This window comes from Dyella sp. NPDC103356 (genome assembly GCF_055584465.1).
Genome location: NZ_JBVJLZ010000002.1, coordinates 461,374 through 517,552 on the forward strand (window position 1 = coordinate 461,374; position 56,179 = coordinate 517,552).

Here is a 56,179-nt window from a genome sequence, read left to right on the forward strand (position 1 = left end):
ACCGGCGTTCTATTACGCCGCCCCCTGGGCTGGAAAGGCGAAGCCGGCCAGAGCTGGGTGCTGGACATGATCTTCGGCCACGACCTGCATATCCACCTGGAGGCCATCGTCGCGCGTGTATCGAGCCGCCACATCGGCTTTGCCTATACCCACATTCCCGAAGACAAGCAGGTGCCGCTGTGGAATCTGCTGGGCGGTTATGCGGATATCCTGGAAATGTGGAAGGACGAGTAGGCTCGGCTTTCAACACAAAAAAAAGCCCGCATCAAGCGGGCTTTTTTTATGGACTTGGAGAGCACTCAGGCCGCAGCCGGCTTCTTCTCATCGCGCAGTTCACGCCGCAGAATCTTGCCCACATTGCTCTTGGGCAGCGCGTCGCGGAACTCGATCACCTTGGGGCGCTTATAACCGGTGAGGTTCTCCTTGCAGAACTGCTTGAGCTCCTCGACGGTGAGGTTCGGGTCCTTGCGCACCACGAAAATCTTCACCACCTCGCCGGAATGCTCGTCGGGCATGCCGATGGCGGCCACTTCGGCTACGCCAGGGTGCTGCATGACGGCGTCTTCGACTTCGTTCGGGTACACGTTGAAGCCGGACACCAGGATCATGTCCTTCTTGCGATCGACGATATAGAAGTAGCCGTTCTCGTCCATCTTGGCGATGTCGCCGGTGTGCAGCCAACCGTCGCTGCCGAGCACCTTGATGGTTTCGTCCGGACGTTGCCAGTAACCCTTCATCACCTGCGGGCCGTGGATCATCAGCTCGCCCGCTTCACCAACCGGCAACGGTTGATTGTCTTCGGACCAGACGGCCGCGTCAGTGGAGGAGATCGGCAGGCCGATCGAGCCGTTGTAGTCCTTAAGGTCGAGCGGATTGATACACGCGGCGGGTGAGGTTTCGGTCAGGCCATAGGCCTCGACCAGGGTGCAGCCGGTGACCTTCTTCCAGCGCTCGGCCACCGCGCGCTGCACGGCCATGCCGCCACCCAGACTCAGATGCAGGCGCGAGAAATCGAGCTCGGCAAAGCCTGGCGTATTGAGCAGACCATTGAACAGCGTGTTGACACCAGTCAGCGCGGTAAAGCCCGATGCTTTGAGCTCCTTGACGAAGCCCGGCATGTCGCGTGGATTGGTAATCAGCCAGCTCAGGCCGCCAAGGCGCATGAAGACCAGGCCGTTCGCGGTCAGCGAAAAGATGTGATACAGCGGCAACGCCGTAATCACTACTTCCTGACCCGGTCGCAGATTGGTGCCGATCCACGAACCGGCCTGCAGCATGTTGGCGACCATGTTGCCGTGCGTGAGCATTGCACCCTTGGCCACACCGGTGGTGCCACCGGTATATTGCAGGAAGGCGATGTCGTCGTGGCCGATATCGGGCGTCTTCACCGTGTGGGCTGCGCCACGCGACAAGGCGTCCTTGAAGCGCACCGCTTGCGGCAGGCTGAAGGCCGGTACCAGCTTCTTGACGTTCTTGACGACAAAGTTGACCAGCACGCCCTTGAGGCCGAGCAGATCGCCGATGCCGGTGGTGACGATGTGCTTGACCCCGGTCTCGGCTACGACCTGCTGCAAGGTTGCGGCGAAATTGTCCAGCACCACGATGGCCTTCGCGCCGGAATCTTCCAGCTGATGCTTCAGTTCGCGCGCGGTGTACATCGGGTTGGTATTGACCACGATCAGCCCGGCGCGCAACGCGCCGAACAGGGCGATCGGATATTGCAGCACGTTGGGCATCATGATCGCGATGCGATCGCCCTTGACCAGCTTGAGCTCACCGGTGAGATAACCGGCGAACTGCTTGCTCATCGCATCGATCTGGCCGTAGCTGAGCTTCTTGCCAAAACTGGCGAAGGCCGGGCGTTCACGAAAACGTTCGAAGGCTTCTTCCAGCACCGCGACAACCGATGGGTACTGGTTGATGTCGATTTCTGCGGGTACACCATCCGGATAATGCTTCAGCCACGGACGCTCATTGCTCATGTTTTATCCCAAGCTCCCAGTTTCGATCCGCCGATGGTCAGCATCGTGCATTAGCGGTATACGGCCGCGGCATTGGAGCATACGCTTGCGTATGCAGCAAGCCGCGCTGCAACGAGGATAGAGCATGACCAAACGCTTTCGCATCGCCTTGTTTTCGCTGGTGCTGCTCGCCCTGGCCGGTGCCACGGCGGGTTGCCATCGCACATCCGACGAAGAGCGTATCCGGCAGGCGATTGCCGCGGCCAGCAAGGCCGCCGAGCAGGCCGACGCCTCGGCGCTGGCTGATGTGCTCAGCGACGATTTCGATGGGAACGGTGGCCAGACGGACAAGCGGGAGCTGACCGGCTTGCTCCGCGCCGCGAAATTTCGTGGCGAGACGATCCATGCCCTGATTGGGCCGATCGATGTCGAGCAGCGGGGTGAGCGTTATGTGGCCAAGTTTTCGATCACGTTGACCAGCGGCGGGAAGCTGTTGCCGGCGCAGATGGGGGTTTATCAGGTTGAGAGTGGTTGGCGGCGAGAAGGGAAGGCATTGGTTTGTTTTACGGCCACGTGGTCGCAATGACATGACAAGCTCCGGCCTGGCATTCGCAGTCCCTCCTACTTCGTCATTCCGGCGCAGGCCGGAATCTAAGCCTCAGTGATGACGCCCGAATCCACGTCTTTTGAACATATACGTTGAGGGGTGGATTCCGGCCTGCGCCGGAATGACGAGCAAAAAAAGAAACCGCCTATCGGCGGTTTCTTTTCAATCTCAGGCGGCTTTCTTGCTAGCCAACTGCCGCAACACATACTGCAGAATCCCACCATGACGGAAGAACTCGCGTTCCTTCGGCGTCAACAGCAGCACCTTTACGGTGAAGCTCTTGGTGCTGCCATCAGCGGCGGTGGCGGTGACCTTGGCGGTCTTCGATTCGCCGCCGTCCAGGCCGACGATGTCAAAGGTTTCCTTGCCGGTCAGGCCCAGCGAGTGTGCATTCTCGCCATCCTGGAACTGGCAGGGCAGCACGCCCATGCCGACCAGGTTGGAGCGATGGATGCGCTCGAAGCTCTCGGCGATCACGGCCTTGACGCCCAATAGCAACGTGCCCTTGGCCGCCCAGTCGCGCGACGAGCCGGTGCCGTATTCCTTGCCGGCCAGGACCACCAGCGGCGTCTTGTCGGCCTTGTACTTCATCGCCGCGTCGTAGATGGCCAATTGCTCGCCGTTCGGGACGTAGAGCGTGTAGCCGCCTTCGACACCGTCGAGCATCAGGTTCTTGATGCGGATGTTGGCGAAGGTGCCGCGCACCATCACGTCGTCGTTGCCGCGACGCGAACCGTAGGAGTTGAAATCCTTGGGCTCCACGCCCTTGGAGATCAGGAAGCGGCCCGCCGGGCTGTCCTTCTTGATCGAGCCGGCCGGTGAAATGTGGTCGGTGGTGATCGAGTCGCCGAACACGCCCAGCACGCGCGCGCCGTGGATGTCCTCGATCGTGCCCGGCTCCTTGCTCATGCCGTCGAAGTAGGGCGGGTTCTTGATGTAGGTCGAGTCGTCCCACTGATAGACCGAGCCGTCCGGCGAGGCGATATGGTTCCAGCGCGTATCGCCCTTGAACACGTCCGCATAGTTCTTTTCGAACATCTGCGGATTGATCGCGCCGGCGATAGTGTCGGAGATTTCCTTGTTCGACGGCCAGATGTCTTTCAGGAAAACCGGCTTGCCGTCGCTGCCGGTGCCCAGCGCGTCCTTGGTCAGATCGATATCGAGCGTGCCCGCCAAGGCATAGGCAACCACCAGCGGCGGCGAAGCGAGATAGTTCATCTTCACTTCCGGATGCACGCGGCCTTCGAAGTTGCGATTGCCCGAGAGCACCGACGCCACCGCCAGGTCGCCTTCGCCGATGCCCTGGCTGATTTCCGGCGGCAGCGGACCGGAGTTGCCGATGCAGGTGGTGCAGCCGTAGCCGACGATGTAGAAGCCGATCTTTTCCAGCTCCTTGAGCAGGCCGGTTTTTTCCAGGTAATCGGTGACCACCAGCGAACCCGGGCCGATCGAGGTCTTGACCCACGGCTTGGCGGTCAGGCCCTTGGCGGCGGCTTTCTTGGCAAGCAGGCCAGCGCCGAGCATCACCGCCGGGTTGGAGGTGTTGGTGCAGGACGTGATCGCGGCAATCACCACCGAGCCGTCCTTCAGATCAAAGCTCTGGTTGTTGCGCGTGACCGCGACCGAGCCTTCGCCGATGGCATTGGCTTCGTTGCCGATCGCGCTCGCGCCGCCTTCGCTGGCATAACGCGAGGCGTCGCCATTGCGCGGCTTGCGATTCGCGGTGAGCGGACCCACGGCATCGTGGAAGCTCTGCTTCACACCTTCGAGCAGCACGCGATCCTGCGGGCGCTTCGGGCCGGCGAGTGACGGCTTCACTTCGGCCAGGTTGAGTTCCAGCGTGGTGGTGAAGCGCGGCTCGTGCGCGTTTTCGTCGTGCCACAGGCCCTGCGCTTTGGCATAGCTTTCGACCAGCGTGATGTGCGCTTCGGTGCGGCCGGACAGGCGCATGTAATTCAGCGCTTCCTGGTCGACCGGGAAGATGCCGCAGGTCGCACCGTATTCCGGTGCCATGTTGGCGATGGTGGCGCGGTCGGCCAACGGCAGGTGCTTGAGGCCGTCGCCGAAGAACTCGACGAACTTGCCGACCACGCCGAGCTTGCGCAGCATCTGCGTCACGGTCAGCACCAGGTCGGTGGCGGTGACGCCCTCGCTGAGCTTGCCGGTCAGCTTGAAACCGACCACTTGCGGAATCAGCATGGAAGAGGGCTGGCCGAGCATGGCCGCTTCGGCTTCGATACCGCCGACGCCCCAGCCGAGCACGCCGATACCGTTGATCATGGTGGTGTGGCTATCGGTACCGAACACCGTATCGGGATAGGCCCAGCTCTGGCCGTCCTTGTCCGCGGTGAACACCACGCGAGCCAGATGCTCCAGGTTCACCTGGTGCACGATGCCGGTACGCGGCGGCACCACCTTGAAATTGTTGAAGGCCTTCTGGCCCCAGCGCAGGAACGAGTAACGCTCCTGGTTGCGCTCGAATTCGATCTCGACGTTCTTTTCCAGCGCCGACTCGGAGCCGAACGCATCGACCTGGACCGAGTGATCGATCACCAGTTCGGCCGGTGCCAGCGGATTGATCTGGGTGGCGTCGCCACCGAGCTTGACCACCGCATCGCGCATCGCGGCCAGATCGACCACGCAAGGCACGCCGGTGAAATCCTGCAGCACCACGCGGGCGGGCATGAAGGCGATCTCGGTATCGGGCTCGGCCTTGGCGTCCCAGTTGGCGATCGCCTCGATTTCCTTCGAGGTGACGTTGACGCCGTCTTCGTGGCGCAACAGGTTTTCCAACAGGATCTTGAGCGAGTAGGGGAGGTGCTTGAGGTCGAAACGTTGACCAAGTTTGGTCAGGCTGGCGATCTGATACGAGCTGCCGTTGACATTGAGCGTGTCGCGGGTGGCGAATGAATCCAGCATGGGGCGTTACTCCTTTGCAAAGCGGCCTGGTGCGAAATCTTCGGAGCGCACGGGGTGCGAACTGGACAATCCTAAAACAATAGGCGTGAGCGGAATTGTAAAAAACGCTCCCGTGGCCTCCGGCACCCGCTCAGTGTGGGGCCATTGAGGTTACGCGCAAGCGACGGAGGGTGCCGATCCCATTGCAAGATTTCGAACGCAGCCGGAAGCGTTGTCTTGCGTTGCGGCAGCCATGGCCCGACTGGCAAAATAGGCGGCTGCAAGCCCTCCAAAAGCGGCATGGCAACACGCTTTCCCTGCCGCGCCAGCCGGTCTTCGGGTCGCCGCGCTCACGTAGCGCGACGCAGCCGAGGCTACGCCAATCGCAACTTCATGGACCTGGACACTATGCTCAACGCCTACCGCCAACATGTCGCCGAACGCGCCGCACTGGGTATCCCCGCGCTGCCGTTGTCGGCCCAGCAGACTGCCGAGCTGATCGAGCTGCTGAAGAACCCGCCGGCTGGCGAAGAGACGTTCCTGGTCGACCTGATCGCCAACCGTGTGCCGGCCGGCGTGGATGATGCCGCCAAGGTCAAGGCGTCCTACCTGGCCGCCGTGGCGTTCGGCACGGAAAAGTGCGCGCTGATCAGCCGCGAGAAGGCCACCGTGCTGCTGGGCACCATGCTTGGCGGCTACAACATCCATCCGCTGATCGAACTGCTCGATGACGCGCAGGTCGGCCCCATTGCCGGCGAGGCGCTGAAGAAGACCCTGCTGATGTTCGACGCCTTCCATGACGTCAAGGACAAGGCCGACAAGGGCAATGCCAACGCCAAGTCGGTGCTGCAGAGCTGGGCCGATGCCGAATGGTTCACCAGCCGTCCGGCCGTGCCCGAAAGCATGACCATCACCGTGTTCAAGGTGCCGGGCGAGACCAATACCGACGACCTGTCGCCGGCGCCCGATGCCACCACGCGTCCGGACATCCCGATGCACGCGCTTGCGATGCTCAAGAACAAGCGCGACGGCGCGCCGTTCCAGCCCGAAGAAGACGGCAAGCGCGGTCCGATCCAGCAGATTCTCGATCTCAAGAACAAGGGCCATCTGGTCGCCTACGTCGGCGACGTGGTCGGTACCGGTTCGAGCCGTAAGTCGGCGACCAACTCGGTGCTGTGGTGGACCGGCGAGGACATCCCGTTCATCCCGAACAAGCGCTTCGGTGGCGTGTGCCTGGGTTCGAAGATCGCGCCGATCTTCTACAACACGATGGAAGATGCCGGCGCGCTGCCGATCGAACTCGACGTCTCCAAGATGGAGATGGGCGACGTGGTCGAGCTGCGTCCGTACGAAGGCAAGGCGCTCAAGAACGGTGAAGTGATCGCTGAGTTCCAGGTCAAGTCCGATGTGCTGTTCGACGAAGTGCGCGCCGGTGGCCGCATCCCGTTGATCATCGGCCGCGGCCTGACTGCCAAGGCACGCGAAGCGCTGGGCCTGCCGGCGTCGGACCTGTTCCGCCTGCCGCAGAACCCGGCCGATACCGGCAAGGGCTACACCCTGGCGCAGAAGATGGTCGGCCGCGCCTGCGGCCTGCCGGAAGGCCAGGGCGTGCGTCCGGGTACCTATTGCGAGCCGAAGATGACCTCGGTCGGTTCGCAGGACACCACCGGCCCGATGACCCGCGACGAGCTGAAGGACCTGGCCTGCCTGGGTTTCTCGGCCGATCTGGTCATGCAGTCGTTCTGCCATACCGCCGCTTACCCGAAGCCGGTCGACGTCAAGACGCATCACGAGTTGCCCGCCTTCATCTCCACCCGCGGCGGCATCAGCCTGCGCCCCGGCGACGGCGTGATCCACTCCTGGTTGAACCGCATGCTGCTGCCCGACACCGTCGGCACCGGCGGCGACAGCCACACCCGTTTCCCGATCGGTATCTCGTTCCCGGCCGGCTCCGGCTTGGTTGCCTTCGCGGCGGCCACCGGCGTGATGCCGCTGGACATGCCCGAGTCGGTGCTGGTGCGCTTCAAGGGCGAACTGCAGCCGGGCGTGACGCTGCGTGACCTGGTCAATGCGATCCCGCTCTACGCGATCAAGCAGGACCTGCTCACCGTCGCCAAGCAGGGCAAGAAGAACATCTTCTCCGGCCGTATCCTGGAAATCGAAGGTCTGCCGAACCTGAAGGTGGAGCAGGCGTTCGAGCTGTCCGACGCCTCGGCCGAGCGTTCGGCGGCCGGTTGCACCGTGCATCTGAACAAGGCGCCGATCATCGAGTACCTCAACTCGAACATCACCTTGCTCAAGTACATGATCGCCCAGGGCTATCAGGACGCGCGCAGCCTGCATCGCCGCATCAAGGGGATGGAAGCCTGGTTGGCCAATCCGCAGTTGCTCGAACGCGATGCCGACGCCGAATACGCCGCCGTCATCGAGATCGACCTGGCCGACGTGCACGAGCCGATCGTGGCGTGCCCGAACGATCCGGATGACGTCAAGACGCTGTCCGATGTCGCCGGAGCTTCGATCGATGAAGTGTTCATCGGTTCGTGCATGACCAATATTGGTCACTTCCGCGCAGCGTCGAAGCTGCTGGAAGGCAAGCGTGATATCCCGACCAAGCTCTGGGTCGCCCCGCCGACCAAGATGGACCAGAAGCAGCTGACCGAGGAAGGCCATTACGGTGTGCTCGGCACCGCCGGCGCGCGCATGGAAATGCCGGGCTGCTCGCTGTGCATGGGCAACCAGGCGCAGGTACGTGAGGGCGCGACCGTGTTCTCCACCTCGACCCGCAACTTCCCCAACCGCCTGGGCAAGAACTCCAATGTCTACCTGGGTTCGGCCGAACTGGCGGCGATCTGCTCGCGTCTGGGTCGCATCCCGACCAAGCAGGAGTACATGGCCGACATCGGCGTGATCAACGCCAATGGCGACAAGATCTACCAGTACATGAACTTCGATCAGATCGAAGACTTCAAGCAGGTGGCGGATACCGTTACGGCTTGAGAGCCGTAGTGAGTTGAGCGTCTGCAAAGCCCGGCTTCGGCCGGGCTTTTCTTTTCTCACTTCTCCCCACTCTCAACTATCCTAGACGGATGATCTCCTCCCATCTCGCCGTCGTTTCGCTGCGCGACCTCACCCTGGTCCAGGCCGTGCGCCGCCATGGCAGCTTCAATAGCGCCGCGCGTGCGATGCATATCAGCCCATCGGGGCTGTCGCATCAGGTGCAGAAAGTGGAGCAGGCGCTGGGCACGCCGCTGTTCGAACGTGGCGGGCGACGGGTAGTGCCGACGGCCAGCGGGCATCGGCTACTGGAACAGATCGACGCCTTGCTGGTGGCGGCCGAACATCTGCAGCAAGCGGCCAAGGCGGGCGAAGTGGCCTTCGGTGGCGAGTTGCGTCTGGGCGTGTTGGCGACGTTGGGGCCGTATCTGCTGCCGCATCTGATTGCGCCGTTCCCGCAACATTTTCCCGGTGCGCGCCTGAGCCTTTCCGAAGGCAAGCCGCGCGGTCTACTGCGCCGGCTGCACGAAGGCGAGCTCGATGCCGTGCTGGCACCGCCGGCCACCGTGCCCAGCGGTATCGCGATGCGCTCGCTGTTTTTTGAACCCTGGGAGTTGATGTTCCGCGACGACCATCCGTTGGCCGGCAAGCGCAGTATCGATCTTGAGCAGCTCGATGCCGGCGACGCCACGCTGATGAGCGAAAGCCACGCCGATGGCTTGCCGGGCGTCAACGGCAGTGGGCATGTGCAGGATGTCAGCCTCGAAAGTCTTGCCGCGCTGGTCGGTCTGCGCGGTGGCTATGCGCTGGTACCGGCCTTGGCGCATGAGCGTTTGGCGTCGATGCCGAATGTGGCGTTGGCCAAGATAAGGGATCCGACGCAGGGGCGTGAAATAGCGCTTTATTGGCGAGAGGCATCGCCGTGGCATAGCGATCTGCAGTCGTTTGCGGAGTTGCTGCGCAAGCTGGCCAGACAGCGGCCGGGTCTGAAATTGATCGACGCCTGAGCCCAAAGAGCCTCAGTTTTTATCTTCGTCATCCCGGCGCAGGCCGGGACCCAGTGGCCTTGTGATCGGTTATCGCGAGAGCCAACAAGCATCCGCTCTATCGCGAAAATCGGAAACCGAAGCCACTGGATCCCGGCCTGCGCCGGGATGACGGTTAGGGAGCGCTTTCGAGATTCCCGGGCATCGCTTCTACGAAATCCCGAAGGCTTTCCGCGTTTTCAACGACCACTATCGAGCGTCGCCCCGGTCAACAACCCGCGCGCCAGCATGCTGCACTGACGCCGATACACCACCAGCTGCCATTGCCGCCCGCCGACCTGCCGCCACAACACCGCCGAACGCACCGCGGCAAGCAGACTGGCGCGAACACGTTCGACCACATTGGCCTGTTGCAGCTGCTGCGGGTTGCCCGTGACCATCACGCGCGGCTTGAGCGTCGACAGCGTGGAGCTGTAGACCTCTGCCAGGCGGCCGAATACCTGTGGCGAGCCCTGGCCGAAGTGTTCGACCTGACGCTGCGCCTGCACGATGCCCTTCTGCAAGGTCGACAACAGGGTGTTGTTGCGCGAGAGGCTGCGTTCGAGTCGCATCACGGTCACCGCCATGCGGGTGACCGCCATGTCGCGCCCGGTTTCGTCCAGCTGGCTGATCAGACTGCGCAGGCCCAGGCGTACGCCGCCCACGCCGCCATAGACGCCCACGACCGAGGGCGAATCGATGCGAAACACGCTCGCCAGGCTCGACTCCAGCGCGCTTTCGTCGCAGCGGCCGTCGTTGGCCAATTGCTGGGCCAGCGTGGCGGCCTGGAAGAGGCCGGCGAGTGCGAGCACGCGCTCTTCGTTCATGGCAAAAGCTTCAAACACGGAGTGACTCATCAATAAAAGAAAGGGAAGGTGATTCCGACCAGCCGCCATAAGGCGCATCGGTCGTGGCGATGACGGCACCGCCCAGGCAGGCGTCCCCGTCATAGAACACCACCGATTGCCCGGGCGTGACGGCGCGTTGCGGCTCATCGAATTCGACCAGCAGCCCATCGCCGTGCAGGTGCACGGTGCAGGCCTGATCGTGCTGACGGTAGCGCGTCTTGGCGGTACAGCGAAAACTGGCTGCGGGCGCCGTGCCCACCCAGGTGGGTGTTTCGGTAGTCAGGCGACGGGAGTGCAGCCAGTGATTTTCGCCGCCCTGGGCGACATACAGCACATTGGCGGCGACATCCTTGCCCACGACATACCAGGCTTCGCCACTGGCGCCATGACGGCCACCGATGCCCAGGCCATTGCGCTGGCCCAGCGTGTAATACATGACGCCTTGATGCTCGCCGATCAGCGCGCCTTCGGGCGTGCGCATCTGGCCAGGACGGGCTGGAATGTACTGGCTCAAGAATTCACGAAAATCGCGCTCGCCGATAAAGCAGATGCCGGTCGAATCCTTCTTCGCGTGGGTCGGCAGCGCGGCTTGCTGCGCCATTACCCGGACCTGCGATTTTTCGATCTCGCCGATCGGAAACAGCGTGGCGGCCAGTTGCGTCTGCCCCAACGCATGCAGGAAATAGGTCTGGTCCTTGGACGCGTCGACTGCGCGCAACAGCCGGAACTGGCCGTCGCGCTCATCGACGCGCGCATAGTGGCCGGTCGCGATCTTGTCCGCGCCCAGGGCGCGCGCCTCGTCCAGAAACGTCTTGAACTTGATCTCGCGGTTGCACAGCACATCCGGGTTTGGCGTGCGCCCGGCGCGGTATTCGGCCAGGAAGTGCTCGAACACGCCATCCCAGTACTGGCTGCTGAAATTGCGCGCATGGAACGGAATGCCCAGGCGACCGCAGACCGCCACAGCGTCCTTGCGATCGGCATCGGTGGTGCAGGGGCCGTCGCGGTCGTCCTCTTCCCAGTTCTGCATGAACAGGCCCTCGACCGCATGGCCGGTCTGCTGCAGCAGCAGCGCCGCGACGGACGAGTCGACCCCACCGGAAATGCCCAGCATGACTTTCATGGGTAGGGATCGCCGGGTAGCTGGCTATGCAAGACCTGCAAGGGAAGCCGCCGGCCAGCCAGCCACGCATCGATGCTCGCCAGCACCATCGAGGTGCGCAGGCGGTCGCCAAGCTCGGCGATCTCCTGACGGGTCATCCACAGCGCGCGTTCGATGTCCTTGTCCAGTGGGCGGTCCGGATGGTGCTTGACGGCGCGGGCGGCAAAGCTGAAACGCAGCACGTCGTCGCCGTGTTCCGGGCTGACCCATTGCTGGACGCCGATGAAATGCTCCAGTTCGACGTCCCAGCCGGTTTCCTCCAGCGTCTCGCGCACGGCGGCGCTGACCAGGCTCTCGCCCTGGTCCAGATGGCCGGCCGGCTGGTTATAGACCAGGCGGCCGGCGACCTTCTCTTCGACCATCAGATAGCGGTCGCCGTCGGCCACCACGCAGGCCACGGTGACATGCGGGTGCCAGACCGTCGAAGAAAAAAGCGGGGAATCGGTCATGTGGGGATCAACGAATGGCCCGGTCGGGGCTGGAAAAGTCGATATTGTGCCATTACCTAAGACGGCAATGCCGGCGAGGGCCTTCAGGTGGCTCGGTGCGCCGGAGTTATACTTCTTTCCAAGCTCCATTATCGATGACACATGGCCCACGAACCCGAACACGAACAAGGCAATGGCCACGGGCTGGCGCTGGAGACCTCCAAACCGGAGGTGGCCCGGCCGCCCCTATTTCAGGTCGTGCTACTGAACGATGACTTCACACCAATGGATTTTGTTGTGGAGGTCTTACGCAGTTTTTTCAATTTAGACCAAGAGCGGGCTGTGCAGGTGATGCTACATGTGCATACTCGGGGCAAGGGCGTTTGCGGGGTGTTTACCAGGGAGGTGGCTGAAACGAAGGTAACTCAGGTAAACGAGTATTCACGTGCTCATCAACATCCGTTGTTGTGCACTATGGAAAAACTTTGATCGCCCCCATGTTGTAGCCATCGCGGCGTTGGGCCGCAGCCATTTAATGGAGAGGGTCCGGATGTTTAGCAAGGATCTCGAAGTCACCATCGGCCAGTGCTACAAACAGGCCCGTGAACAGCGCCACGAGTTCATGACCGTGGAGCACCTGCTACTTGCGCTTACTGAAAACCAGGCAGCGTTGGGCGCCTTGCGCGCCTGCGGTGCCGACTTGCCAAGGCTCACCGCCGAGCTTGAAAAGATCATCGCCGAGACCGTGCCGGTACTGCCGCACGGCGACGAGCGCGATACCCAGCCCACCCTGGGTTTCCAGCGTGTGCTGCAACGGGCGGTCTATCACGTTCAGTCCTCGGGCCGTAAAGAGGTTACCGGCGCCAACGTGCTGGTGGCGATTTTCGGCGAAAAGGACTCCCATGCGGTCTATTTCCTGCATCAGCAGGAGATCACCCGCCTGGACGTGGTCAATTACATTTCCCACGGTATCGCCAAGATCGGCGACGAGTCCTCGTCGCAGATTCCGGGTGCCGAGCGCGAGGCTGAAGAGGGTGGCGAGCCGAAGGGCAATCCACTGGCCGAATACGCCTCGAACCTCAACGAGCTGGCCCTGGAAGGCAAGATCGATCCCCTGATCGGCCGCGCCGACGAGATCGAGCGGACCATTCAGGTGCTCTGCCGCCGCCGCAAGAACAACCCGCTCTATGTCGGTGAAGCCGGCGTGGGCAAGACGGCATTGGCCGAAGGTCTGGCCAAGCGCATCGTCGACGGCGAAGTGCCCGAAGTGCTCGAAGACGCCACCATCTGGTCGCTCGACCTGGGCGCCCTGGTCGCCGGCACCAAATATCGCGGCGACTTCGAAAAGCGCCTCAAGGCGGTGATCGGGCAGCTGAAGAAGCAGCCGGGATCGATCCTGTTCATCGACGAAATCCACACCATCATCGGTGCGGGTTCCGCGTCGGGCGGCACCATGGACGCCTCCAACCTGATCAAGCCGATGCTGGCCTCCGGCGAGCTGCGCTGCATCGGGTCGACCACGTTCCAGGAATTCCGCGGCATTTTCGAGAAGGACCGTGCGCTCGCCCGCCGCTTCCAGAAGATCGACGTGGTCGAGCCGACCGTGGCCGACAGCATCGAGATCTTGAAGGGCCTGCGTTCGCGCTTCGAAGAACACCACAACGTGACCTATACCAACGAGGCGTTGAAGGCCGCGGTGGACCTGTCGGTCAAGCACATTCCCGACCGCCTGCTGCCGGACAAGGCCATCGACGTGATCGACGAGGCCGGCGCCCATCAGCGCCTGCTGCCGGAAGACCAGCGCACCAACAAGGTTGACGTACCGGAAGTCGAGTACATCATCGCCAAGATGGCGCGTATCCCGGCCAAGCAGGTCTCGGCGTCCGATCGTGACGTCCTGCGCAACCTCGAACGCAACCTCAAGATGGTGGTGTTCGGTCAGGATGCGGCGATCGAGGCCCTGGCCGCGTCGATCAAGATGGCCCGTTCGGGTCTGGCCGACCCGTCCAAGCCGATCGGCAGCTTCCTGCTGGCCGGCCCGACCGGCGTGGGCAAGACCGAGGTCACCAAGCAGCTGGCGATGCAGCTGGGCATCGAGATGATCCGCTTCGACATGTCCGAGTACATGGAGGCGCATTCGGTGTCGCGTCTGGTCGGCGCCCCTCCGGGCTATGTCGGTTTCGACCAGGGCGGCCTGCTGACCGAGGCGGTGACCAAGCATCCGCATGCCGTGCTGCTGCTGGACGAGATCGAAAAGGCGCATCCGGATGTGTTCAACATCCTGTTGCAGGTGATGGATCGCGGCGTGCTGACCGATACCAACGGTCGCGAGGCGAACTTCAAGAACGTCATCGTAGTGATGACCACCAATGCCGGTGCGCAGCAGGCGTCGCGTCGCGGCATCGGCTTCGTCAAGCAGAACCACTCGATGGATGCGATGGAAGTGATCCGCCGCAGCTTCACGCCGGAGTTCCGCAACCGCCTGGACGCGATCATCCAGTTCAATGCACTGGACTTCGAGCACATCCTGCGCGTCGTGGACAAGTTCCTGATCGAGCTGGAGTCGCAGCTGAGCGAGAAGCACGTGTCCCTGGACGTCGATGCCGACGCCCGTCGCTGGCTGGCCGAGCATGGCTTCGACCCGCAGATGGGTGCCCGCCCGATGGCCCGCGTCATCCAGGAAAAGGTCAAGCGCATGCTGGCCGACGAGCTGCTGTTCGGCAAACTGGCCGATGGTGGCAAGGTGCTCCTGAGCGTGGTCGACGGCGAGCTGAAGGTCAGCACCGAGGCCGCCGAGCAGGTGCCGGCGACAGTGTCATAAAGCGTTGAAGCCCCGCAGGGCAGTGAAGGGCCGCGCCTTGTGCGCGGCTTTTCTTTATCCCTTGTAGGAGCGACTTCAGGGAGACTCTAAAACTCTCCTATCCGTCATCCCGGCGAACGCCGGGATCCAGCGCCTTACGCTTCAACGTGTTAAAGACGCTGGGCCCCGGCGTTCGCCGGGGCGACGATGAAAACAGAGGTGATTTGAGGTTGCCTGAAGTCGCTTCTGCAAATCGAACACAAAAAGGCCGCAACCCGAAGGTGCGGCCTTTCTCACGCCGGCTAGAAGCCCGCGATTACTTCATGCGGTAGGTGATACGGCCCTTGGTCAGGTCGTACGGGGTCATCTCCACCTTCACCTTGTCACCGGTGAGGATGCGGATGTAATGCTTGCGCATGCGGCCAGAAATATGAGCGGTTATGACGTGCCCGTTTTCCAGTTGCACGCGGAACATGGTATTGGGCAAGGTCTCCTGGACCGTCCCTTCCATTTCGATGACGTCGTCTTTTGCCATGCGTTCCGGTGATTGATGGCACGGCCCTTGTGGCCGCGTAAGCCATCGATTATGCCACGGATTCGGTCATGGTTAAAGAATCATCAAGCGAAGTGTTCATCCAGCTTGCGCCGAATCTCCTGTTCGACCATCCCCTTGAGGGGGGCCAGCATCATGCCGAGGTCGGCCCGGACCTGGATGGCGTCACTTTCCACGGCGATCGACCCGTCTACCCCGGGGCGGCTGAAACTGAAGGTGTCGCCCTGCCACTGACCGTCCATCCCGAACTTCTCGCGCATCTTCGTGGCGACCTGTTCGACCACGGCACGGGCTTCGGCCACAGACAGCTGATGTGGCTTGCGGATGTCGATCTTGGGCATAACTTCTCCGTGAAGGCGGTTCAAACCATAGCTTCAAGCATAACGGATGAAGCGCGGCCAACTTGGGGTCTGCTCAAGGCGCAGGCTTCTGCTAGAGTCCGGCACACTATCGACCGGTTGATTCATGCGCATCGAATTTCCCAATTCGGCCCGCGAAGATTTCCCATGGACGCAAGCTACGCTGCGCGTCGGTAGCGCTCCGGATAACGATCTCGTGTTGGCCACCGGCCAGGCGCATCCTTATCACCTGCGCATACAACGGGATCGTCGCGGCATCGTTCTGCACGTACTGGCTCAGGCCGGGCGTATCTATGTGAATGCGCGGCCGATACGCGAGCGCAGCCTGCTGCGTGCCGGTGATGTCCTGAGCGTCGGCGACTGCCGCATGCTGCTGCGCGAGGACGAGTCGCCCGCCGAACGCAACACCAAGCAGGTGCCGGAAGAGGGGCGTTGCACGGTGGCGCTGCGTGCGATTGCCGGTCCGCTGTCCGGGCGCGTGCTGTCGCTGCAGGATCGTCTTGAACTCGGCGCCATGGGGCGCTATCCGCTGGAATTGCCGCAAGGCGAGGCCGCCACGCTGCGCATCGCCTGGCAGAACGGCCGGCTTTGGCTCGAAGCGGGGCAGAAGTCGGAGCGTTATCCGCTGCGCGTCAATGGCGTGGAAGTCGGCCACGCGGCTTTGCAGCCGGGCGACCAGATCGGCATTGCCATGCACCGCTTTATCGTCGACGCGCCTGGGATGGAAGACGAGCCGGAAATTCCCGTCTATACGCCACCGGTCCAGCACCTGCCCGAAGAAGATGCCGGCCCTCGCGGCGAAGTATGGTGGCTGATCGTGACGGCGGCGGTGATCGCGTTGATTATCGCGCTGGTATTGTTCGTCAAGTTTTGAAGACTGGCCCCGTTTGATTTCATCGGAAACTGTTTCGTGAGTAGAGTCTGGAATTTCAGCGCAGGACCGGCGGCCCTGCCGCAAGCGGTGCTCGAACGTGCACAACGCGAGATGCTCGACTGGAACGGCAGCGGTGCATCGGTGATGGAGCTTTCCCATCGCGGCAAGTTATTCATGGGGCTGGCCGCGCAAGCGGAAGCCGATGTCCGCGAGCTGGCCGCGATCCCGGACGACTACGCGGTGTTGTTTCTGCAAGGCGGCGCGACTCAGCATTTTGCGCAAATACCCATGAATCTGGCGGCCGAAGGTGCCAGCGCCGACTACATCGTCACCGGTCATTGGGGCGAGAAGGCGGCCAGCGAAGCGGCGCCGTACGTCAAGGTGGATATCGCCGCCAGCAGTCACGCCGACAACTACGTCAAGCTGCCGGCACGCAGCGGCTGGAAGCTCAACCCCGCCGCGGCCTACGTGCACTACACGCCGAACGAAACGATTCATGGCGTCGAATTTCATGACGTGCCGGAGGTGGGCGAGGTGCCGCTGGTCGCCGACATGTCGTCGGACATCCTGTCGCGACCGATCGATGTGCGCCGTTTTGGCCTGATCTACGCGGGTGCGCAGAAGAATATCGGTCCCTCGGGCCTGGTGTTGATGATCGTGCGCCGGGACCTGCTGGAGCGTGCCACCCGTCCGATGGCGCGAATCTTCCGCTACGCCGAGCATGCGGTGAACGATTCGATGCTCAATACCCCCAATACCTGGGGCTGGTACCTCGCGGGCCTGACCTTCCAATGGCTCAAAGAGCAGGGCGGCCTTGCTGCCGTGGCGGCTCGCAACGATGCCAAGGCGGCTTTGCTCTACGACACGATCGACGGTTCCGGCGGCTATTACCGCAATCCGATCGATCCGGCGTCGCGTTCGCGCATGAATGTCCCGTTCACCCTGCACGATGCCGCGCTGGACGCGGTATTCCTCAAGGAGTCCGAGGCGGCCGGCTTGTTGGCGTTGAAGGGCCACAAGGCGATCGGCGGCATGCGCGCCTCGCTCTACAACGCCGTATCGCTGGAGGCGGTCGAAGCCTTGACCGCATTCATGCGCGAATTTGCCACGCGCCACGGCTGATGTTGCGGCGCGCAAAAGTCCGCGCGCCGATGTAACATCGGGAGTGGACATCTTTACTGCCAGACGGCTTTGAATCATGACGGACCAGAAAACCTCGCTCGCTGAGGTGCGCGATCGCATCGACAGCATCGACAAGCAAATCCAGGAGCTGATTTCCGAGCGCGCCAATTGGGCGCAGGAAGTGGCCAAGGTCAAGGGCGAGGGCCTGTCGGCGATCGACTATTACCGACCCGAGCGCGAGGCCCATGTGCTGCGCATGGTGGTGGACCGCAATCACGGCCCGCTGTCCGATACCGAGATGGTGCGTCTGTTCCGTGAAATCATGTCGTCCTGCCTGGCGCAGGAAGACCCTCTGAAGATCGGCTTTCTCGGCCCCGAAGGCACCTTCAGCGAGCAGGCCGTGCGCAAGCACTTCGGTCATGCCGCCTACGGTCTGCCGCTGGGCAGCATCGAAGAGGTCTTTCAGGAAGTCGCCGCCGGACACGCCGATTTCGGCGTGGTGCCGGTCGAGAACTCCGGCCAGGGCATGATCCAGGTGACGCTGGACATGTTTCTTACCTCCAATGCGACGATCTGCGGCGAAGTCGAACTGCGCGTGCATCAATGCCTGCATTCGCAGGCTGGCAAGCTCGATGCGATCAAGCGCGTCTACGCGCACGCGCAATCGTTGCAGCAGTGCAAGACCTGGCTTCGCATCAACCTGCCCGATGTCGAATGCATCGCGGTCAGCAGCAATGCCGAAGCGGCACGCATGGCGCGTCACTCGGACGATGCGGCGGCCATTGCCGGCGAGACTGCCGGTCGGGTCTATGGCTTGACCACGATCGCGAATGGCATCGAAGACCGTGCCGACAACACCACGCGTTTCCTGGTTATCGGTCGCACGCTTTTCCCGCCGTCGGGCAACGACCGCACGTCGCTGTTGATCACCGTCAACGACAAGCCGGGTGCCTTGTACGACGTCCTCAGTCCTTTCGCCAAACACGACATCAGTTTGAATCGCATCGAATCGCGGCCGGCGCATACCGGCAAATGGCAGTACGCGTTCTTTATCGACGTCTCCGGCCATATCAATGACGAAGCGCTGCAAGGCGCGGTCAAGGAAATCGAATCGACCGTCGCCAAGCTGCGCGTGCTCGGTTCCTACCCGGTCGCGTTGCCGTGAGCGCGCGTCTGGATTGGCAGAGCAGCGTCGGGCGTGCGTTGCAGGGCAGTCTGCGCGTACCCGGCGACAAGTCCGTTTCGCACCGTTCGCTGATGCTCGCTGCATTGGCCGAAGGCCGCTCGCATGTGCGTGGCTTTCTGGAAGGCGAAGATACGCGCGCGACGGCAGCTGTGCTTGCGCAGCTCGGCGTGCGTATCGAAACGCCGGCCGATGGCGAGCGCCTGATTCATGGCGTGGGCCTGCATGGTTTGCGCGGCACGTCGGCGCAGCTCGATTGCGGCAACGCGGGCACCGGCATGCGACTGCTTGCCGGTCTGCTGGCGGGACAGGCGTTTGACAGCACCCTGATCGGCGACGAGTCCTTGTCCAAGCGACCGATGCGCCGCGTCACCGATCCGTTGGCACGCATGGGTGCACACATCGACAGCCAGGAGGGTCTGCCGCCGCTGCATATCCATGGCGGTCGCGCATTGCAAGGCATCGAATACACATTGCCGGTAGCAAGCGCGCAGGTGAAGTCGGCACTGCTCCTCGCCGGTTTGTATGCGCAGGGCGACACCGAGGTCATCGAGCCTCATCCAACGCGTGACTACACCGAGCGCATGCTTGCCGCGTTCGGCTGGCCGATCGATTTCACGCCGGGGCGCGCGCGCCTGTCGGGCGGGCATCGGTTGAAGGCGACCGATGTCGATGTGCCGGCCGACTTCTCGTCGGCGGCGTTCTTCCTGGTGGCGGCCAGCGTGGTGCCCGGTTCCCAGTTGCATCTGCAGGCGGTGGGCCTCAATCCTCGCCGTACCGGTTTGTTGCAGGCGTTGCGTCTGATGGGTGCCGACATCCGGATCGAGAACGAGCGCGAGAGCGGTGGCGAGCCGGTCGGCGATATCGTCGTTCGCCATGCCCCATTGCATGGCGTCGAGTTGCCCGAGGCGCTGGTGCCGGACATGATCGACGAATTCCCGGCCTTGTTCGTGGCGGCCGCCGTAGCGCAGGGTTCGACCGTGATTCGCGGTGCCGCCGAGCTGCGGGTCAAGGAGTCCGACCGCCTGGCCAGCATGGCGACAGGCTTGCGTGCTTTGGGCATCACCGTCGACGAAACGCCCGATGGTGCGACGATTGTTGGCGGCACGCTCAACGGTGGCAGCATCGACAGCCATGGCGACCATCGCATCGCGATGAGCTTTGCCATTGCCGGGTTGGTGGCGCGCGAGCCGGTGCATATCGCCGACTGTCGCAATGTGGCAACGTCGTTTCCCGGCTTTATCGAGCTGGCCAACGGTTGTGGTTTCTCATTGCGCGAAGTCGACTGAGGTCGCCATGTCCACCGCGTTGCCGCCATTCATTGTTGCCATTCCCGCCCGTTACGGGTCGACTCGCTTACCCGCCAAGCCGCTGCGCGATATCGCCGGCGTACCGATGGTGGTGCGCGTCGCGCAGCGCGCGCTGCAGGCTGGCGCGGCGCAGGTGGTGGTGGCAGTAGACGATCAACGTATCGCCGATGCGCTGGCCGGGCAGGGTGTGGATGTATGCATGACGCGCAGCGATCACGCCTCCGGTAGCGATCGCCTGGCTGAATGCGCGGCGCACTATGGCTGGGCCGACGACGCCATCGTGGTGAACCTGCAGGGTGACGAGCCTTTCGCACCCGCAGCGGGCATTCGCGAAGTGGCACGTGCGTTGGCCGAAGACGATGCGCCGATGGCCACGCTGGCCACGCCGATCGACGACGCGCACGAGCTGTTCGATCCGAACGTGGTCAAGCTGGTACGCGGTGTCGATGGCCGTGCGCTGTATTTCAGTCGCGCACCGCTGCCGTGGGCGCGCGATGCTTTCGCAAAGGACAAGCAGCATCTGCCGAGTGACGTGCCGTTCCTGCGGCATATCGGCATCTATGCCTACCGCGCGGGTTTCCTGCATCGCTATACCGGTTTGGCCCGTACTGCGCTGGAGCAGATCGAATCGCTCGAACAGCTGCGCGTACTGGAGCACGGCTACCCGATTGCCGTGCGCCTGACGCCCGAGCCGTTCCCGCCGGGCATCGACACCCAGGCCGATCTCGAACGGGCGCAGCAGTGGTTGCAGGCGCAGCAGCCGTGACACGCGTGTTGTTTGTGTGTTTGGGCAATATCTGCCGTTCGCCCGTGGTCGAAGTCGTAGCGCGAGCCCATGCTCGGCGCGCCGGCCTGGATATCGAGTTCGCCTCCTGTGGGACGGGTGGATGGCATATCGGCAAAGGGGCCGATACGCGCATGCGTGCCGCGGCCAGGACGGCTGGCTACGATCTTGAGCCGCATCGCGCGCGTCAGTTGAGGGCGGCCGACCTGCGCGATTACGATCTGGCGCTCGCCATGGATCGGGACAATCTGCGCGAGATCGAGCGGCTCAGATCGCCCGCATCCACGGCGCACATCGACCTGTTCCTGCCCTGGGCCGGTGTCGACGAGCCGGCTGAATTCCCCGATCCCTACTATGGCGACGAGGCCGGCTTCACCGCCTCGGTGGCGCTGGCTGAACGAGGGATTCAGGGCTTGCTCGAACGCTTGCGCCGCGAGTCGTCCGGGGCTTGACACGACCCGTTAGAATACGGGGATGCAGCCCATTTCGCAGCCGACCTTCGACGGCAAGGCGTTCGTCAAAACCCTGACCAGTTCCCCCGGCGTCTATCGTTATTTCGATGACGCGGACGAGCTGCTGTACGTCGGCAAGGCCGGCAATCTGAAAAAGCGCGTCGGCAGTTACTTCCTGAAACCCAGGATGGAGCCGCGCATCGCCTCGATGATTTCACAGATCGCACGCTGCGAGATCACCGTCACGCGTACAGAGGGCGAGGCGCTGCTGCTCGAATCGCAGCTGATCAAGTCGCTCAAGCCGCGCTACAACATCATGTTGCGCGACGACAAGAGCTACCCGTACATCTATCTGTCCGGTGGCGAGGATTACCCGCGGCTGGCTTTTCATCGCGGTGCGCGCAATCTGCCGGGACGCTTTTTCGGCCCCTATCCAAGCACGTTCGCTGTGCGCGAAAGCCTCAACCTGATGCAGAAGCTGTTCAAGGTGCGGCAGTGCGAAGACAGTTATTTTCGCAATCGTTCGCGCCCGTGTCTGCAGCATCAGATCGGCCGCTGCAGTGCGCCCTGCGTCAATCTGATTTCCGTCGACGACTATCGCAGCGATGTGCGTCACGCCGAGATGTTTCTGGAAGGCCGCAGCAGCGCGGTGATCGACGAACTGGCCAGCGGGATGGAGCAGGCCAGCAAATCGCTGGAATTCGAGCGCGCCGCGTCGATGCGCGACCAGGTGTCCGCCTTGCGCAAGCTGCAGGCACAGCACCATGTGCAGGGCGCGAGCGCCGACATGGACGTGATTGCCTGCCGTATCGAATCGGGCCTGGCCTGTGTCAGCGTGTTGTTCTTCCGCAATGGCGTCAGCCTGGGCACCCGCGACTTCTATCCGCGCCTGCCGCTCGATGCCGAGCCGGGCGATCTGTTGGGCCAGTTTCTTGCGCAGTACTACCTCGACCGACCGGTGCCGCGCGAGCTGATACTTGGCGATGTCCCCGCCGACTGCGAGATTCTCGCGGATCTGCTGACCCAGCAATCCGGGCATGCCGTCGAGATCAAGACCAGCGTGCGTGGCGAACGCGCGCGGTTTCTGCAGATGGCCGAGCGCAATGCGCAGGCTTCGTTGACGGCGCGACTTGCCAGTCGCCAGACCCTGGGCGCGCGTTTCGACGATCTGCAGCGCCTACTGGAGCTCGACGAAGCGCCTCGCCGTATCGAGTGCTTCGACATCAGCCACACCATGGGCGAGGCCACGGTGGCTTCTTGCGTGGTCTTCGGTCCGGAAGGCCCCGAGAAATCGCACTACCGCCGCTTCAATATCGCCGGCATCACGCCCGGCGACGACTACGCGGCCATGCACCAGGCCTTGACTCGGCGTTTCCGCAAGGTTGCCGAAGGCGAGGGTGCGCGGCCTGACATCCTGCTGATCGACGGCGGCAGCGGTCAGGTGGCACAGGCGCTCGATGTGTTGAAGGAACTGGGCGTGCAGGGCATCCGCATTGTCGGCGTGGCCAAGGGGCCGGGCCGACGCGCAGGTGAGGAGACGCTGATACTGGCCGAGTCGGGTCGCAACCTGCATCCGGGCCCGGCATCGCCGGCACTGCATCTGGTTGCCGCGGTGCGCGACGAGGCGCATCGTTTTGCGATCAGCGGCCATCGCAAGCGCCGCGAGAAGGCGCGTGAACGCAGCGTGCTGGAGGACGTGCCGGGCATCGGCGCTCGCCGCCGTTCGGCCTTGCTCAAGGCCTTTGGTGGGCTGGCCGGCGTCGAGGCTGCGGGTGTGGAGGAGCTGATGCAGGTGAAGGGTATCGATCGCGGCCTGGCCGAACGTATCTACGCCACCTTGCATGCCTGAATCTGAACCACATAACGGAGTGAGCACTCCCATCCATGCGACACTACTAGCTTAAAAGCGGATTGAATCGATGCGTATCAACTTGCCAACCTGGCTGACCCTGTTTCGCATCGCTCTGTTGCCGGTCATGGTGGTGGTGTTCTATTGGCCCTTCCGCGGTCACAACATCACGGCAGCCATCGTTTTCGTACTGGCGGCGATCACCGACTGGTTCGATGGCTACCTTGCGCGTCGTTTAAACATGACCTCGGCGTTCGGTGCTTTTCTGGACCCGGTCGCCGACAAGCTGATGGTGGCGGTGACGCTGTTCCTGCTGGTCGAGTCGCATCGTGGCGGTTGGCCCGGCATTGTGATGGCGGTCACGGCGGCCGTTATCGTCGGTCGCGAAATCAGCATCTCGGCGCTGCGCGAATGGATGGCTGAAATCGGTATGAGCGCCACCGTGAAAGTGGCCTTTGTCGGCAAGCTCAAGACGGTGATGCAGATGATCGCGCTGGTCGTGCTGATCGTGCAGCACGATGCGGAAACGCTGCGCCTCTATCACGTGGGCGAAGTGTTGCTGGTGATTGCCGGCATCCTCACCATCTGGTCGGGTCTGCACTATCTGCGTGCGGCGTGGCCGATGCTGCGTGGCGAAAAAGGGCCTTTTGCGCCGAATAAAAGCGATGCCTGAATTTTTCTGTGACAGAGACTTGACGGTGCGCTTTTAGCCATTACAATGCGCGACTCCGATGCGGGAATAGCTCAGTTGGTAGAGCACGACCTTGCCAAGGTCGGGGTCGCGAGTTCGAGTCTCGTTTCCCGCTCCAGGTTCAGACAGGCCCCGGCTTAGCCCGGGGCTTCGTCATTTCTGGGGGGCGGCATCGGTGGGAAAGTTGGCCGTTTCTGGCACAAAAGTTAAACGTAAAGTCTTCACAAAGGCGTCAGTTCTGTTATTATTTCTGACTCCGATGCGGGAATAGCTCAGTTGGTAGAGCACGACCTTGCCAAGGTCGGGGTCGCGAGTTCGAGTCTCGTTTCCCGCTCCAGTTTTTGCAAAGCCTCGGTTGCGCCGGGGTTTTGTTTTATCGGTGAGTCCCGGGTGTTTCAGTCCGGGGTTCGCGCAATGGCCAGGTGGCAGAGTGGTCATGCAGCGGCCTGCAAAGCCGTGTACGCCGGTTCGATTCCGACCCTGGCCTCCATTGCGTAGAAGTATCCAAGCGCCCTTGTGGCGCTTTTTCTTTGCCTGCCGTCTGCGTCACGACGCCTTATGCGCAGTCGCGTCAGAGATCATCGTCTTGATGTCCTTGAAGCTCATGCCCTCGGATGCCGAAGCCAGGTCGCCGTCAGCCAACTGTTGGGCAGCCTTGCGCAGATCGCCCATGGCGCGCGAATAAAGCGCCACGCCCATGCTTACGCGTTTGATCCCGGCCTTCTGCAACTCGGCCAAAGGCAGCGTTCCACTCATCGTGCCCACGACGAGGTTCACCGGCTTGGGTGCCACGGCTTTGACGATGGCTCTTACGGCATCCATGTCGGTCGGGTAGGGCGCATAAAGAACATCGGCACCCACGTCGGCAAATGCAACCAGGCGCCGGATGGTGTCGTCCAGATCGGGCCGGCCCTGGAGGAAGTTGTCACAGCGTCCGGTGAGAAGGATTCGCCCTTTGGCTGCCTTGGCGGCATGGCGCATGCGTTCTACCGCATCGTCGAACTCGCGGATGGGGTGGGCCGGATCGCCTGAAGTGTCCTCGATACCGATGCCGGCCAGTCCCCAGGCGATCGCCGATTCGACGGTTGCCGCAACATCGCTCGGCGTCGCCCCGTAGCCGTCTTCAAAATCGCCATTGATCGGCAGGTCGGTGAGATCGCCAAGGAGCTTGGCATGCGCCAGGTGTTCCTCGAGCGTTACCGCATGCCTGCCATCGAGACGCCCCAGCGCCGATGCGATGGCTGCCGAAGACGTTCCCAAGGCCTTGAAGCCCGCCTGCTTCAGGATGAGCGCCGAGGTTCCGTCCCATGGATTGGGCATGACGAAGCCACCCTCCTGCTGATGCAGGGCACGAAAGAGCTCATACAGTTCGGGTTGCGTAGCCATGGCGACATCTCGGGGCGATGAGGAAGGCAAGGACCTTACACTCATCGGCGCGAACGAGAAACACGCAAGGGGTCGCGATGGAAGCCCAAATTCTTCGCAGGTGCGACTTCAGTCGCGACCCACGCTTACGTCACGGCCGGTCGCGACTGAAAGGGTCTTCTAAAAACCCTTCCTATCCGTCGTCCCGGCGAAAGCCGGGATCCAGTGCCTTATGCTTCAACGTGCGAAAGACACTGGGCCCCGGCTTTCGCCGGGGCGACGATGAAAACTGAGGCTATTCGAGGTTCTCTGAAGTTGTTTCTACAGAGACGTAGGAGGCTTTCGAGTGTCTGGTGCCCGGAGCGGGAATCGAACCCGCATACCCGCGAGGGTGAGGGATTTTAAGTCCCTTGCGTCTACCAATTTCGCCATCCGGGCAGCGATGGAGCTGTGCCAGCTGTAGATCGTAACATGCTGTACCCAGCAAGCTCATCCATGCGGGTCATCTACAATGACTGTGAGGGTTAAAGATTTTTTCAGTCAGGCTTTTCTGAATTTGCACTTTTCAGTGCTGTCGTCGCTTTCCTGTTACGGATGACGCTTGCAATGAATTATCGTGCATCCTAAGTTCAGGCTTCCTACCCAGGGAGGGAATAAACGTGATCAAAACTATAATCATCGACGATCACGAACTGGTCCGTACCGGTTTCAAGATGATCTTGGACAAAGAGCACGACATCACTGTCGTCGCCGAGGCGGGCACGGCCGAGGAAGGGCTGCGCCTGATTCGTTCGCTGGAGCCCGACATTGCCTTGGTCGACGTGCACATGCCCGGCATGAGCGGCATTGAGCTGACCGAGCGTGTTGCACGCGCGAAACTGGCTACCAACATCATCGTGGTGACTGTCGTCGACGACGCGCGTTTTCCCAAGCGCCTGCTCGATGCCGGTGCGCTCGGTTATCTGACCAAAGGCTGCAGTGCGGAAGAATTGCTGGGTGCGGTGCGGCATGTGGCTTATGGGCGTCGCTATCTCGCCCCGGCTGTCGCGCAGCAACTGGCGTTGGCCACGCTCGACGGAGAAGGATCCCCGTTCGACAGCCTGTCCAGCCGCGAGCTGGAGGTTGCCATGATGCTGGTACGCGGCAAACCGCTGACGACGATCGGCGAACAACTCAATCTCAGTCCGAAAACCGTATCCACCTACAAACAGCGTCTGATGGAAAAGCTACAGATCGATCATGTGGTCGGTCTGGCGCATCTGATGACGGTGCATGGTCTGCTCGACACGCACAACAATCAGGTAGGCGGCTGAGCGGTTTTTCCAGCAGCGAAACAAAAAAAGCCGGACGTAAGTCCGGCTCTTTTTTTGTGCTGTCGGTGGCGATTACTGACCGTGCGAAGCGTTCTTGTCGCTGGCGCTTTCGTCTTCCTGCGCCGTCGAGTCAGGCGATACGCTTTCCGGATGGACGGGCTCGGTCACCGGATGAAGCGGCGCACCTGCAAGTAGATCGCCTTGTGCGGGCGGGGCGGCCGATACCTTCGGTTCCTCCACCTGCGGCTGCGGCTCACTCGGCGCGGACTCTTCCAGCTTCGGCTCAAGCACGGCCTCGACCGTGACTTCGGCCGGCGCTGCGGCGATCGGCAACGGTGCCGGCTCGATGTGTGCTGCGGTCGTCTGTTGTTCGAACGACGACTGGGCACGGAAATCGATCGTGCTGTCGTTGGCAGCAGGCGTGGCAGGTTCTTCGCTGGCAGGTGTCGATTCGATAACGGTCGTCGGCGTTTCAGCTACGGAAGTATGGCCGTCCGCCCATGCGCGCGGTGCCGACTGTTCTTCGGCGACGTTCGAGACAGCGGCGACTGGCGCCGCGATGACGTGCGTTTCTACCGTATGCGTATGCTCTGCTTCCGACGACGCCTCCGGGATGGGCGGCAGCGTCGGCAGATTGAACGCCGTTGCCGCTGGAGCCGACACGCTCACTTCAGGGCGTGTCGCCCAATGCGGCGAGGCAGCTGGTTCAGCAGCTTCGGTTTTTTCTACCGGTGCCGCGGCCTCACGAGCGTGGATCGTGGTGACTTCTGCTTCGATGACGGACGCAGCGGCGAAAGCAGCGGTCGTGGCAGCGATCGTCTTCGCAGCCACCGGCTCGGCGGCAGATGCGGGTTTGGGTGCAGCCGCCTTGGGCTCATGGTTCTCGCCCAGGCCGGTATCTTCGCTGCGATCTTCATCGTCCAGCTCCGACTCGTCGACTGCCGACTCGTTGGTCTGACCCTGCACCTGCGTGCCGTCTTCATGACGACGGCGACGACGACCACCGCGACGGCCGCGACGACGACGCGACGGCGACACTTCGCCTTCGGCGCCCGGCTCGTTGCTGCCCGGTGCGGGCGTCTCGGTGACCGGTGTGCTCAGCTGAGCTTCTTTTGCTGCCTCGGCGGGGGCTGCCTCGGCGGGGGCTGCCTGCAGCGCTGCCGGCGTGGCGCCCGCAGGCGACTGCGGCGGACGCGGCTGGCGCTCGCCCTTCGGCTGCTGCTGGCCTTGCTGCTTACGCCCTTCGTTCTGCGGCTGCTGGGCTGCGTCCTGGGTCGGCTTGGGCTGACGTTCCTGGCGCGGCGTGCCGTCCTGCGGCTTCCCTGGCTGCTGCTGACGCGGCGCCTGGGCATCGGGGTTGCGCGGCTGGCGTGGCTGATTGGGTTGCTGTGCCTTGCCGGCACCCTTGCCTTGCTGCTCGCGGCGCTGCTGTTGTGACTGGCGACCCGTGCTGCCCTGTGCGGAGCGGCCACGTTCGTCACGGCGATTGCCGCGCGATTCGTTGGCGCGCGACTCGCTGCGCGGGGTGGGGGTGGGTGCAGGCGCTGGCGCGGGAGCCGGGCTGCTGAACAGGCCGCGGAACCAGCCCATCAAGCCGCCGCCCTGAGCGGGTGCGGCAACCGGCGTGGCCTTGGGTGCAGAGACGACCGGGGAGGAGGCGACCTCTTCGCGCAACGGCGCGGGCGATGCCGGCACGATGCCGCTGACAGCCGGCTGTTCGCCGCTGCCCAGGGCCTGGCCCATCTTGGGAATGGCGGTTTCTTCGACGGCGGTCAGGCGCTCGTAGCTGGGCTTGCTGTGCTCGCCCATGTCCGCTTCGCGGATGCGCTGGATTTCGATATGCGGGGTTTCGAGCTTGTCGTCGGCGACGATGACGACGTGCACCTTGTTGCGCAGCTCGATCTCGACCACGCTGGCGCGCTTCTCGTTGAGCATGAAGTTGGCGACCGCGGGCGGTGCCTGCACCAGCACCTGGCCGGTGTTGTCCTTCATCGCGTGCTCTTCGATCAGGCGCAGCGTCGACAGCGCCAGCGATTCCACGCCGCGGATATGGCCGTGGCCTTCGCAGCGCGGGCAGACGATCTGGGTGGCTTCGCCCAGGGACGGGCGCAGGCGCTGGCGGGACATCTCCAGCAGGCCGAAACGCGAGATGCGGCCGATCTGCACACGGGCGCGGTCCAGCTTGAGGGCGTCCTTCAGGCGTTCTTCGACTTCACGCTGGTGCTTGGGGCTGTCCATGTCGATGAAATCGATCACGATCAGGCCGCCGGCGTCGCGGATGCGTAGCTGGCGGGCGATTTCCACCGCCGCTTCGCAATTGGTGTTGAAGGCGGTTTCTTCGATGTCGCTGCCCTTGGTCGCCTTCGACGAGTTGATGTCGATGGCGGTCAGCGCTTCAGTCTGGTCGATGACGATCGAGCCGCCCGACGGCAGGCGCACCTGGCGTTCGAACGCGCTCTCGATCTGCGTCTCGATCTGGTAGCGCGAGAACAGCGGCGTGTCGTCCTTGTACAGCTTGAGCTTGCGCATGGCATTGGGCATGACCTGCTGCACGAACTCGCGGGCGTCGTTATAGAGCGACTCCTCGTCGATCAGGATCTCGCCGATATCGTTGCGCAGGTAGTCGCGCAGGGCGCGGATGAACAGCTTCGATTCCTGATAGATCAGGAACGGGCCCTTCTGCGCGCTGGCGGCGTTGGAAATCGCCTTCCACAGCTGGAGCAGGTAGTCCAGATCCCACTGCAGCTCTTCGGCGTCGCGGCCCATGCCGGCGGTACGTACGATCAGGCCGACGTCGTCCGGCACGGTGAGGTGGTCGAGCGCTTCCTTCAAGGCCTGGCGGTCTTCACCTTCGATCCGGCGCGAGACGCCGCCGGCCTTCGGGTTGTTCGGCATCAGCACCATGTACCGGCCGGCCAGGCTGATAAAGGTGGTCAGCGCGGCGCCCTTGTTGCCGCGTTCTTCCTTTTCGACCTGAACAACGATCTCCTGACCTTCACGGATGAGGTCGCGGATATTGGCCTTGTTGGGGTCCAGACCGGCGGTGAAGTACTCGCGGGAGACTTCTTTCAGCGGCAGGAAACCATGGCGCTCGGCGCCGTAATCGACAAAGCAGGCTTCGAGGGAGGCTTCGACGCGAGTGATGCGGCCTTTGTAAATATTGGCTTTTTTCTGCTCGCGGGACGGGATTTCAATATCGAGATCGTAAAGGGTTTGGCCATCGACGATGGCCACACGCAACTCCTCACGCTGAGTTGCGTTGATCAACATACGCTTCATTGTAATTTTTCCTCGGCTTGCCGCGCGTCGCGTGCCGCGGTGGCGCCATGGTGGCGGCCTGCCGGGGATCGCGCCGCTGCGGTTAAGCGGCTTGTGACGGAACCCTTTCTGGTTCCGGGGGTGATTCTTTGGCAACGCTCGGAAGTCCCAGTACCCCTTGATACCGGACAAACGACAGCCCGAACCGTTACGATGAAAGGGAGCAGCGACCGGCTGCCGGGTAGGCGACCAGCGCTATCCTCGCCGGCGTTACGGGCGGGCTAACCGCCCCATCCATACTTCTCGTCGGACAGGGCGCAGCGCTGGCCGAGTATCCTATCTCGTCAGGTTTTTTTCAATGCAGACGGTAACTTCCCATGACGCACCTCAAGGTGTGCGTCAAGTCCAGGTCGGCCCCGAGCGGGACGGCCAGCGTATCGACAATGCGCTGATGACCCTGCTCAAGGGCGTGCCCAAGAGCATGATTTACCGCCTCCTGCGCACCGGGCAGGTGCGTGTGAACGGCAAGCGCGCCAAGCCCGATACGCGTCTCGTGGCCGGTGATATGTTGCGTATTCCGCCGGTGCGGGTGGCAGAGCGACCGGTAGAGCAGGGCCCGTCCGAGAGCATGGTGGCCGAGGTTGCCGAGGCGGTGATCTTCGAGGACAAGCACTTCCTGGCCATCGACAAACCGGCCGGGATCGCCAGCCATGGCGGCAGCGGCGTGAGTCATGGCGCGATCGAACTCTTGCGCGCGGCCCGCCCGACCGAGCATCTGGAGCTGGTCCATCGCCTGGACCGCGACACCAGCGGCGTGCTGGTTTTTGCCAAGACCCGGGCCGGCCTAGTCGGGCTGCAGGCGGAGATCCGCGCCAACACCGTGACCAAGCAGTACCTGTGCCTGATGACCGGGCATCCGCAAAAAGCCAAGTTCGACGTCAATGCGCCGCTGTTGAAATCGGTGCTGCAGGGCGGAGAACGGATGGTAAGAGTTGCCGATAACGGCAAGCCATCGCTCACTTTTTTCCGTGAGATGGAGCAGTACCCAGGCGCTCGCCTGATGCAGGCGACGTTGGGCAGCGGGCGCACGCACCAGATCCGCGTGCATGCCCAGCACGTCGGCCATCCACTGGCCGGCGACCCCAAATATGGCGACCGCGACGCAAACAAGCGCTTCAAGGAGTGGGGGTTGAACCGGCTGTTCCTGCATGCCGCACACATGAGTTTTGAGGTGGACGGACGTTCGTATTCGTTCTCGGCGCCGCTGCCAGATGACTTGAAGAAGTTTCTGGATGTCCTTGCTACTAAAGGGGCTGTGGGCAGGAAGCGGGGCGACTGAAGGGGCCTGTAAAAAAAAACCTTCCCAATTCGTCATTCCGGCGAAGGCCGGAACCCAGTGGCCTTGTGATCGCTTGTCGCCAGAACCCGCAAAAGCCGCCAGCTCTATCGCGAAAACTGAAAGGCGATGCTACTGGGTCCCGGCCTGCGCCGGGATGACGATCATTGAAACTGAAGCTTTTCTGGCCCCGGCGTTCGCTGGGGCGACGATGAAAACTGAAGTTATTCGAGAACGCCTGCGCCTTAAAGAAAGAATCGTCCGCTGATCTCCAGCGACCGCAACAAAGGCCCGGCCAGCCCGGCCTCGACGATCAGGGCACAGGCTGCGTGGGCCAGCGCAATCGGAGCAAGGCTGCGCGTACGCATGAAGCACCAGGCCCAATACAGCTCGGCCAGGAAACAGAACTGCATCAGCAGCCCATTGGGCGTATGCAGCAGGCCGAATGTCGCTGCGGTGACCAGTACGCAGAACGCGGCCGGCCAGCCCCAGGTTTCCCAGCGACGCATGACCACCACCAGGATCAGCCACTGCTGCAGGCTGGCCCAGGCAAGATAGAGAAGCACATGGCGCCACGGCAGCGGATGCAGGTGGCGATCGCCGAAGGCCACCACCAGTGCATAGGCGACAACGACCAGGACCAGTGGCCACAACCAGGGCTGGGTTCCCTGGCCGAACCAGCGCCACTGCGCGGTGCCGAGGTGGCGCCATTCTCGCCACGCGGCGAATCCGATGGCGCCAAGAAAACCGACGATGGCCGGAACCGAGGGGTGCAATTGCCATTGCAGGCCGATGATCAGCCAAAGCGGCCCCAGCAGAATCAGCACCAGGGCGGCCCATTCCGGGGCGCGGTACTGCGCGGCTACCAACAGCAGGGCCAAGTAAAGCGCGCAAACCGCCCAGCCGAGCCATGGCGGCAGATCCATCTTCGCCTTGGCAACCAGAAGACCGCGATGGGGAACGACGACGGCGCCGGGTTGCCGGCTCAGGATATGGTCGCGCAGTTGGAGCAGGGTTTCCGCGCTCGCATTCGATGGAAGGCGAATCATGGGTGCGGGACCGATCGAGTCCCAGGCATCCCATTGAGCGCCGGCGCGCGTCGCATCACCACTCAATGCAAGACTGGCCCCGCGCGGTGCGGCGATGCGCGCCCCCGCGCCGAGCTGCACGTCTTTGAGCAACCACGACGCCCCGGCCGGAATGATCGGTCGCAGGCGCAGGGTGGTTGCTGCCTGCGGCAGCGGACAGTCGGGGCGAGTAGGGTCGGTGGACTGCGCATGCAACTGGCGCAGGTCGATCAGGATGTCGTTGGACGTATTGGAAAGCTCCGCTGCGTCCGTCACCAGGCAGCCAGCATGACCGGGCGATTCCCAGATGATGCCTAGCCGCCCCGGCGAACTGCTCTTGGCCAGGATGCGCAACATCGGCCAGTGCAGCAGATCGACGGGCTGGGCGAGCGGCAGCCCCAGGTCGAACGGTGTGCCACTGCTGCTGACACTGTCGACGCCATCGACGCCGGTCAGCAGGTCCGCATTGCCGAAGGCACGGCCGGCGACCAGGTCATCCCGTGTGCGCGGCGACCATCGCCACAGCGGAGCGTCCGTTTGCAGCGAGTGCAGACGTTGTTGTGCATCGCGCGCGAGTTCACTGCGGGTGATCCAGCTCGAAAGCGCGGCCATCGACCACAGCACAACAGCTACCGCCAGTACGAAACTGGCGGTCCAGGCGATCCGTCGCAGGAGCTGGGTCGCTTTCAATGGGCGAGCAGGGCCTCGACGCGTGCTGCACAGATAAAGTCGTTCAGGGACAGTCCGCCCACATCGTGGGTGGACCACAGCAGGTGGCAATGGCCATAGCCCGCTTCGATATCCGGGTGATGGTCCTCATGGTTGGCCATGAAACCAACCGCGTTAATGAAGCCTAGGGTGCGATGGAAATCGGCGAACTTGAAATCCTTGACGATGGCCTTGCCATCCGCCGTGACGCTCCAGCCGGGTAGCTGCTGCAGAAGTTCGCCGATCTGGGCGGTATCGAGTGCATTTTCGGCACCTTTGCGCGGCTGGCAGTGCTGGCTGGCGAGATCGGTCATGCGGTAACTCCAAGGCGAGACGGCAAGTGTAAAGAAGCAAGCGTCGAAGTTGCCTGCACAAAAGTAAAGACGCGCACGGAAGGCAAAACAGTACTAAAATGGTGCTGTTTCCGCTGGCGCCTTTTCGGCTGCCGGGCGAAGTTATCCGGAGTAGACATGATCGACATTTCCGAGCGCGCGCAGCAGCACTTTCTGCGTCTGCTTTCCAATCAAGGTATTGAAGGCCTGGGGATTCGCCTGAGCGTGACCCAGCCCGGCACGCCGGCGGCCAATTGCGAGCTGGAGTTCTGCGAGCGCAATGAGCTCTCGGGCAATGAATGGACGGTCGAGTGCACGGGTTTCGACTTCCATATCGACGGTGCCAGCGCGCCGTGGCTCGATGGCGCTACCATCGACTACGAACCCAACACCACCGGCGGTCAGCTCAATATCCGCGCACCGCGTATCAAGGGTGAGCTGCCCGGCCTGGAAGCGGGTCTGGTCGAGCGCGTGCAGTATGTGCTCGAAGCCGAAGTGAATCCGAAGATCGCCGCGCACGGCGGCCGCGTCAGCCTGCTCGAAATCGATGCCAACGGCGTGGTGGTGCTGCAGTTCGGCGGCGGTTGCCATGGTTGCGGCATGGTCGACGTCACGCTCAAGCACGGCGTCGAAAAGACCTTGCGCGAGCGCGTGCCCGAGATCACCGAGGTGCGCGATGCCACCGATCATGCCGGTGGCAGCAACCCCTACTACAGCAAACCCGAAGGCCGTTCGGCGCTTGGTTGAGCGCACGGGTTATTTCTTTTTTCCGCGCAACAGGGCGACAAACCAGCCGGTAAGAACGAGTCCAAGAGCGAGGCCGATGCCGGCGCCCCACAGTGCGCCGGTATTGCCCCAGAACGCATTGCCGATGATGACACCCAGCAAGAAAAGAACGGGTAGCGGAAGGCAGCCCATGGGGTTTCCTTGTATGTCCGGCCAGCTACGTTATCGCAGTGAAAGTCCACGCGTTGTCACGTGCAAAACAAAAAGCCCGCCGAAAGATGGCGGGCTTTTTGTTTGCAGGGCGTCGCGACGTTAGTTCTTGTCGCCCTGGATATGGCCTTCGAGCGTATCGAGCTTGGTCGGCAAGCTGGAGAAATACGCGGCGACGTCTTCGATATCCTGGTCGGACAGCGTGGCGACGAAGCCCTTCATGATGGCGTTGCTGCGCTGGCCGGTCTTGTACTCGTGCAGCGCCTGCTGCAGGTACATGTTGTACTGGCCGGCAAGGCGGGGGTACTGCGGATCGACGGCATTACCGTCGGTGCCGTGGCACGCGAAGCAGGCGGCAGCCTTCTGCTTGCCGGCGTCGACATTGCCCGAAGCCAGCAGCTGAGTGGATGCGAACGCCAGGACGGCGCCGAATGAAAGCAGGGTAAGCGTACGTTTCATGCGGAATGGGTCCTTGACGGCTTACTTGGCGAGGCTGGAAAGATAGGCGGCGATATCGTCGATGTCCTTATCGGACAGACTCTGCGCCTGGGCCGTCATGGTCGGGTGGCTGCGCTCGCCCGATTTGTACTCGTGCAGCGCATTGACGATGAACTGCTGATTCTGGCCGGCAATCTTCGGTACCGGGTACTGCGGATAGGCGTTTTCATATCCCACCACGCCATGACAGCCGTTGCAGGTATAGACGAGCTTACGTCCCGTGGCCTTGTCGCCTTCGGCATGCACACTCGCGGTGGCAAGGAAGGCAGCGGCCATGGTCAGGCCAAGCAATTGCAGTCGAGTCATCAAGATCATTCCCACGATTCCGGCTGGTACATGGAGATTAGTCTCGGAAGTATAGTGGTTGCTTTCCAATCGGAACAATATCGGCGTCGTGCTGTCCGCGATGTCGCCGTCGAGGGGAGTGGCAATGGGAGGCAGTCTGTTGAATCGTATGGTCTTGCTGTTGGTGCTGGTGCTGCTCGCACCGGCCGCGCTGGGCGCTCGCGCCTACCGCATCGTCGGCTATGTGTCCGATGCCCGGCCGTTGCCGGCGATCAGCCCGGACAAACTGGACGTGATCAACTTCGCGTTCGCCAAGGTCAGCCCGCAGGGCGAGGCTGTGCTTGAAAGCCCCACCGCGCCGGCGTCGCTGGCGGACCTGGTGGCCTTGCGCAAGCGCCATGCACAGTTGCAGATCGTGTTGTCGGTCGGTGGCTGGGGCGCGGATCATTTCTCCGAAGCCGCGCTCGACGACGCCTCGCGCCAGCGTTTTACCGCCAGCGCCGTCCATATGATCGAGCAGTACGACCTCGATGGTGTCGACCTCGATTGGGAATATCCGACCCTGGCGGGGCCGGGCATCAGCCATCGCCCCGAGGACCGGCGCAATTTCAGCCTGTTACTGGAGAGCCTGCGCAAGGGGCTCGACCAACTCGGCGCCGCCCATGGCGGCAAGCACTATCTGTTGACTATCGCAGCGGCCGATGGCGAGTTCGTCGCTGGCATCGAATTGAACCGGGCCGCACGTTCGCTGGACTGGTTCAACCTGATGACCTACGACTTCCATACCAGCCTGACGCCGACCACCGGCCACCATGCGGGGCTTTATCTGTCGAAGTGGGCACCGGCCGAAGACCGTTCGGGCGACAAGGCCGTCAAGCAGTTCCTTGCGGCCGGCGTGCCGCCGAAGAAGCTCAATCTGGGTGTCGCGTTCTACGGCCGCGAGTTCGGCGGCGTGAATCCGGAGCACCAGGGTGTGCAGCAGAAGTACACGAAGTTCATCGGCGCGCCGTCATGGCAGGAGCTGGTGACCAACGACATTGGCAAGCAGGGTTTCGTGCGCTACTGGGATGCGCAGGCGCAGGCGCCATATCTGTGGAATGCGAAGACGCAGACCTTTATCAGCTATGAGGATCCGCAGTCGCTGGCATTGAAGGCCGCGTACGTCAAGGCGCACGGGCTGGGCGGAATGATGTACTGGGAGCACGCCCTGGATCAGAACGAGCAGTTGCTTGACGTGCTGGTCAAGGGGCTGCAATAACCGCGCGCATGGTGATATTGCTACGGGACGATCACGGCTAAAGTCGCGACCGTCTCGTGCATACCCTCAAAACAAGCTCTTGAAGATATGAATCCCGGCGCTGTACTCGCCGACGATCGTGCCCAGGCACACCAGGAAGAAGTTGAGCAGCGTGCGTGCCACGCGATTCTTCCACCAGCCGCTCCAATGCGTGATGTCGTCGCGGAGGGCTTCGAAGTCCGCGACACGCGGCTTGCGAATCCATGCCTCGACCATCGCGCTGATACCGCCGGAGGGAATGCCCGGGCGAAACGGTTTGATCGGCGCGGCAATAAACGCAGCCACCACACTGAGCGGATGGCCACCGGCGATGATCGCGCCGACGGCGGCAAAGCCGCCGGTCAACAGCACCCAGTCGCGCAAGGCCTGCGCACCCAGCGCAGTGTTGCGATGGAACGCAAAGGCGATCGCGGCGAATACGGCAATCACCAGGGCCAGTGCAATCCACTTGGGCCAGCGTGACTTGGGTGGTGCCTTGGCCAGTTCGGCGGCGGTGAGGATCGGGTCTTCCTGTTGTACGCGCAGTTGCTCGCCCATGCCTTTGAGATGGCCGGCGCCGATGACCACCAACACCTTCTTGCCCGCGCCGAAATGCCCACGTTCGGCTTGTTCGCGCAGGCGTGCCGCCATGTAGGTGTCGCGTTCGGCGATCAGGCTGCGATAAAGCGGTGCCGATTCGGTGGCGAACTCGCTGAAGGCGCTTTCCAGCATATCGCCTTCCTTGAGTTTCTCGATTTCCTTTTCGTCGATGGCTTCGCGCTCGAACACGCTGGCGAGCAGACCGCCCATCAGGCCAAAGCGCTGCCAGAAGCCGACGCTATGCCAGGCGCGGCGTAGCGTGGTGCCCACTTCGCGGTCGATCAGCCACAGCGGAACACCTTGCGCGGCGGCGCCATCCATCGCCGCTTTCATTTCCGCACCGGGCTCGATGCCATGCTGATCGGCGAGGCGCTTCTGGAACGTCGACAGCACCAGGCTGGCGGCCACCATGCCGACCTTGCCCTGGCGAATCACCTGCAACAAATCCATCTGCTTGAATGCTTCGGGATCGCGCATACCCTGTGCGCGGCTGTCGCACAGCTCGATCGCGACAGCGTCGAACTGTTCCTGCGCCAGCAGAGCCTTGACCGCCTCGACACTGGTCAGCGACACATGCGCCGTGCCCAGCACCACGTATTCCACGCCATCGCGTTCGATCCGTTCGAGCGGTTGGCCCTCAAGGGCGGACGGCAGTTCGGTAGTGGTTTCGGTCAGGCTCATGCGCTCATTCTTGCCGTTGTCAGTTCTCATCCATGGGGACATGTCACGGACCGCACAAGGCAGGCCCCTGGCACGGCGTTCAGTCGCGGAAACGCTTCAGCAGGTCCTGATAAGCGTCGATACGGCGATCGCGCAGGAACGGCCAGATGCGCCGCACGTTCTCGCTGCGCGCCATATCGATCTCCGCGATCAACAATTCGCGCTTGTCGGTGCCCGCCTGGGCCAGGAACTCGCCCTGCGGTCCGGCGACAAAACTGGTGCCCCAGAACTGAATGCCTGCACCGACGCCCGCGACATCCGCTTCATAGCCGGTGCGATTGCACGAGAGCAGGGGCAGGCCGTTGGCGACCGCGTGGCCGCGTTGCACGGTAACCCATGCATCGCGCTGGCGATCCTTCTCGGCCTGCTCGTCGTTCGGATCCCAGCCGATGGCAGTCGGATAGAGCAACAGTTCGGCACCGGCCAGCGCCATCAGGCGCGCGGCTTCCGGGTACCACTGATCCCAGCACACCAGCAAGCCGAGACGGCCGACCGAGGTATCGATCGGTTCGAAACCGAGGTCGCCCGGGGTGAAATAGAACTTCTCGTAGAACGCCGGATCGTCCGGAATGTGCATCTTGCGATACTTGCCGGCGATTTCCGCAGAGCGATCGAACACCACGGCGGTGTTGTGATAAAGCCCCGCAGCGCGCTTCTCGAACAGCGACGCGACCACCACCAGCTTGAGCTCGGCCGCCAGTTTGCCCAGACGCTCGGTGCTCGGGCCGGGAATGCGTTCGGCGCGATCGAATTCCTCGACCGACTCGTGCTGGCAAAAGTACGGGCCGTTGTGCAGTTCCTGCAGCAGCACCAGCTCCACGCCGGCAGCGGCCGCTTCGCGCAGGCCTGCTTCGATCGCATCGAGATTGGCGTCACGCGTGCCGTGATCGGTTTCCTGCAGCAGCGCTACTTTGAGGGTCTTGCGGGTCATGGTCGGTCGATCCGTCTTTCTATGCTTGAGTCATCGAGATGGCGGGGCTGGCCTGTTACGCCAAACCGGCGGGCAACTGCATGGTGATGCAATGCAGGCTGCCGTTCTGCCAGATCAACGGGCGGCACGGCACCTGGACCACTTCGCGGCCGGGATGTGCCTTGGCGATCACCTTGGCCGCTTCGTCGTCGGCGGCATCGCCGTAGGCGGGAATCAGCACGGCGCCGTTGACGATCAGGTAGTTCGCATACGAGGCAGCCAGCCGGCGACCCTCGTCGACGATCGGCTTGGCCCAGGGCAATGGATACAGTTCGTACGGCTTGCCTTGCGGGTTACACAGCACGGCCAATTCGCCGGCCATGCGCTGCAATTCGTCGTGGTGCGGGTCGGCGCGGTCGTCGCAGGCCTGGAACACGATGCGATCGCCCGGCGCGAAGCGCGCCAGCGTGTCGATATGGGCGTCGGTGTCGTCGCCTTCAAGGTAGCCGTAGTCCAGCCACAGGATGCGATCGGCATGCAGGCTCTGGCTCAGCATGGCGGTCATCTGTTCGCGCGACTGTTCCGGATGGCGCTGTTTGAGGCAGCGCCAGGTGGTCAGCACGGTGCCTTCGCCATCGCTTTCGATACCGCCGCCTTCCAGCGCCCAGTCGATGCGTTTGTGGCCGGCCTTGCCGAACACACCCGCGTCGACCAGTCCGCCGATCAACGCATCGTCCTGCTCGGCGCCGAATTTGCCGCCCCAGCCGGTAAAGCGAAAATCGGTGAGCTGAAAATGACCCTGGGCATCACGCAAGGTGATCGGCCCCGAATCGCGCAGCCAGGTGTCGTCATACGGCAGCTCGACAAAGCGGATCTGATCCTTGGCCACGCCCACGGCATCCAGCTGTTGCTGGACATGCGCGCGCAAGTCGCCATCGGCCACCACGACGATCAGTCGCTGGAAGCGGGTGATCGCAGCGGCCAGCGCCACATAGGTGGTTTCCACATCGGCCAGGCGCTCGGCCCAATCGGTACCGGCATGCGGCCAGGCGATCAAAACGGCAGCCTGCGGTTCCCATTCCGCCGGCAGGCGCAGGGTCGAGTCGGTCATGGGGCTCTCGTAACGTGAAGAACGGGCCCCTTAGTGTAAGGGATGCGGCGCCCAAAGGGCGCCGGCAGTCAGTTCGCCGAACCGGGGTTCGTATTGTTGCCCGCTGGCGTATTGAGCACCGAATGGATCACGTGGCTGTGCTCGAAATACACGATGAAATTGGCGTAGTCCCAGCGGTTGATGACCGGGTGCTTGGCGCTGTCGCCGCCGCGCGGAGACAGCTTGCGCTGCGGTGCGCCCCACTGTTTCTCGACCTGGGCCATGCTCAGGCCGCGGGAGGGCAGGTTCATGCCCTTTTCCTGCTGCACACGGTTGACGAGCAGGCTGTCGGCCTGCGCCACGGACGGCGCAAGTGCGATGGCCAGCAAAACGGCCAGACCCAGGCTGGTGCGATACTTGATCATGAGCTCCCCCGCAAAGCGATGCGGCGTTTTTGTAGCAGAACTGTCGGGGCTTAGCTATCGCCATCTTTGACGATTGCGATGGGGTGAGCATTCCCAGGCGTTATCATGGGCGGCTGCGGGTTGCCGCTTGCCCTGATTTGGACACCGTTACTCATGATCGCCTTTCGTCATTTCGCCTTGCGCCGCGGCAGCCGCCTGCTGCTTTCCGACATCGACCTGGTCATCCAGAGCGGCTGGCGGCTGGGTGTGGTCGGCCGTAACGGCTGCGGCAAGTCGAGCCTGTTTGCCGTCCTGCAGGGAAAGCTGGAGGCCGATGCAGGCGAGCTGGACCTGCCGGCCAAGCTGCGCCTCGCCTCGGTGGCCCAGGAAACCCCGGCGCTGCCGGACCCGGCGATCGACTATGTCATGGGTGGCGATGAAGAGCTGGCTGCGGCATTGCGCGACGAGTTCGATGCCCAGGCGCGCGGCGACACCGAGGCGATGGCCATGGCGCATCACCGCATCGAGGAGCTGCACGGCTACGACGCCCGCGCCCGTGCCGGTCGTCTACTGCATGGCCTGGGCTTTGCGCCGGAGACTCATGAGCGTGCCGTGCAGGAGTTTTCCGGCGGTTGGCGCGTGCGCCTGAACCTGGCGCGCGCCCTGATGGCGCCCTCGGAACTGCTGCTGCTCGACGAGCCGACCAACCATCTGGATCTCGATGCGGTGCTGTGGCTGGAAGAATGGCTGCGGCGCTACCAGGGCACCTTGCTGGTGATCTCGCACGATCGCGAATTCCTCGACGGCGTGATCTCGCACACCCTGCATTTGAATGAAGGCCGCGGGCGGCTCTACACCGGCAACTACAGCGCCTTCGAGCGCCTGCGCGCCGAGCAGTTGCGTCAGCAGCAGATCGCGCACGAGCGCGAGCAGACCGAGCGCGCGCATCTGCAATCGTTTATCGATCGCTTCAAGGCCAAGGCGAGCAAGGCCAAGCAGGCGCAGTCGCGCATGAAGCGACTGGAAAAAATGGCCGGCACCGAGGCGGTGCGCGCCGAGCGCGCCTTTCGCTTCCAGTTCGCCGTTCCCGATCGTCTGCCCGATTCGATGCTGCAGCTGGAAGCCGTCGAGGCGGGTTATCCGGGCGAGGGTGCAGAACCGCCCGCCTATATCCTGCACGACGTACGTTTTCGCCTGGAGGCCGGTGAACGGATTGGTCTGCTCGGTCCCAATGGCGCGGGTAAGTCGACCCTGGTCAAGACGCTGGTCGGCGAGCTCACGCCGCTGGACGGTGAGCGCAAGGCGCATAAGGACCTGAAAATCGGCTACTTCGCCCAGCACACAGTGGAAAGCCTGCGCGAAGGCGCCAGCCCGCTCGAGCATCTGCAGGACAAGGCGCCAGGTGTCGGTGCCCAGGTGCTGCGCGATTTCCTGGGCGGCTGGAATTTCGCCGGCGACCGTGCTTTTGAATCGGTGGATGGCTTTTCCGGCGGCGAGCGTGCGCGTCTTGCGCTGGCGTTGATTGCCTGGGACAAGCCCAACCTCCTGCTGCTTGACGAGCCGACCAACCATCTCGACCTGGACATGCGCGAAGCCCTGGCCGATGCGCTGGCCGATTTCGATGGCGCGCTGGTGCTGGTGTCGCATGACCGCCATCTGCTCGGCATGGTCTGCGACAGCTTCTGGCGCGTGGCCGACGGCAAGGTCGAAAGCTTCGATGGCGATCTGGACGACTACGCACGCTGGCTGCGTTCGCGTGGCAATGCAGCGAAGAAAAAAGACGGTGCAGCTGCGGCCGCGCCGACAGAGTCCGCCGCGGATCGTCGCCGCGCCTCGGCGGCGCAGCGTGAAAACGAAAAAGTGTCGCGCCAGCGCATCAAGAAACTGGAAACGCGCATCGCCACGCTCGATACGGAACTGACGACGCTGGATCAGCGCCTGGCCGATCCGGATGTCTACAACGGCTCCACGGCCGAATTGATGAAGCTCAGCCAGAAGCAGGCCGAGCTGCGGCGCGAGAAGGAAACCCTGGAAGGCGAGTGGATGGCGTTGTACGAAACGCTTGAATCCTGAGGCGGCTTTTTAGAGGTTTCTAAAATCCTTTCCTATTCGTCATTCCGGCGAAGGCCGGAGGCGTTTTTCAACAGCGAAGCTGGTCATCCATTCCTCAGTCCCTTGCTTGTCAGACAACATTTGGCAAGCCGTTACGCTGAGGAATGGATCCCGGCCTTCGCCGGGATGACGATAGGGAGAGGTTGCTTGAGGTTCTTTTCAACGCCCCGCAGCGCGATCAAACGCCGCCGCACGGGTCAACTCGGATGTACTGCTAAAAAATCGCTGCCGTAGCTGCGCGACCAGTGCATCGTGTTGGGCCGAAGGTAGCGTCTGCTGATCGATCTGCGCACGCTGCTCGGCATATTGCGCATAGCGCGCCTGCCAGTCCTGCCGAGTCTGTTCCATCTGCACCGCCCGGTTGGCCGCTTCCGGTCCCATCGTTTGCGCTACCTGGTCACGAATCTCATCGACGGATGCACCCTGGGCCTGCAACGCCATGACACGGGTAATCGCGGCATCCTGTTGCTGGCTGCGTTTGCGCAAGGCGCGCTCATCAGGTGGCAACTGCGCATCGAGTTGAGCGAGCCGTGCGGCCTTTTCTGGCGCAGTCAGCGATGTATCCGCGTTGATACGCAAGCGTTCGAGATCGTTGCGCTGGCGCTTCAGCTGGTCGCCGAAGAACACATCGCTCCAGCCATCTTGCCCAAGATAGCGATCGGCCAGTTGCATGCGCTGGTCGAGACTCTGCGCGATCGCTTCGATATCCGGCCCTTTGCCTGCTTGCCCCGGAGGTCCTGGCAGTTGCGCGACGGCGGCGAGATAGGCCCGATAGCGCTGCCATAAATCGACCGCCTCGGCCGCCGCAGGCTTGCGGCCCAGTTGGGTCGCGATGCTGTCCTTGACCATCAGATCGAGCGTCGACGGCGCGGTTTCATGCTGCGCCGTTAGGTAGTAGTCGAAGAACTCGCGCACCTGGCGTGTATGCGCGAGATGGCCGCCTGCATCGACAGGCAGCGTCGGAATATCCGTGCCCGCAAGCGAGGACGGGGTCGCGGTGGAAGAGGTTGCTGCGAGGCCGGATGGCGTTGCCAAAGAAGGCGCCGATGCCGCAGGCTGCGACATTGGTGCCGAGGGCTGGTGCTCGGACGTCGAATGTCCGGTAGCGAGCAGCGCAGCCGCTGCCGCACCTGCCATACCCAGGACAACCATCCAGCCGGCACCGGTAAACCGCATCGTTACAAGCCCTGGTTCTTCAAGCGATTGACGTGATTACGTATGACAGCGACAGGGTCCTCGGCGTTCCCGCCCAGTACGCCGAACTCCTGGTTCACCTCGTCCAAGTGGTTCCAGTGATAGCTGGTGCTGAGTACCTGACCGTAAAGCGCGCGACAGGCTTCGACCACGCCGTCGTTCGGCCCCGCGCCCAGATTGGTCAGCATGAAGCCGCCGACGCCGGCGAGCGCCACCGTGGTGGGATCTTTCACATTGGCCGAGTCCAGGGCGCCGCTCACGCTGGTGTCCTTGCCGGCCACGGTGACGCCAAACACCTTGACCGGCTGGATCGCCGTGCCCGCCCATGAATACAACAGATGCGTATTGCCATCGACGGTCTCGCTCGGCGAGCCGCTCCGGCAGCTGCCCTGGGAGCCGAGCCCAGCGCTTGGATAGTGCTGATTGAACTGCGCGGTGCCGTCGGAACTCACCGCGACCAGCGCCGCTTCGGCGTTCTGATTGGTGCTGCCGCTCTGCAGGAATCCGAACGCGTCGACCAGCGCGGCGACCGCCGCTTCGCCGACGCCGCTCGGGTCGATGCCGAACACGCCTTCGACAAAGTCGCCGACCTGCGAGCCGCGATGCGGCGTGCCGATGGTTGTCACCGAAGCAACCAGATCGGGCACGACGGCCGCGGCGTAGCGCGAGGTCAGGCCACCCTGGCTGTGTCCGATCAGATTGACCTTGGGCGCGCCGGTCTGCACCAGGATCTGTTGAATATAGGCAACCAGCTGCTCGCCGCGTCCGTTCGGGCCTTCGTCGGACTGAAAACTGGAAATGTCCGGTACGAACACGACCGCTCCATGCGATTCCAAGTCGCTTTGCACGCCATACCAATAAGGATTGCCGCCCAATCCCGTCGGCGAGCCGGCCAGACCGGTGACCAATACGATCGGATATTGCGTGGCGTCGTAATGGTCGATAACGCCGGGAGCATTTTGTGCAAATGCCGGTGAGTCACCGATCATCGGTAACGCCTGCAATGCCAGGCCCATCAACACTCTCAGCATCAGCGGGCTTCGGCGCTGACCGCCTTTGGAATCGATCGCATGCGACATTATTCCTGCCTCCATTGCAAAAGGTCAGCGCATTAAGCCTGTGCGATTTTCAACCGACAATACGAATATTTCGCTTATATCGCTATTTATTTTGTGGCTCACAAAATCAATGTGAAGATATTTTCATGTGCATTGAATGGCATGGTTATTGCGACATTTCATAATCAAGAAAATTCACAAACCCTTTATCTGCAGTGTCAGAGCACGCTATCGGCCCGGACGGGCATGCGGTAACCTTCCGCCCTTGTTGTTGAGCCGGTAGATATCGAGGCATGCGCGAAACCACCATCGAACCGTTGCAATGGTGGTTGCCCGACCTGGCCCGCTTCAGCCCCGAACACCCCTTGCGCTCGCTGATCCCGCGGGCCGATCCCTTGCCCGAGGGACCGAAGGGATATCTCGCGGGCCTCGAAAGCTATTTCATTTGCCCGGGTGGTCTTCCCGCTGCTGCGCTGACGCGCGAGTTGTTGATGGGCGATGCCGCGGACGCGGCGTGGCTTAGCGCGGACCCCGCCTGGGTGCAACCCGATCTCAATGGCGCACGCCTGCTTGCCTGCGGGCAGCTCGCATTGACCATGGAAGAGGCCGCCGCGTTGGCGCGGCCACTCAAGCCCGTGTTTGGCGACGCGGGCATGCTGCTGGAAGTCTCCTCGCCGGACCGTTGGCATCTGCGGCTGCCCAAGGACAGCCAGATTCCGGCATTCGCGTCGCCGGAACGCGCCCTGGGCGAAGACCTGTTCGAGCATCTGCCACAAGGCGCAGAGGGCCGGCGCTGGCGGATGCTGATCAACGAAACGCAGATCCTGCTGCATCAGCACCCGGTCAATCAGGCCCGTAGCGAGCGTGGGTTGCCACCGGTCAATAGTCTTTGGTTCTGGGGCGGCGGTACGCTGCCTGCGCATGTACGTACTTCACTGGCCGCGGTGATCGGTGATGACGTATTGCTCGGCGCGCTGGCCGGCAGGGCGGGGTTGGTCATGCAGCCGCGTACACCTTCAAATGTTGCTCTGGCACGCGCCGGCGGCATGATCGATCTGCAGGACTTGCCGGTCGACGTTATTGCCAATGACTGGTGGCCGAGCTTGGAGCCGCTGCTGCGCGCGCAGCCCGTGCAATGGGTGTTTGCCAGCGGCGAGCGCTTCGTGCATCGGCCATGGCATCGCTGGCGTTTCTGGCGCAAGGCAGCTCGATGATGCGTTTGCAGTTGCACCGGCGCAGCCTGCAGGGCGAGCCCAGGGGCTGGGGCGATGGCGTGCACCCGGTGCTGCAGCGGATTTTTGCGGCGCGCGGCGTGTTCGAACCCATGCAGGCCGAACATCGCCTGAGCCGCATGCTGTCGCCGCAGCAATTGGGCGGTATGGACGAGGCCGTCGCATTGCTGGTCGAAGCGATTGCCCATGACTGGTCGATCCTGATCGCCGGCGACTACGACTGCGACGGTGCCACCGGTACGGTCGTCGCCATGCGCGGCTTGCGCATGCTTGGCGCGCGCCACGTGAACTACGCCATACCCAATCGCTTCGTGCATGGCTACGGCTTGAGTCCGGCGCTGGTCGAATCCCTGCAACCCAGACCGCAGCTGATCGTCACCGTCGATAACGGCGTGGCCAGCATCGCCGGTGTCGAAGTCGCCAAGGCGCTGGGCATCCGCGTCATCGTGACCGATCACCACTTGCCGGGCGAGCAGTTGCCGGCCGCCGATGCGATGGTCAATCCCAATCTTTCTGGCGATGGTTTTCCCAGCAAGGCATTGGCCGGTGTCGGCGTGATGTTCTATCTGTTGCTGGCGCTGCGTGCACGCATGCGCGAACTGGGTAGCTTCGGCGAAAGTGCAGGGCCGGATCTATCGGTGCTGCTCGATCTGGTCGCGCTAGGGACGGTTGCTGACCTGGTGCCGCTCGATTACAACAATCGCGTACTGGTCGAGGCCGGCTTGAAGCGCCTGCGCAGCGGTCGCGGTTGCGCAGGCATCGCGGCCTTGATCGAAGCCAGTCAGCGCAGCGTCGCCACACTTTGCCCAAGCGATCTGGGTTATGCCGTAGGGCCGCGCCTGAATGCGGCCGGTCGTCTCGAAGACATGCGTATCGGCGTGGAATGCCTGCTTACCGACGATGCGCCACTGGCACGGCGCTATGCGCAGCAATTGAGCGCGATCAACCAGGAGCGCCGCGACCTGCAGGCGGCGATGGTCGCCGAAGCCGAAATCATGGTGGGGCAGGCGGCGCAGACCGATGCGGTGGGCGTGGCCTTGTATGAGCCGAGCTGGCACGCCGGTGTGGTCGGTCTGGTCGCCTCCAAGCTGAAGGAGCGCCTGCATCGCCCGGTGATCGCCTTTGCGCCGGCCGGCGAAGACAACCCGCACGATTTGCGTGGATCGGCGCGTTCCATTGGCGGCTTTCATATTCGCGACGCGCTGGCCATGATCGATGCCCGCCACCCGGGCCTGATCGAACGCTTCGGCGGTCATGCCATGGCCGCCGGTCTGAGTCTGAAAACCGAAGACTACCCTCGCTTTGCCGACGCCTTCGATGCGATCGCGCGCGAATGGCTGAGCGAGGAAGCCTTGCAGGCGATGCTTTATACGGACGGTGAGTTGCCGCCCGGCGCATTTACCCTCGATCTCGCGCGTCAGCTCCGTTACGCGGCACCGTGGGGCCAGGCGTTTCCCGAGCCCTTGTTCGACAACGTGTTCGAATGCGCGCAATGGAAACCCATGGGCGAAAAGCACCTGCGCCTGAGCCTGCGCGATCCCCGGGACGGTGCCGTGCACGATGCGGTGATGTTCAATGCCTACGATGGTACGCCTCCGCCGCGAGCGATGCGTGCAGCCTACGAGCTGGTGATCAACGACTGGCAGGGACGCGAAAGCGTGCGCTTGCTGTTGCGGCATATCGAGCCGGTCTGATTGGCCGCACTACGATCGATACGGGAATTAGCCCACTCCTTCACGCCTCTTTATCCCCGCAAGGCTCAGCTTAGCGTCGTGTAACGCGACAACAGTCGCAGGAGGCCACCATGATTGTGCAAATGACCGATCTGCCGGCTGGCGTGCTCGGATTTACTGCGCACGGCCAGGTTACGGCCAGGGACTATGAGTCGATCCTGATACCGGATATCGAAGCGGCGTTCGCGCTCACTCCGAAATTGAGCCTGGTGTTTCACCTGGGCGAGGACTTTACCGGCTTCGATGCCGGCGCCATGTGGGACGACGTGAAGTTCGGCTTCCGCCATATCACCGGTTGGGAGCGCATTGGCATCGTGACCGACGTGGGCTGGATACGCACGATGTGCAAGATGTTCGGCTTTGCCGTGCCCTGCGAGTTGAAGCTGTTTCACAACAGCGAACTTCAGGAGGCCAGGGACTGGGTTGCCGAGATGCACGAGATGGCGTGACGGGCACCACGGTTGGGTGCTTGCGTCGGCGCCCACCTTGTGTTGAAGTCGACCCATGACTTCCGTCGCCACCAGCTCGCATCTGAACTACGCCGCCCATGAGGCACGTGGCCCGGTTGCTGCTGGCCTGAATAATAACGCCAATAATAATCCCCGCATTGACGGGTGGGCCGGCGTGTAGACGAGATAAAAGTCATCACATACGCAAAGGGCCCGCCAACCGCGGGCCCTTTTTTTTGTCATGTCGTTTCGGGCTCCAACAACGTCAATCGAAGGGAAAGCCAACATGTGCGCGATATTCGGGATGTTCGATCTTCAACCGGGCGACGATCTGGCCGCCTTGCGTCAGCAGGCGCTGGAGCTGTCGCAGCGCCAGCGTCACCGCGGCCCGGACTGGAGCGGTGTATTTGTCGATGCCGGGGTGATCCTGGTGCATGAGCGCCTGGCCATTGTCGACCCGGCCAGCGGTTCGCAGCCGCTGCGCTCGCGCGACGGCGATCTGGCGCTGGCCGTCAATGGTGAGATCTACAACCACCGCGAACTTCGTGCCGCGAGCGGTTACGACTTCACGACAGGCTCCGATTGCGAAGTCATCAACGCGCTCTATCGTGAGTTCGCTGCACAAAAGGCCCCGGCAGGCGATTTCGTGAGTCGACTCAACGGCATTTTTGCTTTCGCGCTCTGGGATGGCCAGACGCAGCGCTACCTGATTGCGCGCGATCCGATCGGTGTGTGTCCGCTGTATTGGGGACACGATAGCCAGGGACGTTTGTGCGTGGCCTCGGAAATGAAATCACTGGTCGGCGTGTGTGCGGATGTTGCACCGTTCCCGCCCGGTCATGTCTACGACAGTCTCGACGGACAGTTGCGCAGTTATTATCACAAGCCGTGGCGCGACCACGAAGTCACCCGAGGGCATAGCGTCTCTCCGCAAGACCTGCGCCAGGCCTTCGAGCAGGCTGTGCATCGGCAGCTGATGACCGACGTGCCGTACGGCGTGTTGCTTTCGGGCGGCCTCGATTCATCGCTGGTAGCCGCTTGTGCCGCACGTTTCGCCCGCGAGCGCGTCGAAGACGACGATCGCAGCGAAGCCTGGTGGCCACGCCTGCATTCGTTCGCCATCGGCCTGGAAGGCTCGCCCGATCTTGCCGCGGCGCAAGTGGCGGCCGATGCGCTGGGCACGGTGCACCATGGTTTCGTCTACAACTTCTGGGAAGGGCTCGATGCCTTGCCTGAAGTCATTCGCCATATCGAAACCTACGATGTCACCACCATTCGCGCATCGACGCCGATGTATCTCCTGGCGCGACGGATCAAGGCGATGGGCGTAAAGATGGTGCTATCGGGCGAAGGCTCGGACGAGATCTTCGGCGGCTACCTGTACTTCCACAAGGCACCGTCGGCCGAAGCGTTCCACGAAGAAACCGTGCGCAAGCTCGACGCCTTGCACAGCTACGATTGCCTACGCGCAAACAAGGCGATGATGGCCTGGGGCGTGGAAGCGCGCGTGCCTTTCCTCGACCTGGATTTCCTCGATACCGCCATGGGGATGGATGCCAAGTACAAGATGGCCGGGCAGGGGCGTATCGAAAAAGCCGTGTTGCGCGAGGCATTCCAGGGCGCCTTGCCCGATGCGATCCTGTGGCGGCAGAAAGAACAGTTCAGTGACGGCGTGGGCTATGGCTGGATCGATGGCCTGAAGGCGCACGCCGAGCAGGCCATCAGCGATCGCGAATTCGCCGCGGCGGCGACGCGTTATCCGTTCAACACGCCGGCGACCAAGGAGGCGTATCTGTATCGCCGCATCTTCGAGCGCTTCTTTCCTGGCGAGGCCTGCGCGGCGACGGTGCCGGGCGGCAAGTCGATCGCCTGCTCGTCGCCGGCGGCATTGGCCTGGGACCCGGCATTTGCGGCAGCAGCGGATCCGTCGGGGCGCGCCGTACGCGATGTCCATCAGCAGGCGCTGGCAGTCTGAGCCAATCACGGTTGGGATGCCGGGCGGTTCGATCGCCCGGCATGATCTCAATGCAGATTGGGGTGCAATAGCAGGCACATGTGCTGGTGCTTGAAATCCATAAGGAAATCCATGTCGCGCAAGGCGCCTGCGCCAAGGGTGATGGGCCAGCGCACCGCGCTTTCCGTGAGTACGTCGAAGTACACCTCGATCGGTTGACCGGAAATCTCCAGCTTTACCTTGGCATGGTCGGTATTGGCCAGATGCTTTCCACCGATGTCGTTGACCTCACGTTTGCTTCGACGCAGCGCCGTGGCCTGTTCCAGCGCCTTGGCCGTGCCGAGCAGGTACAGATAGGCGCCGGTATCGAGCCTTACCTTGCTCCATTGCCCCTCGATGGGCATCGGTACCACCAGGCCCAGACCGTCGCCCCAGAAGGTGCTGCTGATCAGCATCGGTGCATCGCAATAGGTATTTTCGGTGGCAGCGTCACCGACGGTCAGGGTGTTTCGGCTGATGCGTACGCTTCCCAGCGGGGCGATCATGTTGATGCCCATGAGCGAGATACGCGTGTTGCTCACGATCAATACGGGAATGTTGTGCCAGACCACCGGACCGACCTTCAATTCCTTAAGCAACCCACGTTTGCCCGGCTCCTGTTTGGTGATCCAGCCGCTGAAGCTGATCGGGGTGTCCAGCACTTCCACCCCCAATTTGCTGGCCTGCTCTTCGCTGATCGCCACGTCATGGGCACCGGAATCGATCAGCAGGTCTATCTCATGACCGTTGGCTTGTGCCTTGACATGCGGGCTCGGATCGCGCTCGGAGTAAACCAGCGGAAGCTCGAAGCCTTGCGCGGGCACGTCGACGGCGAAGACTGACTGCTTGTTGATCCGGCTTGCATAAGCCTTCATGCGCGACAACTGCACGTCCACGCCGTGTCCTTCGAAGCGTTTGACCAAGGCAGCTTCCATGGCATAGGCGTCGGCATCGCGTCCGGCTAGGTGCAGGTTGGCGCTTTCGAACTGACCGCACATGATGGCCGTGCCCGGGCGGCTGTCGATCAGCGTATCCATGCAGGTTTCCGCATCGCGGGAGGACGCATCGAGGTTGTAATGCATCCGCTCGATCACCATCGCCGAGACGATATGGATTACCGGATCGGTCGAGGTCTTGTAGATATCGGCCACGGTTTGCAGATCGGCATCCTGCATGGCGCTGTAGATCTTCGTGATGACAGGGTCGTTACCCTGGGGTGTTGCGACGTCGTCGGCTATGCCCGAGCCGATCCAGAACAGGGCGGCGCCACAAAGCAGCGCGATCATGCGCGTTTTGGTCTTCATGAGTTTCATGAGCTTCCTTCGATGCGGATACGGAACGCACGCATACATCGTCGCCTCGCCTGATTCGAGTCGATCGAGTAGACATGTATTAGCGTGTGCCCCTGAGCGTGCGGTCATTCCCTGAACGATGTCGCTATTCCCGCGCCGATCATACGAGCGATGCGGATCAGGTTCTTGCGAGCATCGGTCAGTCGTGCCGGGGCATTCCGGCGGCCAATCCGATGCCGATCAGGATCAACGTGCCGAAGACGACCAGCACCATGCCGATCGCACAGCCAAGCAGCGTATAGGCTGCCTCACGCCGTCGTCGGGCACGGAACAAGGGAACGACGCGAGCCGCCATTGGCAATACGACGATGGCCAATGGGCCCAGGACACCGGGCCAGATCAGCTTGGCGCCGGTTTCCCAGGCCATAGCGTCGGCCAGACATAGCCAGCCGATCGCCAGCGCGGCCCCGATCAGGCTGAGCCCGATGCCGATCAACAGGCAAACCCAGGCGCGGGAAAGGGCGGGGCGTTCGATCGATGTCGTCATGCGGTCGAGTTTGGCAGCAAAGGCGCCGTTTACCTACGCGGGGCCGGCCCGTCTGCTATCCTTATGGGTCAATCTCAGCCACGACATTCCAATGATCGAGACCAATCCGATCCACGCGCAAATCGCCGACCTTACCGGTCGCGTCGAGTCGCTTAGGGGGTATCTTTGACTACGCCACCAAGCGTGAGCGTCTCGAAGAAGTAAGCCGCGAACTGGAGAGTCCCACCGTGTGGGACGATCCGCCGCGGGCACAGGAACTGGGTCGCGAGCGCGCCCGCCTGGACACCATCGTCAACGGTATCGACACGCTCACCGCCGGCCTCGCCGATGCGGGCGAGTTGCTGGACATGGCCGCGGCCGACGGCGACGAAGACACCGCCAACTCCGTCGTAACCGACCTGGGCAAGCTTGAGGCCAAGGTGGCCAAGCTCGAATTCCAGCGCATGTTCTCCGGCAAGATGGACGCCAACAACGCGTTCGTGGACATCCAGGCCGGCGCCGGTGGCACCGAGGCGCAGGACTGGGCCGAAATGCTGCTGCGCATGTACCTGCGCTGGTGCGAATCGCGCGGCTGGAAGACCGAACTGCTCGAAGTCAGCGGCGGCGACGTGGCCGGTATCAAATCCGCCACCTTCCGCGTCGAGGGCGATTACGCCTATGGCTGGCTGAAGACCGAGATCGGCGTGCACCGCCTGGTGCGCAAGTCGCCGTTCGACTCGGACAACCGCCGCCATACCAGCTTTACCTCGGTATTCGTGTCGCCGGAAGTCGACGACGATATCGATATCGACATCAACCCGGCCGACCTCAAGACCGACGTCTATCGTTCGTCCGGCGCCGGCGGTCAGCACGTCAACAAGACCGAATCGGCCGTGCGTATCACCCACGTGCCGACCGGCGTGGTGGTGGCCTGCCAGACCGAGCGCAGCCAGCACGCCAACCGCGACCGCGCCATGAAGATGCTGGCCGCCAAGCTGTACGAGCTGGAAGTGCAAAAGCGCAATGCCGAAAAGGACGCGCTCGAAGCGACCAAGTCGGACATCGGCTGGGGCAGCCAGATCCGCAACTACGTGCTCGACCAGAGCCGCATCAAGGATCTGCGTACGGGCATCGAGCGTTCGGATACGCAAAAGGTGCTCGACGGCGACCTGGACGAATTTGTCGAGGCCAGCTTGAAATCGGGCCTGGATGCGGGCGCGAAACGCCTGGACGCCTGACCTCACCGTTGTTCGTCATCCCGGCGAAGGCCGGGATTCAGTGCCTTGTCGCACGGCTGAAGTCACTGGGTCCCGGCCTTCGCCGGGACGACGGATGAGAGGTTGTTGTAAGTTCGAGCATTCGCCACGCCACACGCGTTCGGCTGGCTCATGAAATGCTGCTATAAACCATCCACTACACATCTGTACGACCGGAACCACAGCGAATGACCGACGAAAACACGCCGCCCATCGACGAGAACAAGCTGATTGCCGAGCGTCGCGAGAAACTCAAAGGCTTGCGCGGGCAGGGCGTGGCATTTCCGAACGATCATAAGGTCGACGCCTTCGCCGGCGATCTTCAGACCGAGTTTGCGGACAAAGACGTCCATACGGCCGAATCGATCGAAGCCATCGCGCGTCGCGTCAAGGTGGCCGGGCGCATCATGCTCAAGCGCGATCAGGGCAAGGTGGCCTTTGTCCAATTGCAGGATTTCACCGGGCGTATCCAGTTGTTCATCCACCAGGGTACGGTGGGTGAAGAGACCTATAAGGCTTTCAAGGGCTGGGACGTAGGCGACATCGTCGGTGCCGAAGGCGCACTGATGCGCACCAAGACCGGCGAACTGTCGATCAAGGTCGATGCCTTGCGCCTGCTGACCAAGAGCCTGCGTCCGCTGCCGGACAAGTTCCATGGCCTGGCCGATGTCGAGCAGCGCTATCGTCAGCGCTATGTCGACCTGATCGTGACCGAGGAGGCGCGCCGCACGTTCGCACTGCGTTCGCGCATCATCGGTTACATGCGCCAATGGCTCGAGGCCGAGCCGCGTCGTTTCATGGAAGTGGAAACGCCGATGATGCACATCATTCCCGGCGGAGCCACGGCACGTCCGTTCGTTACGCACCACAACGCGCTGGATATCGATCTTTACCTGCGCGTGGCGCCGGAGCTCTACCTCAAGCGCCTGGTGGTCGGCGGCTTCGACCGCGTCTACGAGATCAACCGCAACTTCCGCAACGAGGGCGTGTCGACCCGGCACAACCCCGAGTTCACCATGCTGGAGCTGTATCAGGCTTACGCGACTTATCACGAGATCATGGACCTCACCGAATCGGTGATCCGCGATACGGCGAAGAAGGTCCTGGGCACGACGGCTCTTACCTGGGACGGTGCAGCCATCGATGTCGGCCCGGCGTTCCGTCGCTGGAAGATGGAAGACGCGGTGCTCGAGCACAACCCCGAGATCAAGCGCGAAGAGCTGCGCGATCGCGACGCGATGGCGGCGCACGCCAAGCGCCTGGGGGCACAGGTCAAGCCAGGTTATGGTTGGGGCAAGCTGCTGCTGGAGATCTTCGAGCACACGGTCGAGCACACCCTGATCCAGCCCACCTTCATCATCGACCATCCGGTCGAGGTGTCGCCGCTGGCGCGTGAGAACGATACGGACAAGGGCATCACCGATCGTTTCGAGCTGTTCGTCAACGGCAAGGAATTGGCTAACGGCTTCTCCGAATTGAACGATCCGGAGGATCAGGCGGCGCGCTTCCAGGCGCAGGTCGATGCGAAGGATTCCGGTGACGACGAAGCCATGCATTTCGATGCGGACTACATCCGTGCGCTCGAAGTCGGCCTGCCGCCGACCGGTGGCCTGGGTATTGGTATCGATCGCCTGGTGATGCTGTTGACCGATTCGGCGTCCATCCGCGATGTATTGTTGTTCCCGTACATGCGGCCGGAAGCGTAGCGTTTCACTTTCTGGACAGGGGCAGGTCATGACAAGAACCCACGTTTTGCTCAGTGGCCTGTTTGCTCTCGCGACGGCGGCGTGCTCGCCGTCGTCCGACCAGGCATCACCACCCCCGTCCGACAAACCCGCTGCGACCGCGACGGTTGCAGCACCGGCACCGGCGACATCGGTCAATGACGATACTGCCGTGGCCAAGGTCAACGATGCAGTCCAGCGCCATCACCTGACCTCGCTGAAGCCCGATTGCCTCGACTACATCATTGGCGATGAAAGCCAGGATGGCATCGATATCGATGTGCATGAGAAACACAACGAACATTGCAGCGGCGATCCGGAAACCTCGCCGCGCCTGTTTTCGTTTCATGTCGATCACGCAGGCAAGCTGACTACCGATGCTCTCGATCCGGCCGATGGTGAGATGAAGCCGATCGACTGAAAAAAACCTCGAATAACCTCCTACTCGTCATCCCGGCGCAGGCCGGGACCCAGTGGCTTCAGTTTCCGCTTTTTGCGATAGAGCGAAGTCTTGTTGGCTCTCGCGATAACCAGTCACAAGGCCACTGGATCCCGGCCTGCGCCGGGATGACGGTAGGGAAAACTGAGGTTATTCGAGGTCCCCTGAAGTCGCCTCCATAAAGGTAACGCTGGTCCATCTCCGTACGAATAGCTACCTGAACACGCCACTTCAGGAGCCCACTGCAATGACCCTGCTCAACAAGCTCAGCGTCCTCCTGGCCGGACTGATGGCCATGACCGCACTGGACGACGCCTGTGCACAAGCAGCAGGCTCCAACGAGAGCAAACGCCTGGTCGTAGTCGAGCTGTTCCAGAGCCAGGGTTGTTCATCCTGTCCGCCCGCCGAGGCGAATCTCAACGCGATCGCCGCGCAACCCAACGTGCTGGCCTTGTCGTACGCAGTGACTTACTGGGACGACCTGGGTTGGAAAGACACCTTCGCTCAGCAGATGTTTACCGACCGCCAGTGGACCTATGCGCAACGTCGTGGCCGCGACAATGTCTGGACCCCGCAGGTCTACGTCAACGGTCGCAAGGATATTGTCGGCACGAGCCGCTCGCAGCTGGATGAGCTGATAGCGGACTCGTCTGCCGCCACGACGGCATCGCCAGCGATCACCTGGCAACCGACTCGCCTGAGCATCGGCGCGGGCACCGGTGGCGACTACGACGTCTGGCTGGTGCGCTACGACCCGCGCACGATCGACGTGCCGATCGGCGCCGGTGAGAACAGCGGCCGCGTTCTGCCTCATCGCAATATCGTGCGCGAACTGGTGAATCTGGGGCACTGGAACGGCAAGCCGCAGGAGTTTGCTCTGCCGATGCCAAAAATCGCCGGCCTCTCTACCGCGGCGTTGATCCAATCGGGTCCCGGTGGTGCCATTATCGGTGCGGCCATCCAACGCTAGGACGTTCACCATGAATCGTCGCCAGGCCCTTTGGACCATCGCAGGTGCGGTCACGGCGGCGATGTGGCTGCCCCGAGCGTGGTCGCAGCGCGGCTACGAACGCGCCTCCGAACTCTACGGCGCGTTGCGCGAACAGCCGCACCAAAGTGTCGTCATCGGCGGCGGCACGCTCGACGTGGTTTTTGCCGATGGCGCGCCAG

51 protein-coding genes and 4 tRNA genes (2 of these 55 running past the window's edge) are annotated in these 56,179 nt (G+C 62.6%); 32 read left to right on the top strand and 23 right to left on the bottom strand.

The window, feature by feature from the left end; genetic code table 11:
• On the top strand, positions 1-234 hold the 3' portion of the coding sequence (locus tag ACZ6WW_RS05510; RefSeq protein ID WP_281852896.1) for a PilZ domain-containing protein. The gene continues 75 nt to the left of window position 1, outside the view; only the last 234 of its 309 coding nucleotides appear in the window; the start codon falls outside the window, past its left edge; the stop codon is at positions 232-234.
• 65 nt (positions 235-299) lie between these two features.
• Here ACZ6WW_RS05510 and ACZ6WW_RS05515 read toward each other — a convergent pair whose 3' ends face one another.
• The gene (locus ACZ6WW_RS05515; protein WP_465273299.1) at positions 300-1,982 is read right to left on the bottom strand and encodes an AMP-binding protein; all 1,683 of its coding nucleotides are present in this window, start codon (positions 1,980-1,982) and stop codon (positions 300-302) included.
• A 124-nt stretch (positions 1,983-2,106) separates the two neighbouring features.
• Here ACZ6WW_RS05515 and ACZ6WW_RS05520 point away from each other — a divergent pair, with 124 nt between their 5' ends.
• Positions 2,107-2,547: a hypothetical protein gene (locus ACZ6WW_RS05520; protein WP_465273300.1), complete on the top strand. Its 441-nt coding sequence runs from the start codon at positions 2,107-2,109 to the stop codon at positions 2,545-2,547.
• 189 nt (positions 2,548-2,736) lie between these two features.
• Here ACZ6WW_RS05520 and acnA read toward each other — a convergent pair whose 3' ends face one another.
• Positions 2,737-5,487: an aconitate hydratase AcnA gene (gene acnA, locus ACZ6WW_RS05525; RefSeq protein ID WP_465273301.1), complete on the bottom strand. Its 2,751-nt coding sequence runs from the start codon at positions 5,485-5,487 to the stop codon at positions 2,737-2,739.
• A gap of 387 nt (positions 5,488-5,874) precedes the next feature.
• Here acnA and acnB point away from each other — a divergent pair, with 387 nt between their 5' ends.
• Together acnB and ACZ6WW_RS05535 are read left to right on the top strand one after the other, a co-directional pair.
• Entirely contained in the window at positions 5,875-8,466 is a 2,592-nt protein-coding gene (acnB, locus tag ACZ6WW_RS05530) for a bifunctional aconitate hydratase 2/2-methylisocitrate dehydratase (protein ID WP_465273564.1), read from the top strand.
• 89 nt (positions 8,467-8,555) lie between these two features.
• Entirely contained in the window at positions 8,556-9,470 is a 915-nt protein-coding gene (locus tag ACZ6WW_RS05535) for a LysR family transcriptional regulator (protein WP_465273302.1), read from the top strand.
• Positions 9,471-9,688: 218 nt separating this feature from the next.
• Here ACZ6WW_RS05535 and hflD read toward each other — a convergent pair whose 3' ends face one another.
• The 3 genes from hflD to ACZ6WW_RS05550 are packed head-to-tail and all read right to left on the bottom strand — an operon-like array spanning position 9,689 to position 11,947.
• The gene (gene hflD, locus ACZ6WW_RS05540) at positions 9,689-10,315 is read right to left on the bottom strand and encodes a high frequency lysogenization protein HflD (RefSeq protein WP_281848445.1); all 627 of its coding nucleotides are present in this window, start codon (positions 10,313-10,315) and stop codon (positions 9,689-9,691) included.
• A 10-nt stretch (positions 10,316-10,325) separates the two neighbouring features.
• Positions 10,326-11,459, bottom strand: a complete 1,134-nt coding sequence (gene mnmA / locus ACZ6WW_RS05545; RefSeq protein ID WP_465273303.1) for a tRNA 2-thiouridine(34) synthase MnmA — start codon at positions 11,457-11,459, stop codon at positions 10,326-10,328.
• The gene (locus ACZ6WW_RS05550) at positions 11,456-11,947 is read right to left on the bottom strand and encodes an NUDIX hydrolase (RefSeq protein WP_465273304.1); all 492 of its coding nucleotides are present in this window, start codon (positions 11,945-11,947) and stop codon (positions 11,456-11,458) included. Before ACZ6WW_RS05550 ends, mnmA begins: the two co-directional genes overlap by 4 nt.
• A 141-nt stretch (positions 11,948-12,088) precedes the next feature.
• Here ACZ6WW_RS05550 and clpS point away from each other — a divergent pair, with 141 nt between their 5' ends.
• Together clpS and clpA are read left to right on the top strand one after the other, a co-directional pair.
• Positions 12,089-12,415: an ATP-dependent Clp protease adapter ClpS gene (gene clpS / locus ACZ6WW_RS05555; RefSeq protein WP_281848448.1), complete on the top strand. Its 327-nt coding sequence runs from the start codon at positions 12,089-12,091 to the stop codon at positions 12,413-12,415.
• A 61-nt stretch (positions 12,416-12,476) separates the two neighbouring features.
• On the top strand, positions 12,477-14,747 hold the full coding sequence (gene clpA, locus ACZ6WW_RS05560) for an ATP-dependent Clp protease ATP-binding subunit ClpA (RefSeq protein WP_465273305.1): 2,271 nt from the start codon (positions 12,477-12,479) through the stop codon (positions 14,745-14,747).
• Positions 14,748-15,042: 295 nt separating this feature from the next.
• Here clpA and infA read toward each other — a convergent pair whose 3' ends face one another.
• Together infA and ACZ6WW_RS05570 are read right to left on the bottom strand one after the other, a co-directional pair.
• Entirely contained in the window at positions 15,043-15,261 is a 219-nt protein-coding gene (infA, locus tag ACZ6WW_RS05565; RefSeq protein ID WP_019466733.1) for a translation initiation factor IF-1, read from the bottom strand.
• A gap of 83 nt (positions 15,262-15,344) precedes the next feature.
• A complete protein-coding gene (locus ACZ6WW_RS05570; RefSeq protein WP_281848451.1) occupies positions 15,345-15,620 on the bottom strand; it encodes a polyhydroxyalkanoic acid system family protein in 276 nt (91 codons plus the stop codon).
• Positions 15,621-15,744: 124 nt separating this feature from the next.
• Here ACZ6WW_RS05570 and ACZ6WW_RS05575 point away from each other — a divergent pair, with 124 nt between their 5' ends.
• The 11 genes from ACZ6WW_RS05575 (at position 15,745) to ACZ6WW_RS05625 (ending at position 24,393) form a co-directional block, all read left to right on the top strand.
• Positions 15,745-16,512: an FHA domain-containing protein gene (locus ACZ6WW_RS05575; RefSeq protein WP_281848452.1), complete on the top strand. Its 768-nt coding sequence runs from the start codon at positions 15,745-15,747 to the stop codon at positions 16,510-16,512.
• 36 nt (positions 16,513-16,548) lie between these two features.
• Entirely contained in the window at positions 16,549-17,634 is a 1,086-nt protein-coding gene (gene serC, locus ACZ6WW_RS05580) for a 3-phosphoserine/phosphohydroxythreonine transaminase (protein WP_465273306.1), read from the top strand.
• 76 nt (positions 17,635-17,710) lie between these two features.
• A complete protein-coding gene (gene pheA / locus ACZ6WW_RS05585) occupies positions 17,711-18,799 on the top strand; it encodes a prephenate dehydratase (protein WP_465273307.1) in 1,089 nt (362 codons plus the stop codon).
• A complete protein-coding gene (gene aroA, locus ACZ6WW_RS05590; protein ID WP_465273308.1) occupies positions 18,796-20,106 on the top strand; it encodes a 3-phosphoshikimate 1-carboxyvinyltransferase in 1,311 nt (436 codons plus the stop codon). The genes pheA and aroA overlap by 4 nt, the downstream gene beginning before the upstream one ends.
• A 7-nt stretch (positions 20,107-20,113) precedes the next feature.
• The gene (gene kdsB, locus ACZ6WW_RS05595) at positions 20,114-20,893 is read left to right on the top strand and encodes a 3-deoxy-manno-octulosonate cytidylyltransferase (RefSeq protein WP_465273309.1); all 780 of its coding nucleotides are present in this window, start codon (positions 20,114-20,116) and stop codon (positions 20,891-20,893) included.
• The gene (locus tag ACZ6WW_RS05600) at positions 20,890-21,363 is read left to right on the top strand and encodes a low molecular weight protein-tyrosine-phosphatase (protein ID WP_465273310.1); all 474 of its coding nucleotides are present in this window, start codon (positions 20,890-20,892) and stop codon (positions 21,361-21,363) included. The genes kdsB and ACZ6WW_RS05600 overlap by 4 nt, the downstream gene beginning before the upstream one ends.
• A 22-nt stretch (positions 21,364-21,385) precedes the next feature.
• Complete coding sequence (uvrC, locus tag ACZ6WW_RS05605; protein WP_281848456.1) at positions 21,386-23,212, top strand: excinuclease ABC subunit UvrC; 1,827 nt, start codon at positions 21,386-21,388, stop codon at positions 23,210-23,212.
• 70 nt (positions 23,213-23,282) lie between these two features.
• The gene (pgsA, locus tag ACZ6WW_RS05610; RefSeq protein WP_465273311.1) at positions 23,283-23,885 is read left to right on the top strand and encodes a CDP-diacylglycerol--glycerol-3-phosphate 3-phosphatidyltransferase; all 603 of its coding nucleotides are present in this window, start codon (positions 23,283-23,285) and stop codon (positions 23,883-23,885) included.
• Between the two features lie 60 nt (positions 23,886-23,945).
• Positions 23,946-24,021: transfer RNA gene (locus ACZ6WW_RS05615), tRNA-Gly, on the top strand.
• A 143-nt stretch (positions 24,022-24,164) separates the two neighbouring features.
• Positions 24,165-24,240: transfer RNA gene (locus ACZ6WW_RS05620), tRNA-Gly, on the top strand.
• 79 nt (positions 24,241-24,319) lie between these two features.
• Positions 24,320-24,393, top strand: a tRNA-Cys gene (locus ACZ6WW_RS05625).
• Positions 24,394-24,449: 56 nt separating this feature from the next.
• Here the strand turns inward: ACZ6WW_RS05625 and ACZ6WW_RS05630 are convergent.
• Both ACZ6WW_RS05630 and ACZ6WW_RS05635 read right to left on the bottom strand, forming a co-directional pair.
• The gene (locus ACZ6WW_RS05630; RefSeq protein WP_465273312.1) at positions 24,450-25,289 is read right to left on the bottom strand and encodes an isocitrate lyase/PEP mutase family protein; all 840 of its coding nucleotides are present in this window, start codon (positions 25,287-25,289) and stop codon (positions 24,450-24,452) included.
• 330 nt (positions 25,290-25,619) lie between these two features.
• Positions 25,620-25,706 (bottom strand) — tRNA-Leu (locus ACZ6WW_RS05635).
• Positions 25,707-25,927: 221 nt separating this feature from the next.
• Between ACZ6WW_RS05635 and ACZ6WW_RS05640 the strand changes: the two genes are divergently transcribed.
• Entirely contained in the window at positions 25,928-26,581 is a 654-nt protein-coding gene (locus ACZ6WW_RS05640) for a response regulator (protein ID WP_281848460.1), read from the top strand.
• A 72-nt stretch (positions 26,582-26,653) separates the two neighbouring features.
• Here ACZ6WW_RS05640 and ACZ6WW_RS05645 read toward each other — a convergent pair whose 3' ends face one another.
• The gene (locus tag ACZ6WW_RS05645; RefSeq protein ID WP_465273313.1) at positions 26,654-29,860 is read right to left on the bottom strand and encodes an Rne/Rng family ribonuclease; all 3,207 of its coding nucleotides are present in this window, start codon (positions 29,858-29,860) and stop codon (positions 26,654-26,656) included.
• A gap of 337 nt (positions 29,861-30,197) precedes the next feature.
• Between ACZ6WW_RS05645 and ACZ6WW_RS05650 the strand changes: the two genes are divergently transcribed.
• Positions 30,198-31,178 carry an RluA family pseudouridine synthase gene (locus tag ACZ6WW_RS05650; protein WP_465273314.1) on the top strand — a complete coding sequence of 327 codons (981 nt, stop codon included), beginning with the start codon at positions 30,198-30,200 and terminating at the stop codon, positions 31,176-31,178.
• Positions 31,179-31,420: 242 nt separating this feature from the next.
• Here the strand turns inward: ACZ6WW_RS05650 and ACZ6WW_RS05655 are convergent, their stop codons facing one another.
• Positions 31,421-32,932, bottom strand: coding sequence for a CPBP family intramembrane glutamic endopeptidase (locus ACZ6WW_RS05655; RefSeq protein WP_465273315.1), 1,512 nt, complete (start codon positions 32,930-32,932; stop codon positions 31,421-31,423).
• Positions 32,929-33,264, bottom strand: a complete 336-nt coding sequence (locus ACZ6WW_RS05660; protein WP_281848464.1) for a 4a-hydroxytetrahydrobiopterin dehydratase — start codon at positions 33,262-33,264, stop codon at positions 32,929-32,931. The genes ACZ6WW_RS05655 and ACZ6WW_RS05660 overlap by 4 nt, the downstream gene beginning before the upstream one ends.
• A gap of 156 nt (positions 33,265-33,420) precedes the next feature.
• On the opposite strand from ACZ6WW_RS05660, the gene ACZ6WW_RS05665 reads away from it, so the two are divergent.
• Positions 33,421-34,029 (top strand): NfuA family Fe-S biogenesis protein, encoded by a 609-nt coding sequence (locus tag ACZ6WW_RS05665; RefSeq protein ID WP_465273316.1) that lies wholly within the window; start codon positions 33,421-33,423, stop codon positions 34,027-34,029.
• 9 nt (positions 34,030-34,038) lie between these two features.
• Here the strand turns inward: ACZ6WW_RS05665 and ACZ6WW_RS05670 are convergent, their stop codons facing one another.
• From ACZ6WW_RS05670 to ACZ6WW_RS05680, 3 genes are all read right to left on the bottom strand, one after another.
• A complete protein-coding gene (locus tag ACZ6WW_RS05670; protein WP_281848466.1) occupies positions 34,039-34,200 on the bottom strand; it encodes a hypothetical protein in 162 nt (53 codons plus the stop codon).
• Positions 34,201-34,320: 120 nt separating this feature from the next.
• The gene (locus tag ACZ6WW_RS05675; protein WP_281848467.1) at positions 34,321-34,677 is read right to left on the bottom strand and encodes a c-type cytochrome; all 357 of its coding nucleotides are present in this window, start codon (positions 34,675-34,677) and stop codon (positions 34,321-34,323) included.
• 21 nt (positions 34,678-34,698) lie between these two features.
• The gene (locus ACZ6WW_RS05680; RefSeq protein ID WP_281848468.1) at positions 34,699-35,022 is read right to left on the bottom strand and encodes a c-type cytochrome; all 324 of its coding nucleotides are present in this window, start codon (positions 35,020-35,022) and stop codon (positions 34,699-34,701) included.
• Positions 35,023-35,170: 148 nt separating this feature from the next.
• Here ACZ6WW_RS05680 and ACZ6WW_RS05685 point away from each other — a divergent pair, with 148 nt between their 5' ends.
• Entirely contained in the window at positions 35,171-36,259 is a 1,089-nt protein-coding gene (locus tag ACZ6WW_RS05685; protein ID WP_465273565.1) for a glycoside hydrolase family 18 protein, read from the top strand.
• 66 nt (positions 36,260-36,325) lie between these two features.
• Here ACZ6WW_RS05685 and ACZ6WW_RS05690 read toward each other — a convergent pair whose 3' ends face one another.
• From ACZ6WW_RS05690 to ACZ6WW_RS05705, 4 genes are all read right to left on the bottom strand, one after another.
• Complete coding sequence (locus tag ACZ6WW_RS05690) at positions 36,326-37,558, bottom strand: TraB/GumN family protein (protein WP_465273317.1); 1,233 nt, start codon at positions 37,556-37,558, stop codon at positions 36,326-36,328.
• A 79-nt stretch (positions 37,559-37,637) separates the two neighbouring features.
• Positions 37,638-38,528 (bottom strand): carbon-nitrogen hydrolase, encoded by an 891-nt coding sequence (locus tag ACZ6WW_RS05695; protein ID WP_465273318.1) that lies wholly within the window; start codon positions 38,526-38,528, stop codon positions 37,638-37,640.
• 55 nt (positions 38,529-38,583) lie between these two features.
• A complete protein-coding gene (locus ACZ6WW_RS05700; RefSeq protein WP_465273319.1) occupies positions 38,584-39,618 on the bottom strand; it encodes an agmatine deiminase family protein in 1,035 nt (344 codons plus the stop codon).
• Between the two features lie 68 nt (positions 39,619-39,686).
• Positions 39,687-40,022, bottom strand: a complete 336-nt coding sequence (locus tag ACZ6WW_RS05705; protein WP_281848472.1) for a hypothetical protein — start codon at positions 40,020-40,022, stop codon at positions 39,687-39,689.
• Between the two features lie 153 nt (positions 40,023-40,175).
• On the opposite strand from ACZ6WW_RS05705, the gene ACZ6WW_RS05710 reads away from it, so the two are divergent.
• Complete coding sequence (locus ACZ6WW_RS05710; RefSeq protein ID WP_465273320.1) at positions 40,176-42,074, top strand: ABC-F family ATP-binding cassette domain-containing protein; 1,899 nt, start codon at positions 40,176-40,178, stop codon at positions 42,072-42,074.
• Between the two features lie 198 nt (positions 42,075-42,272).
• Here ACZ6WW_RS05710 and ACZ6WW_RS05715 read toward each other — a convergent pair whose 3' ends face one another.
• Together ACZ6WW_RS05715 and ACZ6WW_RS05720 are read right to left on the bottom strand one after the other, a co-directional pair.
• Complete coding sequence (locus ACZ6WW_RS05715; RefSeq protein WP_281848474.1) at positions 42,273-43,289, bottom strand: lipase secretion chaperone; 1,017 nt, start codon at positions 43,287-43,289, stop codon at positions 42,273-42,275.
• Positions 43,290-43,291: 2 nt separating this feature from the next.
• Positions 43,292-44,386 carry an esterase/lipase family protein gene (locus ACZ6WW_RS05720; protein WP_465273321.1) on the bottom strand — a complete coding sequence of 365 codons (1,095 nt, stop codon included), beginning with the start codon at positions 44,384-44,386 and terminating at the stop codon, positions 43,292-43,294.
• A 272-nt stretch (positions 44,387-44,658) separates the two neighbouring features.
• Between ACZ6WW_RS05720 and ACZ6WW_RS05725 the strand changes: the two genes are divergently transcribed.
• The 4 genes from ACZ6WW_RS05725 (at position 44,659) to asnB (ending at position 49,754) form a co-directional block, all read left to right on the top strand.
• Positions 44,659-45,579, top strand: coding sequence for a phosphoglycerate mutase (locus tag ACZ6WW_RS05725; RefSeq protein WP_465273322.1), 921 nt, complete (start codon positions 44,659-44,661; stop codon positions 45,577-45,579).
• Positions 45,540-47,291: a single-stranded-DNA-specific exonuclease RecJ gene (gene recJ, locus ACZ6WW_RS05730; RefSeq protein WP_465273323.1), complete on the top strand. Its 1,752-nt coding sequence runs from the start codon at positions 45,540-45,542 to the stop codon at positions 47,289-47,291. The genes ACZ6WW_RS05725 and recJ overlap by 40 nt, the downstream gene beginning before the upstream one ends.
• A gap of 110 nt (positions 47,292-47,401) precedes the next feature.
• Positions 47,402-47,779: a SpoIIAA family protein gene (locus tag ACZ6WW_RS05735; RefSeq protein WP_465273324.1), complete on the top strand. Its 378-nt coding sequence runs from the start codon at positions 47,402-47,404 to the stop codon at positions 47,777-47,779.
• A 286-nt stretch (positions 47,780-48,065) separates the two neighbouring features.
• The gene (gene asnB, locus ACZ6WW_RS05740; protein ID WP_465273325.1) at positions 48,066-49,754 is read left to right on the top strand and encodes an asparagine synthase B; all 1,689 of its coding nucleotides are present in this window, start codon (positions 48,066-48,068) and stop codon (positions 49,752-49,754) included.
• 47 nt (positions 49,755-49,801) lie between these two features.
• On the opposite strand, the gene ACZ6WW_RS05745 is transcribed toward asnB, so the two are convergent.
• A complete protein-coding gene (locus tag ACZ6WW_RS05745) occupies positions 49,802-51,076 on the bottom strand; it encodes a retroviral-like aspartic protease family protein (protein ID WP_465273326.1) in 1,275 nt (424 codons plus the stop codon).
• 187 nt (positions 51,077-51,263) lie between these two features.
• Positions 51,264-51,611 (bottom strand): hypothetical protein, encoded by a 348-nt coding sequence (locus ACZ6WW_RS05750; protein ID WP_465273327.1) that lies wholly within the window; start codon positions 51,609-51,611, stop codon positions 51,264-51,266.
• Here ACZ6WW_RS05750 and ACZ6WW_RS05755 point away from each other — a divergent pair.
• From ACZ6WW_RS05755 to ACZ6WW_RS05780, 6 genes are all read left to right on the top strand, one after another.
• Positions 51,610-51,780, top strand: coding sequence for a hypothetical protein (locus tag ACZ6WW_RS05755; RefSeq protein WP_465273572.1), 171 nt, complete (start codon positions 51,610-51,612; stop codon positions 51,778-51,780). The genes ACZ6WW_RS05750 and ACZ6WW_RS05755 overlap by 2 nt on opposite strands.
• Positions 51,703-52,828 (top strand): peptide chain release factor 2 gene (gene prfB, locus ACZ6WW_RS05760; RefSeq protein ID WP_281848482.1). Its coding sequence is split into 2 segments (ribosomal slippage): positions 51,703-51,777 and positions 51,779-52,828, totalling 1,125 coding nucleotides; the frame shifts between segments, so codons are not numbered across the junction. The genes ACZ6WW_RS05755 and prfB overlap by 78 nt, the downstream gene beginning before the upstream one ends.
• Positions 52,829-53,034: 206 nt before the next feature.
• Positions 53,035-54,552, top strand: a complete 1,518-nt coding sequence (gene lysS, locus ACZ6WW_RS05765) for a lysine--tRNA ligase (protein ID WP_465273328.1) — start codon at positions 53,035-53,037, stop codon at positions 54,550-54,552.
• Positions 54,553-54,580: 28 nt separating this feature from the next.
• On the top strand, positions 54,581-54,991 hold the full coding sequence (locus tag ACZ6WW_RS05770; RefSeq protein WP_465273329.1) for a hypothetical protein: 411 nt from the start codon (positions 54,581-54,583) through the stop codon (positions 54,989-54,991).
• 265 nt (positions 54,992-55,256) lie between these two features.
• Complete coding sequence (locus ACZ6WW_RS05775) at positions 55,257-55,979, top strand: DUF1223 domain-containing protein (protein WP_465273330.1); 723 nt, start codon at positions 55,257-55,259, stop codon at positions 55,977-55,979.
• A 10-nt stretch (positions 55,980-55,989) separates the two neighbouring features.
• Positions 55,990-56,179 carry the 5' end (the start) of a hypothetical protein gene (locus ACZ6WW_RS05780; RefSeq protein WP_465273331.1) on the top strand. 776 nt of this gene lie beyond the right edge of the window, so only the first 190 of its 966 coding nucleotides appear in the window; the start codon lies at positions 55,990-55,992; its stop codon lies beyond the right edge, outside the window.

What these genes read in the sequence shown, in the direction of transcription:
- ACZ6WW_RS05650 (WP_465273314.1), top strand. Translation starts at nt 30,198, where the DNA reads ATGCAGACGGTAACTTCCCATGACGCACCTCAAGGTGTGCGTCAAGTC.
- ACZ6WW_RS05735 (WP_465273324.1), top strand. Translation starts at nt 47,402, where the DNA reads ATGATTGTGCAAATGACCGATCTGCCGGCTGGCGTGCTCGGATTTACT.
- ACZ6WW_RS05685 (WP_465273565.1), top strand. Translation starts at nt 35,171, where the DNA reads ATGGTCTTGCTGTTGGTGCTGGTGCTGCTCGCACCGGCCGCGCTGGGC.
- recJ (WP_465273323.1), top strand. Translation starts at nt 45,540, where the DNA reads ATGGCATCGCTGGCGTTTCTGGCGCAAGGCAGCTCGATGATGCGTTTG.
- ACZ6WW_RS05770 (WP_465273329.1), top strand. Translation starts at nt 54,581, where the DNA reads ATGACAAGAACCCACGTTTTGCTCAGTGGCCTGTTTGCTCTCGCGACG.
- ACZ6WW_RS05700 (WP_465273319.1), bottom strand. Translation starts at nt 39,618, where the DNA reads ATGACCGACTCGACCCTGCGCCTGCCGGCGGAATGGGAACCGCAGGCT.
- infA (WP_019466733.1), bottom strand. Translation starts at nt 15,261, where the DNA reads ATGGCAAAAGACGACGTCATCGAAATGGAAGGGACGGTCCAGGAGACC.
- ACZ6WW_RS05725 (WP_465273322.1), top strand. Translation starts at nt 44,659, where the DNA reads ATGCGCGAAACCACCATCGAACCGTTGCAATGGTGGTTGCCCGACCTG.
- hflD (WP_281848445.1), bottom strand. Translation starts at nt 10,315, where the DNA reads ATGAACGAAGAGCGCGTGCTCGCACTCGCCGGCCTCTTCCAGGCCGCC.
- ACZ6WW_RS05710 (WP_465273320.1), top strand. Translation starts at nt 40,176, where the DNA reads ATGATCGCCTTTCGTCATTTCGCCTTGCGCCGCGGCAGCCGCCTGCTG.
- ACZ6WW_RS05670 (WP_281848466.1), bottom strand. Translation starts at nt 34,200, where the DNA reads ATGGGCTGCCTTCCGCTACCCGTTCTTTTCTTGCTGGGTGTCATCATC.
- lysS (WP_465273328.1), top strand. Translation starts at nt 53,035, where the DNA reads ATGACCGACGAAAACACGCCGCCCATCGACGAGAACAAGCTGATTGCC.
- pheA (WP_465273307.1), top strand. Translation starts at nt 17,711, where the DNA reads ATGACGGACCAGAAAACCTCGCTCGCTGAGGTGCGCGATCGCATCGAC.
- ACZ6WW_RS05750 (WP_465273327.1), bottom strand. Translation starts at nt 51,611, where the DNA reads ATGACGACATCGATCGAACGCCCCGCCCTTTCCCGCGCCTGGGTTTGC.
- ACZ6WW_RS05660 (WP_281848464.1), bottom strand. Translation starts at nt 33,264, where the DNA reads ATGACCGATCTCGCCAGCCAGCACTGCCAGCCGCGCAAAGGTGCCGAA.
- ACZ6WW_RS05755 (WP_465273572.1), top strand. Translation starts at nt 51,610, where the DNA reads ATGCGGTCGAGTTTGGCAGCAAAGGCGCCGTTTACCTACGCGGGGCCG.
- ACZ6WW_RS05515 (WP_465273299.1), bottom strand. Translation starts at nt 1,982, where the DNA reads ATGAGCAATGAGCGTCCGTGGCTGAAGCATTATCCGGATGGTGTACCC.
- ACZ6WW_RS05550 (WP_465273304.1), bottom strand. Translation starts at nt 11,947, where the DNA reads ATGACCGATTCCCCGCTTTTTTCTTCGACGGTCTGGCACCCGCATGTC.
- clpA (WP_465273305.1), top strand. Translation starts at nt 12,477, where the DNA reads ATGTTTAGCAAGGATCTCGAAGTCACCATCGGCCAGTGCTACAAACAG.
- ACZ6WW_RS05535 (WP_465273302.1), top strand. Translation starts at nt 8,556, where the DNA reads ATGATCTCCTCCCATCTCGCCGTCGTTTCGCTGCGCGACCTCACCCTG.
- ACZ6WW_RS05695 (WP_465273318.1), bottom strand. Translation starts at nt 38,528, where the DNA reads ATGACCCGCAAGACCCTCAAAGTAGCGCTGCTGCAGGAAACCGATCAC.
- acnB (WP_465273564.1), top strand. Translation starts at nt 5,875, where the DNA reads ATGCTCAACGCCTACCGCCAACATGTCGCCGAACGCGCCGCACTGGGT.
- asnB (WP_465273325.1), top strand. Translation starts at nt 48,066, where the DNA reads ATGTGCGCGATATTCGGGATGTTCGATCTTCAACCGGGCGACGATCTG.
- ACZ6WW_RS05705 (WP_281848472.1), bottom strand. Translation starts at nt 40,022, where the DNA reads ATGATCAAGTATCGCACCAGCCTGGGTCTGGCCGTTTTGCTGGCCATC.
- ACZ6WW_RS05520 (WP_465273300.1), top strand. Translation starts at nt 2,107, where the DNA reads ATGACCAAACGCTTTCGCATCGCCTTGTTTTCGCTGGTGCTGCTCGCC.
- ACZ6WW_RS05715 (WP_281848474.1), bottom strand. Translation starts at nt 43,289, where the DNA reads ATGCGGTTTACCGGTGCCGGCTGGATGGTTGTCCTGGGTATGGCAGGT.
- ACZ6WW_RS05675 (WP_281848467.1), bottom strand. Translation starts at nt 34,677, where the DNA reads ATGAAACGTACGCTTACCCTGCTTTCATTCGGCGCCGTCCTGGCGTTC.
- ACZ6WW_RS05690 (WP_465273317.1), bottom strand. Translation starts at nt 37,558, where the DNA reads ATGAGCCTGACCGAAACCACTACCGAACTGCCGTCCGCCCTTGAGGGC.
- ACZ6WW_RS05575 (WP_281848452.1), top strand. Translation starts at nt 15,745, where the DNA reads ATGCGCATCGAATTTCCCAATTCGGCCCGCGAAGATTTCCCATGGACG.
- kdsB (WP_465273309.1), top strand. Translation starts at nt 20,114, where the DNA reads ATGTCCACCGCGTTGCCGCCATTCATTGTTGCCATTCCCGCCCGTTAC.
- ACZ6WW_RS05775 (WP_465273330.1), top strand. Translation starts at nt 55,257, where the DNA reads ATGACCCTGCTCAACAAGCTCAGCGTCCTCCTGGCCGGACTGATGGCC.
- pgsA (WP_465273311.1), top strand. Translation starts at nt 23,283, where the DNA reads ATGCGTATCAACTTGCCAACCTGGCTGACCCTGTTTCGCATCGCTCTG.
- ACZ6WW_RS05570 (WP_281848451.1), bottom strand. Translation starts at nt 15,620, where the DNA reads ATGCCCAAGATCGACATCCGCAAGCCACATCAGCTGTCTGTGGCCGAA.
- ACZ6WW_RS05720 (WP_465273321.1), bottom strand. Translation starts at nt 44,386, where the DNA reads ATGTCGCATGCGATCGATTCCAAAGGCGGTCAGCGCCGAAGCCCGCTG.
- ACZ6WW_RS05745 (WP_465273326.1), bottom strand. Translation starts at nt 51,076, where the DNA reads ATGAAGACCAAAACGCGCATGATCGCGCTGCTTTGTGGCGCCGCCCTG.
- acnA (WP_465273301.1), bottom strand. Translation starts at nt 5,487, where the DNA reads ATGCTGGATTCATTCGCCACCCGCGACACGCTCAATGTCAACGGCAGC.
- ACZ6WW_RS05645 (WP_465273313.1), bottom strand. Translation starts at nt 29,860, where the DNA reads ATGAAGCGTATGTTGATCAACGCAACTCAGCGTGAGGAGTTGCGTGTG.
- ACZ6WW_RS05680 (WP_281848468.1), bottom strand. Translation starts at nt 35,022, where the DNA reads ATGACTCGACTGCAATTGCTTGGCCTGACCATGGCCGCTGCCTTCCTT.
- uvrC (WP_281848456.1), top strand. Translation starts at nt 21,386, where the DNA reads ATGCAGCCCATTTCGCAGCCGACCTTCGACGGCAAGGCGTTCGTCAAA.
- ACZ6WW_RS05665 (WP_465273316.1), top strand. Translation starts at nt 33,421, where the DNA reads ATGATCGACATTTCCGAGCGCGCGCAGCAGCACTTTCTGCGTCTGCTT.
- ACZ6WW_RS05630 (WP_465273312.1), bottom strand. Translation starts at nt 25,289, where the DNA reads ATGGCTACGCAACCCGAACTGTATGAGCTCTTTCGTGCCCTGCATCAG.
- clpS (WP_281848448.1), top strand. Translation starts at nt 12,089, where the DNA reads ATGGCCCACGAACCCGAACACGAACAAGGCAATGGCCACGGGCTGGCG.
- mnmA (WP_465273303.1), bottom strand. Translation starts at nt 11,459, where the DNA reads ATGAAAGTCATGCTGGGCATTTCCGGTGGGGTCGACTCGTCCGTCGCG.